We start from the raw sequence: 55,420 nt of genomic DNA, 5'->3' as shown, positions 1-55,420 counted from the left end.
ATTCTCGATGCGCGCCTCGCGCTCCCAGCTCACGCGATTCGCCACGGTGTCGCCGGCCACGCGTCGCAACGCCGCCACCATCTCCTTGGGCGTGACCGACAAGCCGGGCAGGTTCACCGTCCGGCGTTCGCCAAGCTCGGCACCATCGATCTCCATGCCCCGCGCCAGCGCGGCAATCGCCCCGCGCGGGGACAGTAGCCACAGCGGCGTTTCCGGCGAGACCGGGCAATTGGCGGCAACGCCTGCCAGTGGTTCGCGGATGATGCCGCTGGCGAACGACGATGCCGCGGCATTGGGCTTGCCTGGCCGCACGCTGATGGTCGGCAGGCGCAGCACGCGGCCGTCGATAAAGCCGCGGCGGCTGTAGTCCGACAGCAGCAGCTCGCCGATGGCCTTCTGCGCGCCGTAGGAGGATTGCGGATTGAGCGCGGTATCGTCCTGCACCACAGCGGGCAGGGTGCCGCCGTACACCGCCACCGAACTGGTGAACACCACGCGTGGCCGGCTGCCATGTTTCACGTGAAGCGCCCGGCAGGTTTCCAGCAACGCGCGCGCGGCATCCAGGTTCACGCGCATGCCCAGGTCAAAATCCGCCTCGGCCTGGCCGCTGACCACTGCCGCCAGGTGAAACACCGCGCCGGTGTGTTCGTCGATCGCCTGCGCAAGCACGGCGGGATCCGACAAGTCGCCGGTGACCACGCGCACGCGCGTGTCGTTCAGCGCAGGCGGTGCTACCACGTCGAGCAGCGTCAGGCCCGCGATGGCGACGGGCTTGCCGTCGATGTCCAGGGTGCCGCGTTTTAACAGCTGGCGGGCCAGTTGCAGGCCAAGAAAGCCTGCCCCGCCGGTGATCAGTACTTGCATGTTCGTTTTCCTGTTGTGCCGCCGTGGGCGGCATGGAGACAGCGGCCGCTCAGGCCTTCAAGTAAGGCTTGAGCCAGCCCAAACCCGCCGAGGTACCGGCGCGCGGACGATACTCGCAGCCGATCCAGCCGTCATAGCCAAGGCCATCGATCACGTCGAACAGGTACGGGTAGTTCAGCTCGCCCAGGTCCGGCTCGTGGCGCTCGGGCACGCCGGCAATCTGGATGTGGCCGATGCCGGCAAAGTCGCGCTTGAGCTTGACGGCAAGGTCGCCTTCCACGATCTGGCAGTGGTAGCAGTCGAACTGCACCTTCAGGTTGGCCGCGCCCACTTCCTTGCAGATGGCTTGGCCGTCGTCCTGGCGGTTGAGGAAGTAGCCGGGCATGTCGCGTCCGTTGATCGGCTCGATCAGGACCGTGATGCCTTGTGCAGCCGCAGCCTGCGCGGCATGCGCCAGGTTTTCCAGGTAGCAGGCGCGATGGCGCCCGTGGTCCGCGCCGGCCGGCACCAGGCCGGCCATCACGTGGATCTTGTCATTGCCGATCACGGCAGCGTATTCCAGTGCGCGGCCGAAGGCGTCGCGGAATTCGGCTTGGCGCCCGGGCAGGGCGGCCATGCCGCGCTCGCCGGCAGTCCAGTCGCCCGGCGGCGCGTTGAACAGCGCTTGCGCCAGGCCGTTGGCGTCGAGCCGCGCGCGGATTTCCGCGGCAGCGTGCTCGTACGGGAAGAGATACTCCACGGCCTTGAAACCGTCTGCCGCTGCGGCGGCGAAGCGATCCAGGAAGGCGTGCTCGGTGTACATCATCGACAGGTTGGCGGCAAAACGCGGCATGCGGTGCTCCAGGAGAAGTGCGTTGTTCTTGGGTTCTTGTGTTCTTGAGTTCTTGGCCTAGCGGTTGACCAGCTTGGCCGGCGTGAACCAGACCAGCCCGGCGCCGAGCACCAGCATGCCCGACAGCACATACATGCTCGACTGCGTGCTGTGGGTGAGGTCGGTCAGGTAGCCCACCATGTACGGTGCCACAAAGCCCGCCAGGTTGCCCACCGAATTCACCACCGCAATGCCCGAGGCAGCGGCCAGCCCGGACAGGAAGGCGGTGGGCAGCGACCAGAACAGCGGGGCGCAGGTCAGCACGCCGGCGGCGGCGAGCGACAGCGCGGCAATGGCCACCACGGTATTGTGGGTATACGAAGCGGCAATGGCAAAGCCCACCGCGCCCATCAGCGCCGGCACGATCAGGTGCCAGCGGCGTTCGCGCCGGGCGTCGGCGCTGTGGCCGAGGAAGTTCATCACCACGATGGCGCAGATAAACGGAATCGCGCTGAGCAGGCCGATATTGAGGTTGCCGGTAACGCCGCTGGTCTTGACCAGTGTGGGCATCCAGAACGTCAGCGCATATTGCCCGGTGACAAAGCAGAAGTAGATCATGCACATCCACCAGACGCGGCTGTCCTTGAACACGGCGCCGAGCGAGTGGCCGGTGCCCGAGGCGCCAGCCTGGCGCGCGTCTTCCTCGATATTGCGCTTGAGCACGCGCTTCTCGTTGGCGTCCAGCCACGGCGCCTGGTCGATGCCGTTCTTGAGCACGAACACGGTGACGATGCCGATCAGCAGCGCGGGCAGGGCCTCGATCAGGAACATCCACTGCCAGCCGCGCATGCCGCCGTAGTCATGGAAGGCATCCATGATCCAGCCCGACAGCGGGTTGCCGAGCATGCCAGCCACCGGGATGCCCGACATGAACAGCGCGATCATCTTGGCGCGCCGGTTGGCCGGATACCAGTAGGTCAGGTAGAGGATCACACCGGGATAGAAACCCGCCTCGGCCAGGCCGAGCAGGAAGCGCATGATGTAGAAGGTGGTGGGCGTCTTCACGAAGACGAACAGCGCCGAGATGATGCCCCACGTGATCATGATCCGTGCGATCCAGACGCGCGCGCCGAGCTTGTGCATCAGCAGGTTGCTGGGGACTTCGAACAGGAAGTAGCCGATGAAGAACAGCCCGGCGCCAAGGCCGAACACGGTTTCGGAAAACGCCAGGTCCTGCGCCATCTGCAGCTTGGCGAAGCCCACGTTGACGCGGTCCAGGTAAGCGATGACGTAGCACAGCATCAGGAACGGCATGATGCGCCAGAACACCTTGCTGTAAGCGCGTTTCTCGATGTCGCGGTCGATGTCTTGGCCGGCGCCGGTTAGCGCGGCCTGGGTGGATGCATGCATGGTTGTCTCCGTATATCGGTTTGGTCCCGGCTTGGTTCCAGCTTGGTTCCGGATTGATTTCCGTTGTTAGCGGCAAACCGGGGGCGAACGCTGCCCTTGCCGCGGCCCAGGCGTTAGCGAGGGCGGGCGGCGGGCGGTTCTGCTTTGCTTGTGTTTTTGTTGTTAGGGCTTTGTCGTACCTGCGCGCGTGGTCCCTACCAGCGCGCCTTGAACGTATCGCGCAGTTCGGCCAGCGCTTGCTCGTCGAGCGGGTCAGGCTTGTCCTTGAGCATCAGCCAGAGCTTGGCGGTTTCTTCAAGTTCCTCGAGCGCGAAGGCGGCGCGCGAGACGGTGGCCTCCCACACCACCGGGCCGAGGCGCGCGAGCAGCACGCCGCGCACTTCGGCGGCAAGCTGGGCAACGCGCGCCGCCACCGCCGGGTCGCCCGGGCGATGGTAGGGAATCAGCGGGATATGCCCGACCTTCATCACGTAGTAAGGCGTGATCGGCGGCAGCACATCGTCCGGTTGCCAGGCGCCCGCCAGGCTCAGCGCCACCAGGTGGGTGGAGTGCGTATGCACCACGCCATGGGCCTGGGGGTTGTTGTCGTAGATGGCGCGGTGCAGGGTCAGCGTCTTGGACGGCTTGTCGCCGGCCACCCAGTTGCCGCCGCTGTCCACCTTCGCGATGGCGGCCGGGTCCAGCATGCCCAGGCAGGCATCGGTCGGCGTGATCAGCCAGCCGTCTTCCATGCGCGCGCTGATATTGCCGGCGCTGCCGACGGTGTAGCCACGCTGGTAGAGGCTGGCGCCGATGCGGCAGATTTCTTCACGCAGGCTGGCTTCGGTGCTCATGCTTGCCCTCCAAGCTGGCGCAGCGCTTCGTCAAAGAAGTCCACACCGCCGAAATTGCCGGATTTGAGCGCCAGCGCCAGCGGCTGCGCTTCCAGCGTGACGGTGGCGGGCACGCCCGGCGCGATCTGCGTGCCGATGCGCAGGGCTTGCACGCCCAGTGCCTGCACCACCGCGCCCGAGGTTTCGCCGCCGGCTACCACGAAGCGGCGCGTGCCGCGTGCTTTCAGCGCGGCGGCGATGTCCGCCAGTGCCTGCTCGACCAGATGGCCGGCGCGCTCCACGCCGAGGGCGGCCTGCACCGATTTGACCTCCTGCGGCGTGGTGGTGGCGTAGAACAGTACCGGCTCCGCATGGGCGCCCGCCAGGGCCAGCGCCTCCTCAACCACGGGTGCGCCTTGCGCCAGCGCGAGCGGGTCGATGCGCAGGGCGGGGCGCTTGGCCACAAGCCATTGCGCCACCTGCGCATTGGTCGCCTTGGACGCGCTGCCGGCCAGCACCACGGCCGGCCCGGCCACCGGCGCCACTTTGTCGGCATCCGCGCGTTGCGGCAGCGAGCCGGCGCGGCGGAAGTTGGCGGGCAGGCCGAGCGCCAGGCCCGAGCCGCCGGTGAGCAACGGCAGGTCAGCGCACGCCTCGCCTAGCGTATGCAGGTCGGCATCGCCTACGGCGTCGGCAATCGCCAGTTTCACGCCATCGCCGCGCAAGGTGGCCATGGCCTGGCGGGCCGCGTCGCTGCCGCGCGCCACGGCGTCGTAGCGCAGCAGGCCCACCTTGGCCTGGCTCTGGCGCTGCAGCACGCGGACCAGGTTGGCGTCATGCATCGGCGTGAGCGGGTGGTTCTCCATGCCCGACTCATTGAGCAGGACATCGCCCACGAACAGGTGGCCGCGGAAGATGGTGCGGCCGTTCTCCGGGAATGCCGGGCAGGCGATGGTGAAGTCGCTGCCAAGCGCCGCCAGCAGGGCCTCGGTCACCGGGCCGATATTGCCGGCGTCGGTGGAGTCAAAGGTGGAGCAGTACTTGAAAAAGAACTGGCGGCAGCCCTGGGCTTGCAACCAGCGCAGCGCGGCCAGCGATTGCTCGATGGCATCGGCCGCCGGGATGGTGCGCGACTTGAGCGCGACCACCAGCGCATCGGCCTGCTCCACGCCGGGCAGCGCCGCGCCGCCCGCCGGCACGCCGATGGTCTGCACGGTGCGCATGCCGTTGCGCACCAGCGTGTTGGCCAGGTCGGTGGCACCGGTGAAGTCGTCGGCGATGCAGCCAAGCACGGCGCGCGAGGAAGGGTTCTGTGCAGTCATGCTGGCTTGCCTCACTCAGCCTTCTTCGCCGGCAACTCGATGCCGGGAAATATCTTGATCACGGCGGAATCGTCCTCGCCGCCGTGTCCCGCGCTGGACGCCATCATGAACATCTGGTGCGCCGCGGCCGACAGCGGCAGCGGGAACTTGCTGGTGCGCGCGGTATCGAGCACCAGGCCGAGGTCCTTGACGAAGATATCGACCGCGGACAGCGGCGTGTAGTCGCCCGACAGGATATGCGGCACGCGGTTCTCGAACATCCACGAATTGCCCGCGCTGTGGGTGATGACCTCATACAGGGCATCGGCATCCACGCCTTCACGCAGGCCCAGCGCCATGGCTTCTGCCGCCGCGGCGATATGCACGCCCGCCAGCAACTGGTTGATGATCTTCACCTTGGAGCCGGCGCCATGCGCGTCGCCCAGCCGGTAGACCTTGCCGGCCATGGCAGCCAGCACGTCCTCGGCCAGTGCATAGGCCTCGGCCGGGCCTGAAGTCATCATGGTCATTTCGCCGCTGGCGGCGCGGGCGGCGCCACCGGAGACCGGTGCGTCCAGCAGCAGGATGCCGCGCTCGCCCAGCCGCTTGCCCAGTGCCTCGGCGAAGCCCGGCGGCACGGTCGCGCTGGCGATCACCAGCGTGCCGGGGCGCAGGCTGCTTGCCGCGCCTTGTTCGCCAAACAGCACAGCCTCGGTCTGCGCGGCGTTGACCACCAGCGTGACCACCACATCGCATTTGCCGCCGAGCTCGGCCGGGCTGGCGCAGGGGATGCCCCCCGCATCGGCAAAGCGCTGCAGCACGTCGGGCCGCAGGTCGCAGGCATGTACCTTGAAGCCGGCGCGCAGCAGGCTGTGCGCAACGCCGTTGCCCATCGCGCCGAGGCCGATGACGCCAATTGATTTGCTCATGAAGACTCCTGCCAGGGGGCGGTGATCAGCGGATCAGCGGATCAGTCGATCAGTGGGAAAGGCCGCGCGCGGGCGCGTCGGCAAGGTCGGTAGCGGTCTCGGGCTGTCCGCCATGGGACAGGCGCCGCGCCGCGTTGTACATATGGGTCTCGGCCGCGTTGCGCGCGGCCAGCGCGTCGCCGGCGCGGATGGCGGCCACGATGGCCTGGTGTTCCTCGCGCACCTGGCGCGAGAAATCCGCCCGGCGTGCCTCGTTGGTACGGGTCACGCGGGTGGCGGTTTCCAGGTACTGGCTCAGGAACGCCAGCGTCTTGAGAAAGAACGGGTTGCCGGTGGCTTCGGCGATGGTCCGGTGAAAGGCCACGTCGGCCGCCACGCCGTCGCCGCCGGCGGCCTCCTCGGCATCGATGCGCGCCAGTGCGGCGTCGATGGCCGTCATGCTGGCATCGGTGCGGTCGCGCGCCGCCTGTGCGGCCACCTCAGCCTCGATGGCCCGGCGCAGTTCCACGATCTGCAATACCGATTCGAGCGTGGCCACATCGGTGTAGTCGATCCGTAGCGGCCGGATGCCGGCCTGCTCGGTGACGAACACGCCGCTGCCCTGGCGCGATTCCACCACGCCTTCGTGGCGCAGCCGGGCGATGGCTTCGCGGATCACGGTGCGGCTGACGCCGAATTCCTCGGACAGTACCGCCTCCGTGGGCAGCTTGTCGCCACGGCCGAAGGCACCGCTTTCGATCTTCTCCAGCAGTTGTTCAGCAACGGTGTCTGTCAGGGCTCGGGCCGGGACTTTCTGGAACACGGGAGGCCTCAGGTGATTGGGTAATATGGTCATCATACAAATTTTCGGTGAAGAGTGCGGATCGGGAATTACCCCTATCCCTTTCTCCATGCGGCATTGCAGCAATGGTCGGCGTCGCTTGCCCCCGCCGTGGCCGGAGTATCATGGCGTCCGCCCCTCTGGCAGTTTTTTCACCGCTTTGCGCTTTGTGCACCGAACAACTATGACGATCACCATCCGCCTCGCCCCCTGGTCCGAAGCCCGCGATACCGCGCGCGCCATCCGCTATGCCGTCTTCGTCGAAGAGCAGGGCGTGCCGGTGGAGCTGGAATGGGACGAATGGGATGAGCCGAGCTGGCACGCCCTGGCGCTGGCCGAGGACGGCAGTGCGCTGGCCACAGGCCGCCTGCTGCCGGATGGCCACATCGGCCGCATGGCGGTGCTCAAGCCCGCGCGCGGCAGCGGCGTCGGCGCCAGGGTGCTGGATGCGCTGATGGCCAAGGCCGCGGAGCTTGGCTACCCTGAGCTGGTGCTCAATGCGCAGCGCTATGCGGCACCGTTTTACGCGCGTGTGGGCTTCGAGCAGGTCGGCGAGGAATTTGAAGAGGCCGGCATTGCTCACGTGGAAATGCGCAAATTGCTGCGCTGAACGCGACGGGCGGCTTGTCGTCAGGCGCGGGCCTGCCGAGCAAACAAGGGCCGCGCCAATAGGGCGCTCGCGCTGGCCGCCAGCCACACGGCCGCCCAGCCATAGCCGGCGGCTATCGCCGGGATCGCCAGCGGCACCAGGAAAAAGCCCGAAAATGCAAAGGTATTGCCCAGCCCGAGCGCGGTGCCTGCGCGGCTGGCGCCCGCGATCGTCGCCAGCTCGGTGAAGGCCACACCATGCCAGGCCGAAGTGCAGATGCCGCCCAGCACCAGGCATGCCATCAGCACCGGCGTCAGCAAGGCGTGCCAGCCCGGTGTGGCGGCACACAGCCAGGTCAGTCCCGCCAGCGTGGCGAACACAAGCAAGGTCAGCAAGCTGCAGGCGCGCATATAGGCGCGGCGGTTGCCATGGCGGTCGGTCCAGCGGCCGCTCCACACCCGCATGACGGCAGCGCCTGCCTGAACCGCCGCCACGGCCATGCCCGCCGCGGCAATGCCGATGTGGCTGAAATCGTGCAGGAAGATCGTTGCGAACGTCAGCACAGCCACTTGTGGCACGCACATCAGGCCCATGCCGCTCACCAGCCGCCAGACCTGCGCGCTTCTCAGCGGGCCGGGCCCTGCCTTGCCGGCCACGCTGCCTGCGGGCAACGTAGCGCGCGCCGGCTCGGCCGGCGGCTCGTGCATCCAGTGCCAGGCAAAGGCCGCGGTGACGCCGCAGAACACCGCCAGCGCGCCGTAGACGGCGGCAAAGCCAAAGGACTGCGCCAGCAGCGGCAGCATCAGCGCGCCAATCCCGCCGCCGGCGGGCACCGCGGTCTGGCGGATGCTCATGGCAAGGCCCCGTTCGCCTTCGCGGAACCATGCCATCACGGCGCGGCCGCTGGAGCCGTTGACGCTGCCACCCAGCAGGCCCAGACCCAACAGGCCTAGCGCCAGCATGGCATTGCCCGGGATATGGCCGGGCAGCGGCGCCACGAACACCGCCATCAGTGCCAGCCACAGCGCGGTGGCCATCAAGCCGGTCAGCAGCACGCGGCGGTCGCCCCAGCGGTCGGTCAGCAAGCCCCACGGCACTTCGCTCGCCGCAATGCCAAGTCCCATCATGCCCAGGCAAAAACCCAGCTCGCCATCGCTGATCCGGTAGCCGGCGCGCATCAGCACCGCGGTGGTGGGAATGCCCGAGAACGCTGCGGCAAAACTGGCATTGGCCGCGAAGCCGAGGGCCAGCACTTTCCAGCGATGGCCCGGGCCATGGCGTGGGGCGAGGGCTGCGCCGGCAGGGGCAGGCACAGCGGCAAACGGGAGCGGGGCGGGAGCGCGGGACACGGGATCATCCTTGGGAAAACGGCATAGGCAAGCCTTGACGCCCTGATTCTGCCGCCGCAGAATGATCCTGAATATCAGATAATTATTGATTAAACATCCCAAATAACAGGATGGTTTGACATGGCAGCGGTGAACTTCGACCTTGATGTACTGCGCAGCTTCGTCGTGGGCATGGAGCTCGGCAGCTATGCCCGGGCCGCCGACCGGCTGGGCCGCTCTACCTCGGCGGTTAGCGCCCAGCTCAAGAAGCTGGAGGAGCAGTCGGGCACGGCGATCTTTCGCAAGGCCGGGCGGGGACTGGCGCTGACGGAGGCGGGCGAGACCATGCTGGCCTATGCCCGCAGGCTGCTGGAACTCAACGACGAGGCCGCGGCCGCCGTGCACGGCGTGGCACTGGAGGGCTGGGTGCGGTTCGGCCTGCAGCAGGACTTTGGCGAGGTGCTGCTGCCCGAGGTGCTCGGCCGGTTCGCCCGCGCGCACCCCAAGGTGAAGATCGAGGCACGCGTGGCGCGCAACACCGAGCTGCTGGACAGCGTGGCCGCCGGCCGCCTGGACCTGGCGCTGGCGTGGGACGATGGCGTGCGCATGCCGCATGTGGAGCAGGTGGCGATGTTGCCGATGCGCTGGATCGGGCCCGCCGCCGCGCGTGCGCCGTGGCAGGGCGACGGACCGCTGCCCTTGGTGGCATTCGAGCCGCCATGCCGTTTCCGCTCGGCGGGCACGGCCGCCCTGGACCGCGCCGGCATTGCCTGGCGGGTGGCTTTCAGCAGCGCGAGCCTGGGCGGGTTGTGGGCAGGGGCGGGGGCTGGGCTGGGGCTGACCATCCGCACCGGCATGGGCTTGCCGCCGTCCGTGCGGGCCTGGGAGCCGGGCGAGGGCGGGCTGCCTGCATTGCCCTCGCTGGCACTGGCGCTTTACCGCAAGGATGCCGAACTGGAGGCACCCGCCACCCGGCTGGCAGGCATCGTGAGCGAGGCGGTTCGGGCTGCATTGCCGGCCAGGCTGGCGGCTGTGGCCTGAATGGAGCGATCACTTGCGGGGCTTGCAGCCAGCCGCCTACGCTGTACCATCGCGGTCTTTGTTTTTGCCGTCGCTTTCGCGTTGATCTTGTCTATGTCTGAAATCCGTTCCCGCCTGCTCCAGGCCCTGGCCGATGCCACGCCCGCCCTAGACCTCGACCGTGCGCCGCCGGGCGAGCCGCCCGCCGGCGAAGGCCTGCTCTCGGTATGGTTGCAGCCCTGGCTGGCGGAGCATTGCCTGGTCAAGGTGGACTGGCAGGATTTCAGCACGCTGGGCGTGCAGGCCGTGGCGCGCCTCGCCACGCTGCGCGCGGCGGGGGTCTCGGCCATCGATGTCGACGACCTCTACGACGAAGACGGCATTCCGCTAGGTGGCGACGACTTTGATTTCGATATGGAGCCCGCCGCGCTCTACCTGGCGCACGTCAACCGCGAACTGGCGCCGCACGGCATGCAATTGCTGGAGATCGGGCATTTCGAGGATGCATGGCTGCTGGCAGTGCGCAATGACCCCGCCGCGATCCGGGCGCTGAACGTGGCATTGCGCCCAACCGGCTTGGCGGCCCAGCAGTACTGAGCGCGCCCGCCTTAGCCTTAGCGCGGCGCTTGCACCGAGCCGGCGTCGCGGGCAACGCGCAGGTGCCCGCGGTAGGACACCTCGCCGGTGCGGCCGTTGGCGTCGAAGCTGCGTTCGCTAAGCTCGAAGCGGCCGTCATGGCGCACGCGCAGCACGGTGCTGGCGCGGGTGCCATAGCTGGGCGAGCGGATGAAGGCGGAGGACAGCAGTTTTTCCCACTCCGGGGTCACCCCCGTGCGCGGAAGCTCGAAATCCAAGGCCTGGCGATCGTTGGCCAGCAGGTCGAGATAGGGTTCGATGCTGGCGCCGGCCAGGCCGGTGTCGGCGGCGAGTGTTTCGGCGAGCGCGCCGACGCGGCTGCGCACCTTGGGCCACGGCGTATCCAGCAAGGCGTTGGACAGGCCATAGATGCCGGGCTTGAGGCGCTGCGGATAGGGCGAGGCGCCGCGGTTGCTGTACCACCATAGCTCGCGCAGGTTGCACGCCAGCAAATTGAAGCCGTTGTAGGCGCCGGTGCGGGGCACCAGCCCGGACAGATAGGATTGCGGATCGCTGTCGCCACGTAGGAATCCGGCAACCAGCTCACCGCGCGAGCGCGCATCGGTGCGTTTTTCGGACGGGGCGCGGTAGTTGGTCAGGGCGGCAAAGCGGCCGTCGCCGGCCAGGCCCATCCAGGTGCCTGGCTCGCCGATCACTTCCGCCATGTCGCGTCCGGCCAGCACCTGGGGGGCGTCTTCCCACCAATGCACGGGCGCCGCCGGGCGGGCATAGAACTCGTCGCGGTTGCCGGCCACCACCAGGGCATAGTCCGGGTGCGATTGCCAGGCCACCAGAATCAAGCACATAGCGCTTCCTTTGCTGCATTCACTGCGGTTGCCACATTCACTGCATTGACTGCGATTCAATCATCGGCTTCGTCATTCAGGGACCAGCGCGGCGGGGCCGTTCCACGGCAACGCTCAGAGCTGGTCGATATCGACAAAGCGCTCCACCTGCCGCTCGCCGCTGATCCACTGCTGCAGCCCGCTTTGCCGCCACAGCCCGTCGAGCAGCTGGTCGAAGGCTGGCGGCACATCGGCGTAGGCTTCCATCCAGGTCTGCATGCCGTCGCGCGCCTCGGGCCTGCGTAAGAGCGTACCACCAATTCCGCTCGCTTCGGCAACGGTCTCCATCCAGCGGTGCCAGTGCGCGATGGCCTCATCGGCACGGGCTTCCGGTACCCTGAAATAGACGTACAGGTGGTCGCTCATGGCTATTCCCAGTGTTGCCAGGGGTTCAGGCGGCGTCGCCGAAGGGGACCGCATAGGGCAGCTCGCCCACGCGCACCGGGCTGCCGGCAGCGCTGCCCAGGTGCAGGGCGCCACCCACCGCATCGATCTTCAGTTCGGCCAGGCCATCCCAGCCGCCTTGTGGCGCGGCGGCCGCATTGACCACCATGCCGCAGGGCTGCTCAGGATCCTCGGGGCGGAAGATCTCCGTGGCCGCGCCCGGCACCTCGCCTTCGCCGTGGATCAGCCACATGCGTCGTTTGAGCGTGCCGCGGTACTGACTGCGCGCAACGATTTCCTGGCCCGGATAGCAGCCTTTGCGAAAGCTCACGCCGCCGACCAGTTCCAGGTTGATCATCTGAGGCACGAATTGCTCCTGCGTGGCTGCGGCGATGCGCGGCACGCCGGCCTGCACCTCCAGCCAGTCCCACACCACGGCATCCACCGGCACCAGCTGCGCCGACAGCGCAGCCTGGACTTCGTCGGCCTGCTCGGCCGGCAGCACGACCTGCCAGCGTGGCAGGCCGGCGCCGTCGGGCAACCGGATCACGGTGGCGCTGGCGGCCGCGGCGCTGGCCCAGGGCTCGGCCGGGGCGGGCAGACCGGCCGCCTGCAGGGCGGTGGCGCCATTGGCACCTGCGACGCCCAGCACGGCGCGGGCCGGCGTGAGATCGGACAGCTTGGCCTTGGCGCGCAGCACGAACATCGACAGGCGCTTTTGGATAGCGGGCTGCAGGTCGGCGGACAACTGGAGGACGATGCCTTCCTCGTCACGCCACATCAGGAAGCTGGCCAGCAGCCGTCCCTTGGGCGAGCAGTAGCCGGCCAGGCGGGCGGTGCCGGCGTCCAGGTCATCCACGGCATTGGTCAGCTGGGTATGCAGGAAACTGCCGGCGTCTTCGCCGGCAACCCGGATCAGGCCCAGGTGCGCAGGTCGGCAGACGACTCCGCTTTGGCGCACGGCTTCGAACTGGGTGGCACGGTCTGGGGCAGGGGCATTCATGGCAGGTATCGCAAGCAAGGGGCGCACGGGAGCGCCGGATGGAAGGTGCAAGGAGCTACAAGCGGCTAAAGGTGCAAGGCTCCCGGTATTATATGAGGCTGTCGCCATTTCAGCCGGGATGCCCATGGTCGACACTGGGTGAGCCCGGCTTTGCCGCGGTGCATTGTGCGCCGCTACTTTCTCTTTTACATGAAACGTCTTTTCCTGCGGCTGCTGCTGGTCGCCGTGATTTTCACGATTGCCGCCGCCGGCGCCTTTGCCTGGTGGGCCAATCGCCCGCTCGCGCTGACAGCCTCGCCCATTGAGGTGGTGATCAAGCCCAATTCCAGCGTGGCCAGTGTTGGCCGCCAGATCCAGCGTGGCGGGGTGCAGATGGACCCCCGCCTGTTCGCGCTGCTGGTGCGGCTGACCGGCCATGGCGCCGACCTCAAGGCCGGGGGCTACGAGTTCGACAGCAGCGCCACGCCGCTGTCGGTGATCGGCAAGATCGCCCGGGGCGAGGTCAACCACTATGTGCTGACCGTCATCGAAGGCTGGGAATTCCGCAAGATGCGCGCCGCCGTGGATGCGCATCCGGCGCTCAAGCACGATAGCCGCGGCTTGTCGGACGCGGAGCTGATGAAGGCCATCGGCGCGCCGGAGCCGGCGCCAGAGGGCCTGTTTTTCCCCGACACCTACCTGTTTGCCCGCGGCAGCAGCGATCTCGAACTGTACAAGCATGCCTATCGCGCCATGCAGCGGCGCCTGACCGACGCCTGGAACGCCAGGGCGCCTGACCTGCCGTACAAGTCGCCCTATGATGCGCTGATCATGGCCTCGATCGTGGAGAAGGAAACCGGCCAGCAGGCCGAGCGAGCGCTGATTGCGGCCGTGTTCGTCAACCGCCTCAAGAAGGGCATGATGCTGCAGACCGATCCCACGGTGATCTACGGCATGGGCGAGGCGTTCGAGGGCAATATCCGCAAGCGCGACCTGCAGTCCGACACCCCTTACAATACCTACACGCGCAACGGCCTGCCGCCCACCCCGATCGCGTTGCCCGGGCTGGCCTCGCTGGCCGCCGCCACCGCGCCGGCCCCGTCCGACGCACTGTATTTCGTGGCGCGCGGCGACGGCAGCAGCCATTTCTCCAACTCGCTTCCCGAACACAACCGCGCGGTAGATAAATACCAGCGCGGCAAATAAGTCTCCCCATGCGCGGAAAATTCATCACATTCGAAGGCATCGACGGTGCCGGCAAGAGCACCCACGTGGAGTGGGTGGCGGACCGCCTGCGCGCCCGCCTGGCAGGTAATGCATCGGTCGTTACCACCCGTGAGCCCGGCGGCACTCCGCTTGGCGAGGATCTGCGGCAGTTGCTGCTGCACCGCAAGATGCATCTCGAAACCGAGGCCTTGCTGATGTTCGCCGCCCGCCGCGAACATATTGCCGAAGTCATCGAACCCGCGCTGACGCGCGGTGACTGGGTGGTTTCCGACCGCTTCACCGATGCCACCTTTGCCTACCAGGGCGGTGGCCGGGGCCTGCCGCGCGCACGGCTCGAAGTGCTGGAGACCTGGGTGCAGGATGGCCTGCAGCCCGATCTGACGCTGTTGTTCGATGTGCCGCTGGAAACCGCCAGCGCGCGCCTGGCCGGCGCACGCGAGCCCGACAAGTTCGAGGCCGAGTCGCGTGCCTTCTTCGAGCGCACGCGGCAGGAATACCTGCGCCGCGCGGCGGAATCCGCGCAGCGTTTCCGGGTCATCGACGCGACCCGGAGCATTCCCGAGATTCAGGTAGAGCTTGAGAAAATCCTCGCAACGCTTTGAATTGGCAGCGTGATTCGGGAATATTGATAGTGATGGGGTTGGCCGAGCCTGCCATCGCCTATTGCTCGCCCCACGTGCATAGTTACACGAAGTTTCAACCCTAACTCACTGATCCGCATGCTTTATCCCTGGCAGAAAGAAGACTGGCAACGGCTGAACGCGCTGCGCGAGCGGCTCCCGCATGCCTTGCTCATTCACGGCCAGCAAGGCATCGGCAAGCGCGACCTGGCGCTGCATTTTGCCCAGGGACTGCTGTGCGAGACGCCGCGCCCCGACGGGCAGCCTTGCGGCACATGCTCGGCCTGCCACTGGTTCAGCCAGGGCAACCACCCGGACTTCAGCGTGGTGCGCCCGGAGGCCATGGAGGCGACGGACGACGCGCAGACGGATGAAAGCGGCAAGAAGAAGGCGCCCAGCAAGGTCATCCGCATGGAGCAGGTGCGAGCCCTGATCGAAACGGTCGGCATCGGCACGCACCGCGCCGGCTTGCGCCTGGTGGTGGTGTATCCGCTCGACGCCTTGCAGCATGAGGGCGCCAACGCCTTGCTCAAGACGCTGGAGGAGCCGCCGCCGTCCACCGTGTTCCTGCTGGTGACCGACCGGCTGGATCGTGTGCTGCCCACCATCCTGTCGCGCTGCCGCCAGTTTTCCGTGCAACGGCCCACGGCCGATGCGGCCATGAGCTGGCTGAGCAGCCAGGGCGTGGGAGACGCCGAGGCGCAGCTGGCGCTGGCCGGTGGCTCCCCGCTGACCGCGCTGCATGCCGCCGAGGCTGAGGAGCAGCCGATGCAGCGCTGGCTGGTGAGCCAGCTTGGCGCAGGCGCTGGCTTCGATGCGCTGGCGGCGGCCGAGCAGGTGCAGAAGCTGCCGGTGCCGTCGGTGCTTGGCATCCTGCAGCGCTGGACGTACGATCTGCTGTCGGCCCGCTTGGCCGCAACGCCAGGGCCGCGTTATTTTCCGCGCGAGCAGGCAGCCCTGGCGCGTTGCGCACAGGCAACCGATGCGCACCGGTTGCAGGCGTTCTCCACGCGGCTGGTGGGCCATCGCCGCAGCGAGAACCATCCGCTGGCGGCTCGGCTGGTGATGGAGGCCGTGTTTCTGGAATACCGGCAGTTGTTTCAGTAAGCCCAAGACGTTGAACAAATCCAATATGGCCTGAAGGCCAACAGTCAGTAACAAGGGGTCAGTCATGAATACAGAGGTGACAGGGGCACGGGGCGCCAGCGTTCCCGGAGCCGCAGGCTTGGCCGCCGCCGGCGGTATCGGGGCGCCGACCGTCCCGGGTGCCGCTTCCCGGCCCAACGTGCTTTCGCTGTCGATCAAGGACCAGGCGGGCCTCTATGCGGCCTACATGCCGTTCCTGCACCGCGGCGGCATCTTTGTCCCGAGCAACCGGCCCTTCCGGCTGGGCGAGCAGGTCTTCCTGGTGCTTTCGCTGGTGGACCGGCCGCAGAAGTACCAGATTGCCGGCCACGTGGCATGGATTACCCCGGTCGGCACGCCCAACAAGACGCCTGGCATCGGGATTCACCTGCCGGATGACGACAACGGCCGCAACCTGCGCCGCGCGGTGGAAGAGATCCTGGGCAAGACCATTGAGTCCGGTCGGCCCAGTCAGACGTTATAACTGACTTCAGATTTGTGGTTTAAGTATTTGATATGGTTGATTTTTGCCAAATTTTCTGGCCCGTCCGAGAAGAAATTCAACAATGAGTGATTCCGCCTTTACCGTGCGGCCCGCGCTGCAGCGCGACCTGGCCAGCATCGTCGCCATCTACAACAGCACCGTCGCTTCACGCATGGTCACGGCGGACACCGAGCCCGTGGCGGTGGAATCGCGCCAGGCCTGGTTCGATGAGCATCAGCCGGAGCGGCGTCCGCTGTGGGTGGCCGAGGACGGTGAAGGGCGCATGGCCGGGTGGCTCAGTTTTTCCGACTTTTATGGACGCCCGGCCTACGGCGCCACCGCCGAAGTCTCGATCTACCTGGATGCCACCCGCCGCGGGCAGGGCCTGGGGCGCTACCTGCTGCAGCAGGCTATCGCGCATGCGCCGCTGATCGGGGTCAATACGCTGCTGGGCTTCATCTTTGGCCATAACGCGCCCAGCCTGGCCCTGTTCGCCTCGCTGGGCTTCGAGCGCTGGGGCAACCTGCCGCGCGTGGCTGTGCTCGATGGGGTCGAGCGCGACCTGATCATCCTCGGCCGGCATCTGACCAAGCCGGCCGAGTAGGAGCTCGCCAGCCAAGCGCCGCCAGGCACCGGGCACGCTGGCTCGCTGGCACGACCGGATACAATGGCGGGTGGCGCCGCCCGCGGCGGCGTCTCTATCCGGAAACCGCCCCAATGTTTGTCGATTCCCACTGTCATCTAGATTTCCCCGACCTGGCCGCGCGCCTGCCCGAATTGCTGGAGAACATGCGCGCCAACCAGGTATCGCATGCCCTGTGCATTTCGGTCACGCTGGAAGATTTTCCGCGCGTGCTGGCGCTCGCCGAGCAGCATCCGCACCTGTACGCCACCGTCGGGGTGCATCCCGACTATGAGGAGGGCGAGGAGCCCACGCTGGAGCGCCTGCTGACGCTGTCGGCGCATCCGCGGGTGGTCGGTACCGGCGAGACCGGGCTCGATTACTACCGGCTGGAAGGCCGCAGCATCGCGGACATGGAATGGCAGCGGGAGCGTTTCCGCACCCATATCCGCGCCGCGCGGCAAACCGGCAAGCCCCTGATCATCCATACCCGTTCGTCCGCCGAAGACACCTTGCGCGTGATGCGCGAGGAAAGCGCGGGCGAAGCCGGCGGGGTGATGCATTGCTTCACCGAGAACTGGGAGGTCGCCCGGCAATCGCTGGACGAGGGCTTCCACATCTCGTTCTCCGGCATCGTCACCTTCAAGAATGCGGTGGAGTTGCAGGAAACGGCGCGCAAGATCCCGCTGGACCGCATGCTGATCGAGACCGATTCGCCGTACCTGGCACCCGTGCCGTACCGCGGCAAGACCAACCAGCCCGCATGGGTGCGCCATGTGGGTGAGTTCATCGCCAACCTGCGTGGCATGCCGGTTGAGGCGCTCGCGGAACATACGTCGGATAATTTCTTCCGTCTTTTCAAGCATATAGATAGGAAATCTCATGCTTAACATGATTACTGTCCGACGCCTCGCCGCCGTTGCGGCCATGCTGGTGGGCGCCGTGGCCTGGGCCGCGCCTGTGGACGATATGCGCCATGCGGTGGAGTTCGATGACGTCAAGGCCGCCCAGAAGATGCTGGCGCGCGGAGTCGACCCCAACCTGGTGGATGCCAAGGGCAATCCCATGCTGGTGGTGGCATTGCGCGAGAAGTCGCTGAAGGTGGCGGAGGCGCTGATCCGCGCCAAGGACATCGATTTCGACAAGACCAATGCGGCCGGTGAGACACCGCTGATGATGGCCAGCCTGCAGAACGAACTGGACCTGGTCAAGCTGATGGTCGACCAGATGGAGGTCGAGATCAACAAGACCGGGTGGACGCCGCTGCATTACGCCGCGACCAACGGCAACAACGAGATCGTCAAGTTCCTGGTCGACCACGCCGCCTATATCGACGCGGAGAGCCCCAATGGCAGCACGCCGCTGATGATGGCGGCGCGCGGCGGGCATATCGAGACGGTCAAGTTGCTGCTGGACGAAGGTGCCGACATGCGCCTGAAGAACCAGCAGGGCATGACCGTGATCGATTTTGCCGAGCGCTATCACCAGAAGGAGATCGCGCAGGGGCTGAAGTCGCGCTGGCAGAAGCTGTATCCGCAGACGCCATTAAGCGCGCAGCCTCCGCAAAAGGGCTGGAACTGACTTAGTGAAAACGCGCCGGGCCAAAACCCGGCGCGTTTTTGCCTGGTTACTGCTCAGGCGATCGAGCGTTCAGGTGTTCAGGCGTCGTCGGCCAGGCGCACGCCGGTGAACTGCCAGCGCTGGTGCGGGTAGAAAAAGTTGCGGTAGCTGGCGCGGATATGCGACTCCGGCGTGACGCAGGAACCGCCGCGCAGCACCATCTGGCTGCACATGAATTTGCCGTTGTATTCCCCCACCGCGCCGGCGCTAGGCCGGAAGCCCGGGTAGGGCTGGAAGGGGCTGGCAGTCCATTCCCACACGTCGCCGAACATCTGCCGCAGCACGCCGGAGGTATTCTGGCGATCGGGCAGCGGCCGCAGCACGCGTCCCTCGACAAAATTCCCGGTAGCCGGCAGGTTGCGCACGGCGTGCTCCCATTCCGCCTCGGTCGGCAGGCGGCGCTCGGCCCAGCGGGCAAAGGCATCGGCCTCGTAGAAGCTGATATGCGTGACCGGGCTATCCGGATCCACCGGCTGCATGCCGCGCAGGCTCATTTGCCACCAGGTGCCTTCGCGCTCCTCCCAGTACAGCGGTGCCTCGATGCCGTGTTCGCACACCCAGCGCCATCCATCCGACAGCCACAGTCCGGCAGTCCGGTAGGCGCCATCCTCGATAAATTCAAACCACTGGTGGTTGCTGACCGGGTGCGAGCACAACTGGTAAGGCTGCAGGAGCACGTTGTGCCGCGGGCCTTCGCAATCGAAGGCAAAGCCGTCGCGGTCATGGCCGATGGCGACCACGCCACCGGCAAAGCGGATCCATTCCGCCGCCGGGCGCGGATCGGCGATCACGGGCGCCAGCAGCTCCGGCGCGAAGGCCGGCTTCAGTGGGTTTTGCGCGAACAGATGCAGGATGTCGGTCAGCAGCAGTTCCTGGTGCTGTTGCTCGTGGTTCAGGCCAAGCTCGATCAGCGCCGCCTCGGCATCGGTTTGCGCGCTGGTCAGCAGCCCGAGCATGGTTTCGTCGACCGCCTCGCGGTAAGCCAGGATCTCGTCGAGCGACGGCCGCGACAGCAGGCCGCGGCGTGGCCTCGGGTGGCGGGCGCCGACGGATTCGTAATAGGAGTTGAACAGGTAGCGATACTGCGGATCGACCGGCTCGTAGTCCGGGATACGCGCCGTCAGCACGAATTCCTCGAAGAACCAGGTGGTATGCGCCAGGTGCCATTTGGCGGGGCTGGCGTCGTCCATGGACTGTACCGTGGCGTCGGCGTCGGTCAGGTCGGCGACCATGGCTTCGGTAGCCGCGCGCACGTGGCGGTACTGGGACAGCAGGGCTGGCTCGTGCGGAGGATGCACGGCGCTGGCAGGCAGCAGGGCAGAGGACATGCGGGCTCCCGGATCGGACTATGCATCTGCCGCGGATGCCGCTTTGGGCGGCGGCTGGCCGTGGCGTGTGGATTGCGGACAGGTTCCGACCCAGGCCTGCACAACAAGGCCGCGCGGGCTTCCCCCTGGATGGACATGCACCGAAACCGCTCAGGCGTTCGGAACCATCATAGACCCGATCGCGCAATGGGCATAGCCGGCTCGCGCCTGCGAAAATCCGTGGCTGGGCGCGGCGCTGCAAGGTGCGCGGGCTGAAACGCAGGAATGCAAAACGCCCGCCGGCATGACTGCGGGCGGGCGTTTTGCGCTCGACGCTGGACTGGGCGGCGCGAGGCCGCCGTGCCGGGATCAGGCTGCCAGGGCTGCCACGGCGCCGTTGGCGGCGACCAGGCTGGCTTCGCGGGCTTCGGGGCCCATTGCCAGGCCGTGGGCGCGCACGTACGTGATGTCGGTGAGGCCCAGGAAGCGGAACACCACGTCCACGGTCTGCTCATGCAGGTCCAGGGCGTTGGCGTCCTGGCGCACGCCGCCGCGCGACGACACCACGATCACGCGCTTGCCGCCGGCCAGGCCGACCGGGCCGGTCTCGGTGTACTTGAAGGTGCGGCCAGCCTGGGCGATGCGGTCGATCCAGGACTTGAGCTGGCTGGGGATGCCGAAGTTATATTGCGGCACACCGACGACCAGCACGTCGGCTTCGAGGAATTCCTTGAGGAAGGCTTCGGTGCGTTGCAGCTCGCTTTCCTGCACGGCGTTGAGGCCGTCCTTCGGGCCGCCCAGCACGGGCAGCAGCGCGCCGGACAGGTGCGCCGGCGCGTCCTGGTCCAGGTCGCGCACGGTCAGGGTGGCTTCGGGGTGCTTGGCGCGCAGGTCGGCGACCACCTTGGCGGTCAGGCTGCGGGAAGCGGAATGGCCGCCAAGTACGCTCGAGTCGATTTGCAAGATCTTCATGTTCATCTCCACTGGGGTTCGGGTTGGATGAATGAAAGATAGCGGTCTGCTATTGATGCCGGTAGTGGGGCAAAATAGAACTTATTGTTCCAGGCGCAGAACGCAGGCGGGCTGCTACCCTGGCTCGCTCCTACCGCCAAGGATGATCCATGCAAGACCTGAATGATCTTTCCCTGTTTGCCCAGGTGGTCCAGCACGGCAGTTTTTCGGCCGCGAGCCGTGCCAGCGGCGTGCCGAAGTCCCGGCTCAGCCGGCGCATTGCCCAGCTGGAGCGCGACCTGGGGGTGCAATTGTTGCGCCGGACCACCCGGCAGGTGCGCGTGACGCCCATCGGCGAGGCCTACTACGAGCGCTGCCGCGCCATGCTGGCCGAGGCCGAAGCGGCGCGCGAAGTGATCGAGCAGGCTCGCGACCAGCCCGGCGGCACCTTGCGCGTGAGCTGCCCCGTGGCAATTGCCCAGAGCCTGCTGGCGCCCGCCATCGGGCATTTCATGCAGGCCAATCCCGGCGTGCGCATCGAACTGGAAGCCACCAATCGCCGCGTGGACGTGATTGCCGAAGGCTTCGACCTGGCGCTGCGGGTGCGCGAGGTGATGGACGACTCGTCGCTGGTGGTGCGCACCTATGGCGAGAGCCCGCTCATGCTGGTAGCCAGCCCGGCGCTGCTGGACAGCATCGGCCGCCCGCGCACGCCCGAGGCGCTGGACGGCATGCCGGGCGTCAACCAGAAGCCGCACGACGGCAAGCATGTCTGGACGCTGACCTGCAATACCGGGCAGTCGATCCACGTGCCGTACGATCCGCGCCTTGTCACCGACGAATTCGCCCTGCTGCGCGCGGCCGCCATCGCGGGCATCGGCGTGGCGATGCTGCCGCGCATGTTCTGCCGCGATGCCATCGAGAGCGGGGAACTGGAGGTGCTGCTGCCGCAGTGGATCATGCCGGTCGGGACGTTGCACGCGGTCTTCCCCTCGCGCAAGGGCATGCCGCCGGCGCTGCGGCGCTTCCTGGATTTCCTTGCCGACATCCTGCCCGAGACGGCCTGCAAGGCGGGCATGCAGCCGCCGCGCCAGCCTGGCATGCACCGGCCCGTCGGCCAGATCTGAGACGCGTCCGCGCAACTTGTGCCTTTACCTTCACCGCGCGGCGCACTAAGGTGAATATGCGTGCCGCGCGTGGAGCCAAAGGCGCTTCGGCTGCGGGCGGCTCATTCGTGCTTTCATTTTCTGATCCGGACAAGGAGTGACGACCATGAGTGGTTCTCAGCCATCGCAGGACCTGGGCAAGGCGGTACTGCGCATTGTGCTCGGCGTGCTGGTCCTGCTGCACGGGATCTCCAAGCTTATTGCCGGGCCGGGGTTCGTGACGCAGGTGGTGACGCAGGCCGGCCTGCCCGTGGTGCTGGCCTACGGTGTCTATATCGGGGAAGTGGTGGCGCCGGTGCTGCTGATCCTTGGATTGTGGGCCCGGGTCGCCGCGCTGATCGTCGTCGTGAACATGCTGGTGGCAGTGAGCCTCGTCCATATGAAGCAGCTAGGCATGCTGGCCGACACCGGTGGCTGGGCGCTGGAATTGCAGGCGATGTTCCTGGGTAGCGCCATCGCGGTCGCGCTGCTGGGCGCGGGGCGCCTGAGCGTGGGCGGCGTCAACGGCAAGTGGAACTAGCGTAGCTGCCGCTCGGGGGCGTCCTGAGGGCGTCCTGAGGGCGTCCTCAGGGTGTCCAGCGGCCCAGCGTTTCGGCCACGAACATGTCGGGCGGCAGCGCGGGGGACCACAGGTAGCCCTGGCCAAGGTCGCAGCCCAGGGCTTGCAGCGCGTCGCGCTGCGCGGGGGTCTCGATGCCCTCGGCCACGCATTCCAGCTTGAGGTCGCGCGCGAGGTTGATGACGTTGCGGCAGATCGCCGCGCGCTGGCTGTTGCCGGGCACCGCCACCACGAACGAGCGGTCGAGCTTGATCTGGGTGAAGGGCAGGTCCGCCAGCAGCTTGAGGGTGGCAATGCCGATCCCGAAATCGTCGATGGCCACGCCGTAGCCTAGCAAGCGCAGGCGGTTCAGCGCGATCGACAGGGCACGGGTGTCGCAGACCGGGTAGCCCTCGGTCAATTCGATGTTCAGCAACTGGCGCGGCATGCCGCTGGCTTCCACCATGGCGTCGAAGGCGTCGAGCACGCCGGGCCGGCACAGCGTCTGCGCGGATGCATTGATGCTCAGCGGGATGCGCACGCCGCGCGCCAGCAACTGGCGCTGCACCGACAGGCATTGCTGTCCCGCCAGCTGGAAGATGGCATCGGCCTCGCCCAGCGCCTCGAGCCTTGGGATGAAGAGGTCGGGCCGGATCAGGCCCATGGCCGGATGGCGCCAGCGGCAAAGCGCTTCCGCGCCGGCCAGCGCGCCGGTGCTGATCCTGAACTGCGGTTGCAGCATGATGAAGATGGCGCCGGGCGTGCGCACCGCGGCCAGCAGCTCGCGGTCATCCGGCTGGCTTGGGGTCGCCGCCGGGGCTTCGGCGGTGAGGTCGCGCTCCAGCGCATCCTGCAGGATTTCTTCCAGCACCACCGCCGAGATCGGTTTGCGCACCGCGCGCACGTGGGCGAGCCCAACCGAATCGGCCAGGCTCACATGGGAATCGATGATGTCGTCCTGCAGCGCGGACACCCATACCCACAGGGGCTGGGCGCCGGCGAAGGCGTGGTCCTTGCGCCGGGTCAGCTCGTCCATCATGCCGGGCCCGTTGAGTCCTGGCATCTCGATATCGCAGAGCACGAGGTCGACCTTGCGCGCGGCAAGCAGGTCCAGTGCAATGCGGCCGTCCGCGGCGCAATGCACGTCGCTGACACCCAGCTGGGTCAGCAGCTGTTCCGCCGCCAGCAACTGGAACGGGTGGTCATCGACCACCAGGGCGGACAGTCCGGCGTAGCGCGTCTGCATGGTTGGCTCGGGATTAGGTCGATGGAAATCGGCCGGTGAGAACGGGCAGTGGATTCGAGGCAGGCTTCGTCCATAGTAGCGCACATGCCGCACGGTGGGCGCGCCTTTGCGCCGGTGGATGCCGACGTCGGCGTACAGGGTTCGCGCGGCGGGGGAGGGGGCCAGACGCCGGAAAGCAGGCGATATTCCGTTGCGAGTGCCATCTTGGGCGGAAACGCCGCGCCCAGACCCGCTACAATCGTCGCCCGAGGTATTTGATGATGGCGTTTCGATAATGGGTTTTGGCTGGTTCGGATTTTCGACCTTGTGGCTTGTGCCGCTGGTGTGGCGCCAGGTGGCGCGCCTGCTCGCCGGCGAGCGCCGGTTTTTCAGTGGGCGCGGCACGCTGCGCGTATGGCTTGGCACGTTGATCGTGCTGTGCGCAAGCGCTTCGCTCGAAGCGCTGACAGGCGCGGCGGGCGAGGGCGGCATGGCAGGCAGCACGTCGGGTGGCAGCGCCGGGCGCGCGCTGGGCACCCTGGTTTCCGGCATGCTCGGCTGGAGCGTCAGCCTGCTGCTGATGCTGGGCGTGCTGGCCCTGGCCGCGCCGATGGTGTTCGGCGAAACCTGGCGCAGCCTGTTCCTGCGCAAGCCCAGCTTGCCGGAGCCGGACGAGGCCGAACTGGCGCCCCAGCGCCCGCCCGCCCGCGCCGCGCGCGAGCCGGACAGTTGGGAGACCACTCACCTCGGCGCCACGCACACCGCGGTGCCGGGCTCGACCGACTATGTGCCGCGCCACAAGGGCATCGAAGCCGTATCGGCGCGGCGCCAGCCAGTCTGGCAGCCGCCGGCGCGCACCCGCAACTCGCCGCCGCAGCCGGGCGAGATCTGGCTGCAGCAGGCCGGGCCGCCGGGCGCCGCCAAGCCGGAGGCCCCTGCACCCGCATCGCCACCGCCTGTAGCCAAGGCGCCCGCCAGGCCGGCGCCGCTGCGCACCCCCAGCCAGCCGCAAGCCACTAGCCCGGCAACCGCGCGCGCGGCATCTGTCGCGGCGGCGGCGGCTGCTGCTGCTAGTGCCGCGGCGGCAGTGCAGGCCCGCGCAGCCAGCCCTGCCCCGGCTGCGGCTGCACGCGCGACCGTGGCCAGCAGCCCGGTGCGCCAGCCGCAGATGAGCGCACGCTCGGCCATCACGACACTGCCGCAAGCCAATGTGCGACCCGATGCGCAACCCGCCCAGCCCGCTGCTGCAAAGAGTGGGACGACAGCTGCCGCGGTGCGGCCGGTTGTCGTGCCGGTCGGGCAGGACGACGATGCGCGCAAGCACCGAAGCGAACAGGTTGCCACCGTGCCAGCGGGGCCGGCAGAGCCTGAAGCGCTGTCCGGCCAGGCGCAGGAAACGGAAGTGCTGGAGGCCGAGGCCGTCCCCGCTGTGGCGCCCGCCGAGCCGCAGCCTATGGCGGTGCTGTCCACCGAGGACATGGCCATTCCCGCCGCTGCATCCGTTGACGCCCAGCAGATTGCGCAGCCGCGTGCGGAATCCGCCGGCGAAGGCGCGACACCCTCCGTGACGCTGGATGCGCTCCGCCTGGAAGCCGAGGCGCTGATGGCGGAGCTGAGCGCACTGGCCAGCGCCTGGAAGTCGACGCGGCCTGCGGCTCCGGTGGCCGACGCGCAGCCGGAGCCGGAAGCCGCTCCTGCGGTCGCCGCTGTTGTCGCCGAGGCAGGCTCCGATGTTGTCACCGGTGCCGTAAGCGAGGTAGCAGCGCCGGTCGTGGCTGAAGCCTCGATCGAAAGCCCGGCCGAAGCAACAGCCGAAGCAGTGGCCGAAGCAGCAGCCGAAGCCAGCGACGAAGTCGTTGCCGAGCCGTCCGCCATGGATACCGAAGTGGCTGTCCTGGCCGAGCCCGAGGCGGTTGCCTTGCCAGAGGTTGTCCTGGCGCCTGAGGTGGACGAACGGGCGATGCTTCAGGAGCCGGAAGGCGCCGCCGAGCCGGCTGCGCGGGCCCAAGCAGAGCCGGAAGCGGAGCCAGAAGTAGAAGCACAAGCCGCAAATATCCTGTTCGTTCAGGATGCCGAAGCTGACCTGAGGCCCGCAGGCGGCCCCGAACCTGAAGCCGAACCTGAAGACGCCAAGGAAGAGATCGCCGAAGGCGTTCTCGATGCCAACCTGCTGGTCGAGCACCGCAGCGAGGTTAGCGCTGCCAGCCGCGCGCCTGAGATAGAAGAAGCGCCGGTTCCGCTGCCCGAAGCACTGCCAGCCACGCCGCCGGCGCCCAAGCCGCGCATCGTGCTTCCGGCCGTGGTCGGCAAGGTGGTGGCGCTCGATGCGCCGGTAGCCGCCGCCGCACCCGCCGCACCCGCCGCATTCGCCGTATCCGCGGCACCCGCAGCCGGTGCCGTGCCGGCGTCGCAAGTCATTGCCGTCACGCCGCCGCCGCCCCGTATTTCGGACTACCGTTTGCCGGACCTGGGCCTGCTGGAAACCGCCACGGCGGACATCCAGCAGGTGACCGAAGAGCAGTTGCAGGAAACCGGCAACCTGATCGCGCAGCGCCTGGCGGAGTTCAAGGTGCCGGTGTCGGTGGTTGGCGCCTCGGCCGGCCCGGTCATCACGCGCTTCGAGGTGGATCCCGCCATGGGCGTGCGCGGTGCGCAGGTGGTCGGCCTGATGAAGGACCTGGCGCGGGCGCTGGGCGTGACCTCGATCCGCGTGGTCGAGACCATTCCCGGCAAGACCTGCATGGGGCTGGAGCTGCCGAACGCGCGGCGCCAGATGATCCGCCTGTCCGAGATCGTGGCGGCCTCATCGTTCCTCGCGCATAACTCGCATCTGGTGCTGGCCATGGGCAAGGACATCACCGGCAACCCGGTGGTGACCGATCTCGCGCGCGCGCCGCACCTGCTGGTGGCCGGCACCACCGGCTCGGGCAAGTCCGTGGCGGTCAACGCCATGATCCTGTCCTTGCTGTACAAGGCCACGCCGGACGATGTGCGCCTGATCATGATCGACCCCAAGATGCTGGAGCTGTCGGTCTACGAAGGCATCCCGCACCTGCTGTCGCCGGTGGTGACCGACATGAAGCAGGCCGCGCACGCGCTCAACTGGTGCGTGGGCGAAATGGAAAAGCGCTACCGCCTGATGTCGGCGCTGGGCGTGCGCAACCTGGCCGGCTTCAACCAGAAGATCCGCGCCGCCGAGGCCGCGGGCGAGCACGTGCCCAATCCGTTCTCGCTGACGCCCGATGCGCCCGAGCCGCTGCGCACGCTGCCGTTCATCGTGGTGGTGATCGATGAGCTGGCCGACCTGATGATGGTGGCCGGCAAGAAGATCGAAGAACTGATCGCGCGGCTGGCGCAGAAGGCCCGCGCCGCCGGCATCCACCTGATCCTGGCCACGCAGCGCCCGTCGGTGGATGTGATCACCGGCCTGATCAAGGCCAATATCCCGACCCGGGTGGCTTTCCAGGTCTCGTCCAAGATCGACTCGCGCACCATCCTTGACCAGATGGGCGCCGAGAGCCTGCTGGGACAGGGCGACATGCTGTTCCTGCCACCGGGCACCGGCTATCCGCAACGCGTGCACGGCGCCTTTGTGGCCGATGACGAAGTGCACCGCGTGGTGGAGCACTGGAAGCAGTTCGGCGAGCCCGACTACGACGAGGCCATCCTCGCGGGCGATCCTGCCGAGGCCGCGGCGTCGGACCTGTTCGGTGAAGGTGGTGGCGATGTGGAGGCCGACCCGCTATACGACGAAGCGGCCTCCTTCGTGCTCACCAGCCGGCGGGCCTCGATTTCCGCCGTGCAGCGCCAGTTGCGCATTGGCTACAACCGTGCGGCGCGCCTGATCGAGCAGATGGAAGTGGCGGGACTGGTCTCGCCGATGGGCCGCAACGGCGCGCGCGACGTGCTTGCCCCGGGCCCGGGCGATTGACGTTGGCGGCAGGCGTGCCGCCCAACCGGAGACGATGATGGATGCCAAGGGCAACCCGCCGCCCGTGCCACAGGGCAACCTGCTGGCGCAGGTGCCGGTCGACCGGACTGCCGAGCGCTTCGAAGCCCTGCTGGAGCGGCCCGGCCTGAAGATCGAGCGCATCGTCTCGAACGGCCAGGCCAGCCCAAAGGGCTTCTGGTACGACAGCGCGCAGGACGAGTGGGTGCTGCTTGTGAGCGGCAGCGCAGGCCTGCACCTGGATGGCGAGGCCGAGCCGCGCACGCTCGCGCCCGGCGACTACCTGCATCTGCCGGCGCATTGCCGGCATCGCGTGGCGTGGACGGATGCGCAACAGCCTACGGTCTGGCTGGCGGTGCATTGCAGTGCGCCAAGCCAGATTGAAGGCTAACGTCAAGCGAGCCGAAGCCGGCAGCGCTTAACACTACCTCAGCCCCCTTCAACCGGAAACACCGGCTCCCCAAGGTTCAGCATCAACCGGTTCGCCCACGCAAAGATGGCGATCGAGTGGATCAGGTCGAGGATCTCGGCATCGCTCACGCCCACCTCGCGCAGCGCGCGCAAGGTGTCGGCATTCACCGCATCCGGCTGCTCGGTCAGCGCGATCGAGAATTTCGAGATCGCCTGCTCGCGCGCGGTGGTGCCCGCCGTATGCGGGTCCTCGAACACTTGCGTGATCACATCGTTGCGCTTGGCCAGTTGCTCGAAGCGCTGGGCATGCACCGACGCGCAGTACACGCAGCCGTTGATGCGCGACACCACCGTGCTGGCCAGCTCGCGCTCGGCGCGCGCCATGCCGCCGGGGGCGTACATGATGGCGTTGAAGGCGGTGGAGCGCTGGCGCAGGATTTCGGGCTGATGCACCAGGAACAGGTAGTAGTCGGATACCTTGGCCTTGGGATGGCTTTCTTCCAGCACCGCGATCTGCTCTGGCGTGGCCTGGTCCACCTGGACCACGTCCAGCCAGGCTTTCCAGTCGAGCACCTCGTTGGTGAAGCCGTTTGCCTTGATGGGTGCGCTCATGCTGCAGCCTCCTGGGATTGCAGGGTGTTCAGGGCCTTCAGGCCGGCTACCAGGCGCACCTGGTAGGACAGGAAGGCGATCAGCTGCGCCAGCGTCACCACCTCGGGCGTGGCCAGGCCGGCGGCGGGCAGGGCCTTGAGGGCAGCTTCGTCGCCCGCTACCGGGTTCTCGATCAGCGTGCGGGTGAAGGCGAGGATGGCACGCAGGCGCGGATCGGCCAGCGAATCCGGATTGCCTTGCCCGGCCACGGTGACCAGGTCGGCATCGGCGCCGGCTTGCGCCAGGCGCGCGCTGTAATGCGCAACCAGTTCCGGCGCGGGCGTAAGGCGCGCGGCGTACAGCGCCACCAGCAGACGCTCGGATAGCGGCAGGCCGGGAAGGGCGGGATCGAACAGTGCGTCATAGCTGCCTTGCGTGGCGGCGGCGACCTTCTCACGCTGATGGCGCAATGCGTGGGTGGCCGAGCCGGCGGCGAGGCCGGCAACGTTGTCCACCACGTCGGCGGTGGCAGGATTGGCTTGGGTCATGATGGGGTTCTCGGTCTTGACTCAGTGATTTTGTTGTTCGGCAAATCAGGCTTGGCCAGCGTGGCGCGCCACGGCGCGCGCCAGGAAATCGCGCACGCCGATCCACGATTGCTCGTCCGCCACGGCATTGGCCGCCGCTGTGCCGCCCGTGGTGCTGATGCGTCTGGATACCGGATGTGCATAGACCATCTGCGTGGTCGGCACATACGGGAAGAGGATGGCGTGGCCGGCTTGCTCGAAATCAAGGTGCTTGACGTCGTGCGCATGCCCCACCTCGGCCAGCTTGTCCGCCACCATGCGCGCATACAGGCTGGAAGGCCAGGAGCCATCGTCGGTGCCCGACAGCAGCATCACCGGCCCGCGGATCGCCTCCACGCGGATGCGGGCGCGCGCCACCGCTTCGGGGTCTTGCAGCGCGGTCAGGATGGCGCGTTCATGCCGATGAGGCGCCGGGCCTTCGTCAAAGGGCGCCCAGCTTGCCGTGCGGTTGTTCTCCCACACATGCGGCAGCGGCTTGCCGTGGTGCAGCCAGGCGGGGCCTTCGCGGCCGATGGCGGGATCGGCGGCGTTCTGCGCGCTGTGCACCACCGCGCCGGGCACGTAGCCGATCACAGCCGAGACCAGCTCGGGGAAGGTTGCGCCCAGCAGCAGCACAAGCTCACCGCCGCGCGACTGGCCCGACAGCGCGATGAAGTCGCGCGCAGGCCGGACGTGCTCGCGGATCCAGTGCAGGCCGCGCTCGAAGTATTCCAGCGGCGTGTTGGAGATGTAGTCCGATAGCCCCGGCGCCTTGAAGTATGCCAATGCCAGCGCGGCATACCCGCGCGAGGCGTAGAGCGCGGCGCGCGGTTCGTTGATGCCGCCGCCAGAGCCGTTGAGCACCATCACCGCCGGATGCGGGCCGGGGCCCGCGGGCAGGTAAAGCGTGCCGACCAGCCCGTCCTCGCGCACTTCCCGGCGGGTCACGCCGGCAGCAGCCAGGCGCTGCACCAGTTCGCCGTGTGCTTGCGCGCCATCGGCCCGCACCGTGATCTCGGTCACGAGCGGCCGGGTGGCGTCAGCATGGAACTGCTCGCGGCTGTCGCTATCGACCGGGCGCTGGGACCACAGCAAGCCCATGGGGCTCACGCCCGAGTAGCTGCCCGACAGCGGCGCGTCGCGCTCCAGGTCCACGGTGCCGGCGGCGTCCGCCGCGAACGTGGCTTCGCTGGCCCAGGCAAGCTCCCGGCCGCGCAGCGTGCGCGTGGCGATGGCAATGGTTTCACCGGGACGCAGTCCCGACACGGAAATCCGCCGCGCGACGTCGATCAGGTCGTCGGCTGGGGTGATATGAAGCTGTGCCATGTTCGCCCGCCTTACTTGCCGTCGCGCGTGACCATCATCGCCGCGGTGCGGTCGCTGGTCATCGGCGCCACCTTCAGGCCCTTCCTGGCGGCCCAGATGTTCTGGTAGTGGTAGAGCGGCAGTACGCCCACATCGTCCGACACCAGCTTGACCGAGCGGCGCAGGATGGCCTCGCGCTTGGGCACATCGAACTCGGCGGTGGATTCATCCAGGGCCTTGTCCACGGCCGGGTTGCTGTAGTGGCCCCAGTTGGAGGCGCCCAGGCCCTTCTTGGCATCCACGGTGGCCAGCACGTTGACCAGCGCATAGCTGGCCTCGCCGGTGCCGTTGCCCCAGGCCAGCATGCTGAGCGCGTACTCGTTCTTGTTGGCGCGGCCGGAGTAGACCGACCAGGGCACCACTTCCACCTGGGTCTTGACGCCGATGCGAGTCCAGAACTGGGCAACCGCCTGCGCGGTCTCCGGGCCTTGCGGGTAGCGGTCGTTGGGCGCGTGGATGGTCAGCTTGAAACCATCCTTGAACCCGGCCTCGGCCAGCAGCTTCTTGGCCTGCTCCGGATCAAAGGGGATGTCCTTGACCTCCGGGTTGTAGCCGAAGGTGTTTTTCGGCATCCACTGGTTGGCCACGCTGGCGGTGTTCTGCAGGATGCGGCCCACCACCGCCTGCCGGTTGATGGCGAGCGATAGGGCGCGGCGCACACGTACATCCAGCAGCGGGTTCTTGTCCAGCGGCTTGCCGGCGTTGTCAGTGATGTACGGATTGGGGCCGGGCTTGAAGCTCGGCTGCAGCAGCATCACGCGCAGGCCGGCATAGGGAAACACGCTGATGTTGGGCGATTGCTTGAGCTTGGCCAGGTCCGACACCGAGACTTTGTCGATCACATCGACGTCGCCGGACAACAGCGCGGCGGTGCGCGCCGGCCCGTTGTTGATGTAGCGGTAGCTGACCTGCTGCCAGGCCGGCTTGCCGCCCCAGTAGCCATCATTGCGCGCCATCATCACGCGATCGCCCGGCGTATAGGAGATGAACTTGTACGGGCCGGTGCCGACCACGGCGCGGCCGCTGTTGTAGTCCTCGGTGCTGGACTTTTCGCCGACGTGCTTGCTGACGATGTGGATCGAGGCCAGGTTCAGGGGCAGATCCGGGTTCGGGATATTGGTCTTGATGACCAGGGTGTACGGATCCTTGGCATTCATCGACTCGATGGTGCGCAGGTAGCCCGCGTACGACGCCACGCTGCCCGGCACATTGCGCGCGCGCTGGTAGGAGAAGATCACGTCCTCCGCGCCGAAGGGCTTGCCGTCCTGCCACTTCACATCGCGGCGCAGCTTGAACTCCCAGGTCTTGTCGTCCAGCGCTTTCCACGACAGGGCCAGCCCCGGCTGCAGCTTGTTGTCCTTGTTCTCGATCAGCAGGTCCCAGAAATGCAGGTCGACGGAGCGGTCGCCGGCATGGTTGTTGAGCTGCGGGTCCAGCGACGAAAGCGGATCGGCAAAAGCGATCGACAGGGACTGCGCGGAGGCCGCGCCGGCGCAGAGCATGGCGGCAACGGTGGCGCTGATCGAGAGGGACAGCAGGCGTTTCATGAGCAGGTTTCCTCGGGGCGTGAGAAGGGTTGATAGGTGTGGCGCACATTGGCCAACAGTTAGCCAACGGATGGCCAACCGTTAGCCAGCCTCGTTCAGGTGGCAGGCGCTGAGATGGTTCACGGCGATGCCGCGCAGGCGCGGCACCTCGGTCCGGCAGCGCGCCATGGCATGCGGGCAGCGCGGATGGAAGTGGCAGCCCGGTGGCGGCGCCAGCGGGCTGGGGATCTCGCCTTTGATGGCGGTGAAGGTCTTGTGGCGCGAGTCCAGGCGCGGGATTTCCGCCAGCAGCGCCTGTGTGTACGGGTGGTTGGGCTGCCGGAAGATTTCTTCCGTCGGCGCGCTCTCCACCACGCGGCCCAGGTACATGATGACCACGCGGTCCGATACATGCTCGACCACGCCAAGGTCATGGCTGATAAAGAGATAGGTCAGGCCAAGCTGTTCGCGCAGGTCCATGAACAGGTTGAGCACCTGCGCCTGGATCGACACGTCCAGCGCGGCCACCGCTTCGTCGCACACCAGCAGTTCCGGCTGCACCGCCAGCGCGCGTGCAATGCCGATGCGCTGGCGCTGCCCGCCGCTGAACTGATGCGGGTAGCGCTGGCGCAGGGCCGGGTCCAGCCCGGCGCGCTCCAGTTGGGCACTGACATAGTCGTCGAAGCCGGCCGCATCCACCAGGCCGTGCAGGCGCGCGCCTTCTCCGACGATGCGGTCCACGCGCAGGCGCGGGTTGAGGCTGGCGTACGGATCCTGGAACACCATCTGGATCTTAAGCCGCAGTGCGCGGCGGGCGCTGGCGTCCAGGCCCTCGATGCTCTGGCCGTCCACCCGGATTTCCCCCGCCGAGGGTTGCAGCAGGCCGGCCACCATGCGGCCAAGCGTGGACTTGCCGCAGCCGGATTCGCCGACCAGGCCGACCACTTCGCCACGGCGGATCTGCAGGTCTACGCCGTCCACGGCGTGCGTGACCGGCGCGGGTACCGACCAGCCCATGCGCTGCAGCGCGCGGCCAATGCGGCCGGGGTGCTGCTCACCAAAGCGCTTGGCGAGATCGCGGGCATCGATCAGGGCGGGCGATTGCGGCTGCTCGCCGGCAGCGTGTTCAGTCGGCTTCATGCGAACTCCGCGGCAATGGCCGGTTGGCCCGGATGGAAGCAGCGCACCTGGCGCAGGGCCTGCGGCGAGGTGATGGCGGGCGCCTGCGCGCACGCCTCGGAGACGCGCGGGCAGCGCGCCGCGAAGGCGCAGCCGGGCGGCATCGTCAGCAGGTTGGGCGTCATGCCGGGAATCTGGCGCAGCCGCTGGCCGCGCTTGTTCAGGCTGGGCAAGCTGCCGATCAGGCCGGCGGTGTAGGGGTGCAGTGGATGGTCCAGCACGGCATCGACCGGCCCTTGCTCGACGATGCGCCCGGCGTACATCACGGCGACCTCATCGGCCAGCCCGGCCACCACGGACAGGTCGTGCGTGATCCAGATCAGCGCGGTGCCATGCTGGCGCGCCAGCTTCTGCACCTCGGACAGGATCTGCGCCTGGATGGTGACGTCCAGCGCGGTGGTGGGCTCGTCGGCAATGATCAGGTCGGGCCGGTGCAGCATGGCGATGGCAATCGCCACGCGCTGGCGCATGCCGCCGGAGAGCTGGTGCGGATAGGCGCGCAGGCGCTCCTCCGGGCTGGGGATGCCCATCATGCCCAGCGTGTCGCGCGCCAGTTCGCGCGCCTGCTTGTGGCTCGCCGGGCTATGCGCGCGCACCGCCTCGATCATCTGGGCGTCCACCCGCATCACCGGGTTGAGTGTCATCATCGGATCCTGGAAGATCATCGCGATGCGGTTGCCCTGTAACTGGCGCAGTTCCGCAGGCCGCATGCCGGTCAGCTCGCGTCCCTGGAACAGGATCTCGCCGCCGATAACGCGTCCCGGCGGATCCACCAGGCCCATGATGGAAAACCCCGTGACCGATTTGCCGGAGCCGGACTCGCCCACCAGCCCGAGAATGCGCCCGCGCGGCACCGTGAAGGAGACGTCGTCGACTGCCGGCAGCACGCCGGCGCGGGTTTCAAAGTGCGTGCGCAGGTGGCGGACCTCCAGCGTCGGCACGGCGTTGTTGATGTCCGGCGCCGTCATTTCTGCAACCTCGGGTTGAGCACGTCGCGCAGGCGGTCGCCCACCAGGTTGGTGGCCACCACCGTGACCAGCAGCGCGATGCCGGGGAAGAAGCTGATCCAGTACTCGTCGGACAGCATGAACTGGTAGCCGTTGGCAATCAGCAGGCCCAGCGAGGGCTCGGTCACCGGCACGCCCAGGCCAAGGAACGACAGCGTGGCCTCCAGCGTGATGGCACGTGCCACCTGCAGCGAGGCAATCACGATCAGCGGCGGCAGGCAGTTCGGCAAGATATGGCCCACCACGATGCGCCAGTTGGAAATGCCCTGGCCGCGCGCCGCCTCCACGTACTCGCGCCGGCTTTCCACCAGCGCCTGGCCGCGCGCGGCGCGGGCGTAGTAGGCCCACTCCAGGATCACGAGCGTGAGCACCACATTGGTCACGCCCTTGCCGAGGAAGGCCAGGATCATCATCGCGACCAGGATCGACGGGAACGACAGCAGCAGGTCCACGGTGCGCATGATCATGCTGTCCACGCGGCCGCCGGCATAGGCGGCCAGCAGGCCGAGCAGGGTGCCAATGACGCCGGCGATCAGCGCGGACCCCACGCCCACGCTCAGGCTGATGCGCAGGCCGTAGAGGATGCCCGAGAAGATGTCGCGCCCCTGGCCGTCGGTGCCGAGCCAGTAGCTGTAGGTGCCGGTGCCGCTCGGCGTGCCGGGCGCGAGGCGCGCGTCCATGACGTCGAGCTGGAGCAGGTCATACGGATTCTGCGGGGTGACCAGCGGGGCGAAGACCGCGGCCAGCACCAGGGTCCCCAACAGCACCAGGCCAAACACGGCGGTGCGCGAGACGAAGAAATCCGCCGCCATGCGGCGCCACGGCGATTCGCGGCGCAGCGCCTGGGGCGCCGCCGGAGCGGCTGAGGCGGCTGTGGCGGGGTTGTCGATGGCGCTCATGTGGCGGCCTCCAGCCGCACGCGCGGGTCGAGCAGCTTGTAGAGAATGTCCACGATCAGGTTCAGCGTGACAAACAGGCACACCACCACGATCAGGTAGGAAACGATCACCGGGCGGTCGAGCGCGTTGATGCTGTCGAGGATCAGTTTGCCGGCGCCGGGCCAGGCGAAGATGCTCTCGGTCACCACCGCAAACGCAATCGTCGAGCCGAATTCCAGCCCCAGCACGGTGACCAGCGGAATCATCGTGTTGCGCAGCACATGGCCCAGCACCACGCGGATCGGCGACAAGCCCTTGGCGCGCGCGAACTTGACCCAGTCCTGCGGCAGCACCTCGCGCACGCCGGCGCGGGTCAGCCGCAGCACCAGCGACACCTTGAACAGCGACAGGTTGATGGCCGGCAGGATCAGGTGGCGCAGGCCGTCGGTGGTCAGCCACGACCATGGCACGCCCAGCCACTCGGCGGTGGCGCCGCGCCCGCCCGAGGGCAGCCAGCCCAGCCGCACGCTGAAGGCCATGATCAGCATCAGCCCGACCCAGAAGGTCGGCAGCGAGAAGCCGACGATGCTGCCGGTCGTCAGCAAGCGCGAGACCGGATGCTCCGGATACAGCCCGGCAAAGAGGCCGCAGGGCACGCCCACCAGCACCGCCAGCAACAGCGCCGCCACGGCGAGCTCCAGCGTGGCGGGCAGCCGCTGCAGGATCAGCTCGATGGCGGGCACGTTATAGACAAAGCTGTTGCCCAGGTTGCCGTGCAGGGCGCCTTGCAGGAAGGCGAGATACTGGCGCCAGAGTGGCTGGTCCAGCCCTAGCCTGGCAATGATGCGCGCGCGCTCGACCTGGTCCACGTCCTGGCCGATCAGGATATCGACCGGGTTGCCGATCGCGTGCAGGCCGGCGAACACGATCACCGTCATCGCTAGCACTACCAGCAGCGATTGCGCCAGCCGCCTGGCCAGCCATCGGATCGGCCAGCGGCTCATGATGCGTTCGCCGCGTCGCTGGGCAGCGCCGGGGGTGGCCCGGCGGGGACCCACTCATCGCCGAACACCTCGGGCTCGTCGAAGGCTTCCATATTGGCGTAGTGCAGCGCCACGTCTTCCTGGTAAAGCAGCGCGGCGATGCCTTGGCCGAGGCGCCTGGCGCCGTCGCTGATGGCGGGGATGTCGCCCGATACCGTGCCGTGCGTCAGCGCCGCCGGATAGCAGAAGCAGTGGATGCGCGACAGGCCGGGGCATGCGTGCGTCGTCTTCTCCAGGAATTCGAAGGCCGGGCCAAGGTCCGGCGAGTCCGACAGCTCCTGGTCTTCCTGGCCCGCGGCCGGCGTGTAGCGGTCACGCCAATAGCGGATATGGCGGGCGAAGGCACCGAACTCCTCGCGCGTTTCCAGCGCGATGCGAAAGCCCGTGGAGAAGATCAGGAAATCCAGCTCGAACGCGCCCTTGGGCGTGTGCACCAGCAGCGCGTCGCCGGCCTGTTCGATGCGCTCGATGGGGCAGGCCAGGTTGAAGCGCGCGTTCTCGTGCCGTGAGACGCGCAGCGTGCTGCCGCGCGGCGGTGGCACCTGCTGCGCGTTGATGTAGTGGCGGATGCGCCATTTCCAGTCATCCGGCAGGCTCGGGTGGCCATGCGTGAGGCCGGGGTTGCCCGCGCCCTTGCCCTTGTTGACGCGCGGGATGTCGGCGCGCCGGATCAGCAGGTCGACGCTGGCCGCGCCCGCTTCCAACGCGGTGGCGGCGCTGTCCATGGCCGACGCGCCGGCGCCAATCACGCCCACGCGCTTGCCACGCAAGGTGTTGTAGTCGAACACATCGCTCGAGTGCGCCCAGCGCGAGCGCGGCAGGTCTTGCGCGAAGGGCGGCACATGCGCGCCGCCCAGGCCGTCGCGGCCGGTGGCCAGCACCACGCGGCGTGCCAGCACGCTGAGCGCGCCGGCGGGCGAGCGGATTTCCAGTGCCACCAGGCCATCGGGGCGGGGCACCACACGCTCGACCACATGTTCGTTGCGCACATCCAGGTCCAGCACCCGGCGGTACCAGCGCAGGTAATCCATCCATTGCAGGCGCGGGATCTTGTCCAGCGCTTCCCAGGCGTTGGTGCCGAACTGCGCCTCGAACCAGGCGCGGAAGGTCAGGGCGGGCAGGCCGAGCGCGGGGCCGGTGAGTTGCTTGGGCGAGCGCAGCGTTTCCATGCGCGCGGTGGTGGCCCAAGGGCCTTCGAAGCCTTCCGGCGAACGATCGAAGATGCGCGCGTTGATGCCCAGGTGCTTGAGCGTAGCCGCCGCGGCCATGCCTGCCATGCCGCCGCCGATCACGGCAACGTCCAGCACCGGCTCGCCGTCATGCGTGCGCGCCACGGTCCAGCTTTTGGCCGGGAGTTCCAGCCAGGACAGGTCCTGGCGCAGGCGCGCTTCCAGGGCGGCAAGGCCGGCGGCGTTGGCGGCGGCCGGGAAGGTGTCAGCGGGCGAGTTCATAGGTCGGTGTGTTCCGTGTCGTAGGGCGTGCCGGCGGCCGGCTCGGTGGCGGTGGCGTCGCCATACAGCGCTTGCAGCAGCGCGCCGTGCTGTTCCGGGCCGCGTTGGGCGAAATCCGGCAGCAGTGCGCGGGCCGCGTCGGCCAGCGTGTCGATCAGCGCCAGCACCGCCGCGCTGGCCGGCCTGGCCTGCGGGGTGATCACGCCAAAGTAAAAGGGAATGTCGGCATCGATCGGGCGCACCACGATATCGGCCAGCGGCACGCCGCGCGCGGTCACTGGCTCCAGCACGGCAATGCCCAGCCCGGCGCGCACGGCGGTGAGCGCATTGAGCGAGGAGTTGGTGTCGATCAGCGCGGCCGGCTCCACCCCGGCGCGGGCAAACGCCTCGTCCAGGCGGCGGCGCAGCCGGTAGGGATTCTGCATGGTGACGATGCGCCGGCCGCTGCAGGCGGACAGCGGAATCGTAGCCAGCGCCGCCAGGGGATCGTCGGCACGCACCGCAGCCACGCAGGCAGCTTGTCCGATCCAGTGCACGGTGACGCCGCGATGCTCCAGCGGCAGGCTGGTCAGGCCGATCTCGGCCGCGCCGGTCAGCACCGAATGCACGACTTTTTCGGGGGAGGCGCTATTGATATGGATGTGGCTGGCGTGGGCTGCCCCGCTTGCCGACCCGGCCGTCGCATGGTCCGGCTGGTGGCCGGCCAGGGCCAGGGGCAATAACCCAGCCGCCAGGGCCGGCGTGGCCGCGATCTGCAGCGAGCGGTTTTCCTCGCGGGCGATTTCGGCGGCGCGGGCGCGGATCTGCTGCAGGCCAACCAGCGCGTGCTCCACGTCCTCGTACAGCAGGAAGCCGCGCTCGGTCGGGCTGACGCGCGGCCCGCTGCGGGCGAACAGGGCAAAGCCGATCTCGCTTTCCAGCTCCTGGATCAGGCGCGTGATGGCCGGCTGGGAGCGCCCCAGCAGGCGCCCGGCGGCGGTCACGCTGCCGCTGGTCATGACTGCCGCGAAGGCTTCCAGTTGCCGGATTTCCATGGGGGCCCGAGTTGCTGATGCTATGTATGTGTTTTGTGGATTCTCGCCCCGCTAGCATTCGGATTGCAAATACTATTTTCGTATGTGCTCATGCGGCACAAAATGGGTGCGCGCCGGCGTCGCCGTCGCGGCCATGCACGTATCATGTGATGAACCGGCCCAGCAGTCCGCGTGCCACGCACCATGCTCAGGAGAGCGCTTCATTTGACCTTGCAACCCGGAATCCCCCGCCGTACCGAGCCTTGGCTGGCCTTGCTCCTGTGCTGGGCGTTGGCCGGTTTGTCGCTGCTGGCCACAGCCGGCACGGCCAGCGCCGATACCCTGCGGGTCGGCTCCAAGCGCTTTACCGAGTCCTACATCCTCGGGGAGGTGCTCACCCAGACCGCCGCGGCCCAAGCCAGTGCGCAGCACACGCCCGGCCTTGGTAATACGGCGATCGTGTTCGAGGCGCTCAAGGCCGGCAGCATCGACCTCTATCCCGATTACACCGGCACCGTTTCCAGTGAAATCCTCAAGCTGCCCGCCGGCGCCAGCCTGGCGCAGATCAACCAGGCGCTGGCGCCGCTGGGCCTGGCGGCAGGGATTCCGCTTGGCTTCGAGAACACCTATGCGCTTGCCATGGAGGAGCAGAAGGCCCGGCAGCTCGGGCTGGCGGCGCTCGGCGACCTGGCCGCGCAACCGCAACTGCGCCTCGGGCTGTCGCATGAATTCCTGGGCCGGGCGGACGGCTGGCCCGGGCTGGCGCAGCGCTACGGCTTGCCCCAGCGGCCCCTGGGGCTGGACCACGGCGTGGCCTACGAAGCCCTGGCCAACGGGCAGGTCGACGCCATCGATATCTATTCCACCGATGCGAAGATCCGCAAATACGGCCTGCGCGTGCTGACGGACGACCGTCACTACTTTCCCCGCTATGACGCTGTGGTGCTGTACCGCCTGGACCTGCCGCAGCGCTTCCCGGCCGCGTGGCGGGCATTGTTGGGGCTGGTCGGCAAGGTGAGCGCGGCGGACATGATCGCCATGAATGCCGCAGCGGAACTGGATGGGCAATCCTTTGCCGCCGTGGCGCGGGCCTTCCTGGCGCATGGCAACGCCAGCGCGGCGGACGCAACGGCAGGCGCGCGGGCGGGCCTTGCCGGCACCTTGTTCGGGCGCGATACCTTGCGGCTGACCTGCCGCCACCTGGCCCTGGTGCTGGGCGCGGTTGGCGCGGCCAGCTTGCTGGGCGTGCCGCTTGGCATCGTCGCTGCACGCCGGCAGCGGCTGGGGCAAGTGCTGATGGCCACGGTGAGCGTGCTGCAGACCGTGCCGTCGCTGGCCCTGCTGGCGATGCTGATCCCGCTGCTGGGGCGCATCGGCGTCTGGCCGGCGATGGTGGCGCTGTTCCTCTATGCGCTGCTGCCCATCGTGCGCAACACGCTGACCGGCTTGCAGCAGGTGCCAGCCGGCATGCGCGAGGCAGCGCGCGCCCTGGGCTTCACGCCCGGCCAGGTGCTGCGCTATGTGGAGCTGCCGCTGTCGATGCCGGTGCTGCTGGCCGGCATCAAGACCGCAGCCATCATCAGCGTGGGCACCGCCACCATTGCCGCCTTTGTCGGTGCCGGCGGCTATGGCGAGCGCATCGCCACCGGGCTGGCGCTGAACGACCATGTGCTGCTGATGGCGGGCGCCATCCCGGCCGCGGTGCTTGCGCTGCTGGTGCAGGCCGGCTTCGAGCTGGGCGAATGGTATCTGGGCAGGCATGCCCGGGGCGGGACGGTAGCCTGACGCGCCCTATTGCAATTGCGCCTTCGCCAGCTCGCCCAGCTTGGCCACGGCGGCTTCCACGGCATCGCTCCACAGGTGTCCATAGTTCAGCCGGATGCAGTTGCGATAGCCTTGGCGCGCTGAAAAGATCGGGCCGGGCGCAATGCCGATGCCATGTTCCAGCGCCGCGCGATGCAGCGCCAGCGCATCGAATCCGGCCGCAAACTCCACCCACAGGAAGTACCCGCCGGCGGGCTGCGAGACCCGCACGTTCTCCGGGAAGTGCCGGCCGATGGCCGCGATCAGCTGGCCCTGCTGCATCTCCAGCAGATGGCGCAGGCGCCGCAGGTGCTTGTCGTAGCCGCCGTTCTGCAGGTACTCGGCCAGCGCCACCTGCGTGGGCACGCCCGCCGACAGCGTGGTCATCAGCCGCAGCCGCTTGATTGCCTCGCCATACCGCCCGGGGGCCACCCAGCCCACCCGGAATCCGGGCGCCAGCGTCTTGGAAAACGAGCTGCAGTGCATGACCAGCCCTTCCTGGTCGAAGGCCTTGGCGGGCAGGGGGCAGCGATTGCCGAAATACAGCTCGCCATAGACGTCATCCTCGATCAGCGGTACGCGGTGGCGCGCCAGCAAGGCTACCAGCGCCTGCTTCCTGGCTTCGGACATGCTCGCGCCCATTGGATTCTGGAACTGCGTCATGAACCAGCAGGCCTTGATCGGATGGCGCTGGAGCGCGGCATCCAGTGCGTCCAGGTCGATGCCTTCGCGCGGATCCACCGGGATCTCCACTGCCCGCAGGCGCAGCCGCTCCAGCGCCTGCAGCGCGGCATAGAAGCCGGGGGACTCGATCGCCACCACGTCGCCGGGCTGGGTCACCGCCATCAGGCACAGGTTCAGCGCTTCCAGCGCACCGTTGGTGACGATGATCTCGTCGGTGGGCTGCGGCGCGCCCGCGCCGAGGTAGCGCAGGCCGATCTGCTGGCGCAGGGCGAGGTGCCCGGCGGGCATGTCGTTGACGGAATACCAGGGATCGAGCTCGCGCCCAGCCCGGGCCAGCGATTTGCCCAGCCGCTCCCAGGGGTACAGCTCGGGCGAAGGGAAGGCCGAACCAAGCTGGATGAGCTGGGGATCGCGCGCCGCGTCCAGCACAGAGAAAACCAGCTTGGAAATATCAACGTCGGTCGAGACCTGGTGCGAGGGCCGCACAGCCGGTTGCGGCAGCGGCCGGCCGACCTGGCCGGTCACGTAGTAGCCGGAGCGCTCGCGTGCCCGCACCAAGCCACGCTCCTCCAGCCGGTAGTAAGCCTGGAACGCGGTGGCGGGGCTCACGCCGAACTGGGTCACGGTCTTGCGGATCGACGGCATCTTGGTGCCGGGCGGCAGGTTACCGTTGCGGATGTCCTTGGCCAGCGTTTCCGCCAGTTCTTCATAGCGCTTCATGGGGGCAGGGGGCGTTGCCGTGGCGTAGCGATGAGCGCAGTCTCAGGCGCTCAAACTGATACGCAAAATTATCGCAGATCTGATTCTGTTATTCCTTGCCAGCCGACGCCATAATCCCCCGTAACTGCCAAAAGCCAAAGCGCCGCAAGGTCACTCGGCGGTTGGCAAGCATGTAAGGAAGAGCGAAATGAACCCCTTGAGATTGGTGCTGACGGTGTTGTGGGGATTCTTTGGCCTGCGCAAGGGCCAGGAACATATGCGCGACCTGCAGGCCGTGCGGCCAGTGCCGTTGATCCTGACGGGGGTGGCGCTGGCGGCGGGGCTGGTGCTGCTGCTCGTGTCGCTGGCGCACTGGGCGGTGACCCACGCCTGAGCCGCGAGCCCGCCAATTCCTCCCATGCCCAAGGGGCCATCCAGGCCCGCAACCACGAAGTACAGCCCGCCGCGTGCGGGCTGTGCACGCTCGCCGTACTGAATGCCATCGCGGCGCTTAAAACGATAATCAGCCCCATGAGCCTTGCCACAAGGCGGTTTTCCGCTACCGTTGCCTTTGCTGTCCTATTGCTGGCGCCATGCTTCGCGGCGGCAGCTGACGCCCCCGGTGCCGCGCAGATCGAGCGCGGCCGCTACCTGGCCAAGGTTGCCAATTGCGCGGCCTGCCACACCAGCGCCGGTGGCGCGCCGTTTGCCGGCGGCTTGCCGTTGAAGACCGGCGTTGGCACCGTCTACTCGACCAACATCACGCCGGACGTGGACAGTGGCATTGGCGCTTACTCGTTCGAGGAATTCGACCGCGCGCTGCGCGAGGGCGTGGCCAGGCATGGCAAGCGGCTGTATCCAGCCATGCCTTACCCGTCCTACGCCAAGCTCGCCGAGCCGGATGTGCAGGCGCTATACGCTTATCTGCGCACCGAAGTGAAAGCCGTGCGGCAACAAACCGCCGAGCCCGAGATGCGCTGGCCGTTTGGCATGCGCTGGCTGCTGCGCGTCTGGAACTGGCTGTTCCTGGAGTCTGGCCCGGTTCCTGCCAATGCGGGTCAGAGCGTCGCGTGGAATCGCGGGGCTTATCTGGTCCAGGCGGTGGCCCACTGCGGCGCATGCCACACGCCGCGCGGCATGCTGATGGCCGAGAAGGGACTGGACGAGCGCAGCCGGCACTTCCTGGCCGGCGCCAGTGTGGAAGGCTGGGCCTCCACCAACCTGCGCGGCGATCCGCGCACCGGGCTGGGCAGCTGGTCGCGCGAGGACATTGCCGAATACCTGCATACCGGCCGCAATGCGCATGCGACTTCCTTCGGGCCGATGTCCGAGGTGATTGCGTCGTCCACGCAGTTCATGACGCGCCCGGACCTGGACGCCGTTGCGGTGTACCTCAAGTCCGTGCCCGGCGCGCGCAGCGATGAAACGCCGTATGCCTATGACGCCAATACCACCGACACGCTTGCGCAGGGCCGTTTCGATGCTACCGGCGCGCGCCAGTACGCCGAGTTCTGCATGCCTTGCCACGGTGCCAACGGCAAGGGCTTTGCCCGCGTTTTCCCACCGCTGGCGGGCAATCCCACCGTGGTGGATCCCGATCCGTCCTCGCTGGCCAACCTGCTGCTCGATGGCGCCGTGACAGCGCACGTGGGCACCGCGGCCACCGATTACCACATGCCCGGCTATGGCTGGACGCTGGACAACCAGGAACTGGCGAATGTGCTGACCTTTATCCGCACAGGCTGGGGCAACCAGGCCAGCCCGGTCAAGGAAGCGGCTGTCGCCGCCCGCCGCGCCGCGCTCGGGCGCCAGCGCGACACCGCCGAATCCCGTTGAGCCCGCGCGCCACCTACTTCAAGCGAATCCTATTGCCATGACCATCACGCGCAGAGATTTCCTTAACGGCGCCGCGCTCACCATTGCCGCGGGGCTGGCGCCGTCCCAGCTTTTGCAGGCCGCCGAACGCGGTGCCGGCTACCCGCCCGCGCTGACCGGGCTGCGCGGCAACCATGCGGGCACCTATACGCTCGCGCACAGCCTGGCGCGTGAGGGCGCCAAGTATCCCGCCGTCATGGCGCGCGAAGTCTACGACCTGGTGGTGGTGGGTGGCGGACTCAGCGGGCTGGCAGCAGCGTGGTTCTACCAGCGCCGCTTTGGCGCCGGCAAGCGCATCCTGATCCTGGACAACCACGACGATTTCGGCGGGCACGCCAAGCGCAACGAGTTCACCGTGCGCGGGCAGAAACTGGTGACGTACGGCGGCAGCGCCGAGATGCCATCGACCGCGCTGGACAGCCGCGCGGTGGCCACGCTGCTGGCCGGCCTCGGTGTAGACGCAAAGCGCCATCAAGCCGCCGAACGCGACCCATACCGCGAGCTGGGCATGGGCCGCTCGGTGTTCTTCGACCAGGAGCATTTCGGCCGGGACCAGTTGCTTGCCGGCGATCCGTTTGCGGGGCTGATCGATGGCCGTAATGGGATAGCCGCACAGGGGATAGGCACGCAGCCTGTGGATGCCGCCGCCTTCAAAGCCTTCCTCGACAAGGCGCCGTTGCCCCAGCAAGACCGCGCTGCGCTGGCGCGGCTGGCCGACGGCGGCACGGATTACCTGGCCGGCATGAGCGAAAGCGAGCGGCTGGCCTACCTGAAGCGCACCAGCTACGCGGCGTTCCTGCGCGAGAAGGCCGGCCTGGGGCTGGATGGACAGCGCTTTTTCCGCAGCCGCAGCAACGATGCCTATGCGCTCGACGCCGACGGCGTATCCGTGTTCGACGCGCTGGCCATTGGCCTGCCGGCGGGCAAGAACATGCCACCGCCCAGCCTGAATCCGCGCCTTGGCAAGTCGCCCGCGTCAAAGCTCTGGTTTGCCGACGGCAACGCCACGCTGGCGCGGCTGCTGGTGCAGAACCTGGTCCCGGGCGTGGCAAGCATCGCCAGCCCCGATGCCATCGGCGCGGCCAGCTTCGACTACAGCCGGCTCGATGCCGAAGATGCAAGGGTGAGGGTGCGGCTGAACAGCACAGCCATCGCCATCGAGCCCGACCAGCGCATCACGCGCGTGACCTACGGCTGGAATGGGAACCTGCACCGGGTCGAAGCCGCGCATGTAGTGCTGGCAGGCTACAACATGATGATCCCGTTCATCATGCCCGGCCTGCCGGACGCGCAAAAGCAAGCTTTGCGCGCCGACGTGAAGGCGCCCGTGGTCTACACCAAGGTGGCGCTGGACAACTGGCGTGCCTTCGAGGCGCTCAAGACCAGCCGCATCCACGCGCCGGCCATGGCCTACACCGACCTGTGGCTGGAGAAGCCAGCCGGCGCGCGTCCGGCAGATCCGGTGGTGCTGCATATGCTCTATGTGCCCACCGTGCCGGACAGCGGCATGCAGGCGCGCGAGCGCTTTCGCGCGGGGCGCGCCTTCTTGCTGGGTACGCCGTTCAGCGAACTGGAGAAGGGCGTGCGCAGCCAGCTCGATCGCATGCTGGCGCCAGGCGGCTTTGCCGGCAAGGACGTCATCCGGGGCATCACCGTCAACCGTTGGGCACACGGTTACAGCTATATGCCCAACAGCTTGTTCGAGGAAGAAGCGGCGGCGCAGGCCGTGCTGGATCGCTCGCGCGCCCGCGCTGGCAATGTGGTGATCGCCAATAGCGATAGCGCGGGCAGCCCGTCGTTGACGTCCGCCATTGATCAGGCGTGGAGGGCGGTGGGCGAGTTGGCTGGCTGATGTGGAGGCGGCAGCGGTTGTTCAGCGCTGCCGTGGTCGCGACGCGAGGTAGTCGCGCTGGAAGGCGCACATGCGCAGTGCGTTGTGATACGCGCCATAGCTGAAGAATTCTTCCCGCAGCTCGCCCTCACGCTGGAAGCCGCATTTCTCGTAGATGTGGATCGCCTTTTCGTTCTGCACGTCCACGATCAGGAACAGCTTGTGGAGGTTCAGCACCATGAAGGCGTAGTCCATGGCAAGCCGCGTGGCCGTGCTGGCATAGCCGCGGCCCTGGCTGGCGGGTGCCACGATGATCTGGAACTCGCCGCGCCGGTGGATATGGTTCAACTCCATCAGCTCGACCAGGCCGACGGCCTCGCCTTCCAGGTTCTCGCAGATAAAGCGGCGCTCGCGCTGGTCGTGCACGTGGCGGTCATATAGCTGCGACAGCTCGGTGAAGGTCTCGTACGGCTCCTCGAACCAGTAACGCATGATCTTGGCGTCGTTGTTGAGACTGTGGACGAAATGCAGATGGCTGCGCTCCAGCGGGCGCAGGAGCAGGTTCTGGCCGGTTTCGGTCACCATCGGTGGGCCTTTCTTGATTGTTCTTCGATTGATGGGTCGGCCCAAGCCATCATGGATCGGTTGGAGACACAAGACTGGCCGGGCGAAGGTCTTTTGGGCTCGCCCGGCTATGGGCGGGTTCCAGTGTAATGCGGGCACGTTCAGGCGCAAAGCTTGAAGTGACTGGTGTGGGGCGGAGCGCATCAGGCCGGAATGCCAAACAAGCGGCGGCTGTTGCGGGTGCACTGATCCGCCACTTCGCGCATGCTCAGCCCCTTCAGCTCGGCGACCGCTTGCGCGATCCAGGGAAGATTGGCGGGCTCGTTGTAAGGCCGCCGGTTCTTGTGGTTTTTCGGGCCGAGATAGGGCGCGTCCGTCTCCAGGTGCAGGTGCTCGAGCGGGATGGCTTGCACGGCCTCCCGCAGGGCCTGGCCGCGCTTGATATCCGTGACCCAGCCGGTGATGCCGATGTCCAGGCCTAGCGCTACGAAAGCGGCTGCCTCATCGGTTGCGCCGGTGAAGCAGTGCACCACGCCGTGGGCGCCCGCGCGCACGGCGCGTGCGACCATGGCGTAGAAATCGTCGAAGGCGTCCCGGCAATGAAGGAACAGCGGCTTCTTCCAGCGCACCGCCGCTTCGAGTTGTGCCTCGAAGGCGTGGCGCTGGTCGGCTGGCGTAGAGAAGTTGCGGTTGTAGTCCAGCCCGCATTCCCCGATTGCCACCACATCAGGGCTCTCCCAAAGCGCCTGGAGGGACTGCAGGACCGCTGGCGACCAGTCCTTGGCGGTGTGCGGGTGGATGCCGGCCGTGGCAAAGAGGAAATGGGGATGCCGGCTGGCCAGGTCGCGTGCCTTTCGGCTTGATTCCAGCGAGGTGCCGGTGGCAAGGATGCCGACCACGCCCGCTGCTGTAGCGCGCTCCAGGATCACGGCGGTGTGCGGGGCAATCTGAGACGAGTGAAAGTTCACGCCAATGTCGATCAGGTGCATGTCTCTGGCTAAGGGATGGGGTGGCTGGTGGTTCGACAGGTATGCAGTCTAACCGCTTAAATACCGTGCCTGTGCAGCCCTATTAATGTTCCATATATAGAACATTAATAGGGAAGTGGCATTTATTGTTCTATATGCGGAACATTATCTTGATCCATTCTTCTGTTTCATATACAGTACATTAAATGCATTTCAAGGCTTAATGTTTTATAGGTGGCATATGAATCTCGCCGAACTGGGGGAGGCCTTTAAGCACGCCAGGCTTCTTGCCAACAAAACCCAACAGGAAGTCGCGGACGCCAGCGGGGTGCCGCGTGCGCGGATCAGCCGGTTCGAGACCGGCGGCTTGCCGGAGCTGGGCGCCGTGAAGCTGCTGAGCCTGTTTGAAGCCGTCGGGCTTGAGCTGCTCGCACGGCCCGCCGGCCACCGAAGGACCCTTGACGACGTGCTGGCAGAGTCCGAAACAGGCAATGCCGCTGCGGGAGACCTCCGCCGGCGGGTCAGGCATGCCCATAGCAAGCCCCAGGCAGCCACGGGGAGGGCGGATGAGCGCTAAGGTACTGGACGTCTACGTGAATGCAACGCCAGTGGGCACCCTGGTCGAAGAGGCGCGCGCGAGCGTTTTCACCTACCTGCCAGACGTACAGGCGCACAACCTCGTCTCACTCCTGCTCCCAGCGCGGGCAGAGTCATATAAATGGGCTGCCGGATTGCTGCCTTTTTTTCAGATGAACCTGCCTGAAGGGTACAAAAAAGACCTGGTGCGCCGAAAACTTGGCGCCCATGCCGACGTGAGCGACCAGGGCCTGTTGGCACTGACCGGCGCGAACGGAATCGGCAGGGTCAGGGTGGTGCCCCGTGGCGTATCGGTGGACGCCCCCGCCTCCAACCTGGACATGGCGAGCCTGCTTGCCGCAACAGGCTCACGGGACAACCTGTTGCGGCAGCTGGAAGCCGGTATTACCGATGGGGTCTCTGGCGTCATGCCGAAGCTGCTTGCCAGGCCAGAGGACAAGGCCACGGTCTGGACCGATGAGTTCATCCTGAAAACCGGTCCGGCCGACTTGCCCGGCCTGTCTGTCAATGAATTCCTGTGCCTGGAGGTCGCGCGGCATGCGGGCCTGGAGGTCCCCGAGACACAACTCTCGGAGGACGGGGAGGTGCTGGCCATCCGGCGTTTCGACCGGCTGGCCAACGGGGGCCGCCTGGCGGTCGAGGATTTCTGCGCACTCAAGGGGCTGGATCCCGTCAATAAGTACAAAGGCAGCCTTGAGGACCTGGCCAAACTGTCGTCGATTTACATCAGTGCCCCGCATCGCAAGGACAGCGCGAGGCGGCTGTTTACGCTGCTGCTCGTGAACTATGCGCTGCGCAATGCAGACGCGCACTTGAAAAACTTCGCAGTGGTCTATACCTCCGTAGAGGACGTGCGGCTGGCGCCGGTTTACGACATCGTCACGGTGACGGCCTACCCCGAGTACCAGGCAGATATTCCGGGGCTGCCGTTGGCCGGCAAGCGGACCTGGGCATCCGGGCAGTGGTTGACCCAATACGGGGGGGCCCGGTTGTCGCTGTCCCGGACCGACATGGCGGCGTGCGCGGCGCAGGTGACCGAGGCGGTTCGAAAAGTGCTGCCGATGGTAGCTGAGTGCGCTGGCCGGTACCCGGAGTTCCGGGAAATCGCCAAGCGGATGCTGGCGGCATGGGCGCAAGGGCTGGAGGACATCAAGCCGGATGCACGGCCGGGGAAATCGGCACCCGCCCCATTAAGGGAAGAAGCCGGCCTTTCCGGGCCCGGTAGCCTGGCTGGCAAGAAAAAAACAAATCTGTATGTAAATCCTGACGGTGCTTTCGGTCACAAGGCCCGATGAGGTCATATGGAATCTTTGCGTCACATATTGCGGGTAATTCTCCCGGTTTGTGCGTGAAAATAGGGCTATTGCCTAGCATGGAGTGACATGGCAACGCAAATTTAAGAGGGGTTGAAGGGCCTCGGCGATGCGGTAAAAAACTTTTAGCACGTGCTGCGTCGCACCAACGAATGTAGAATATCGCCCTTTGGCCTAAACGAGCGCGGACCACCATACTGGAAGAACCCGGTAGTGGTGGCGTCAGCCATGCATCTCTCGACAGGTACCCATCCTGTGACGGCTTTGACAGCCAGAGGTGCGTTGGGTGTACCCTCGTACGGGCAACAGCAACAGTTAAGAAGTAATTCAGCAAGGGAGCAGCAGTTAATGGCGAGTGGCGCACAACGGACGGTGGCAGAAACAAAGACAGCATTGACCGGCAAAAAGCCTGTCGGCAGGGGTGCGGCGTCCACGACTCAAGCTGATCCCGCAACCGAAGCAACGGAACGCAGCCAGCAGCTGCGCGCGCTGATCCAGCTGGGCAGGGAGCGAGGCTACCTGACGCACGCGGACATCAGCGACCATTTGCAGGGCAATTTCACGGACACCGCGGCGATGGAGAGCATCGTCAGCACGTTCGCCGAAATGGGCGTGACGATCTATGAGCAGACGCCGGACGCTGAAGCGCTGCTGCTGCGCGACAGCGCGGTCGCCGCATCTGACGACCAGGCCGATGAAGAGGCGGAAGTTGCGCTCTCGACGGTTGACTCGGAATTTGGCCGCACCACCGATCCGGTGCGGATGTACATGCGGGAAATGAGCTCGGCAACGCTGCTGACCCGCAAGCAGGAAGTCGAGATCGCCAAGCGCATCGAGGACGGCCTGAACCGCATGGTGCATGCCATCGCTGCCTGCCCGTCCACCATTGCGACGATTCTTGAGCTGTCGGAGCGGGTCGCCCGCGACGAAACGCGTATCGATGAGCTCGTCGACGGCCTGATCGAAGGGGAAGGCGAAGTCGCCGAAGCCGAGGAAGACACCAGCCGCGACGAAGTCGTCGCCGAGGATGAGAGCGCCTCGGACGAGCCCGTCGACGAAGGTGCGGCCGCGCAAGCCAACGAAACCGCCAGCCTGGCCAAGCTGCGTGACGATTGCCTGACCCGCTTCGCTCGCGTGGCCAATCATTTCGAAGCCATGCGCAAGGCCTACACCGCCCACGGCGTGGAGTCCGAAGGCTTCCTCGTGGCACAGCTCGCGGTTCGGGAGGAGCTCAAGTCGATCCGCTTTACCGCAAAGACCATCGAGCGCCTGTGCGCCGATGTGCAGACGGTGGTGGAAGAAGTACGCGTGGTCGAGCGCCAGATCCTGCAACTGATGGTCGAGCGTTGCGGCATGCCCCGTGAGGAGTTCATCGAACGCTTTCCGGGCAACGAGACCAATCTCGCCTGGGGCCGTGCGATCGCCGGCGAGTCGCGTTCGTACAGTGACTCCGTTTCCCGCAGCTTGCCGGACCTCGAAGCGCATCAGCAAAAGCTGATCGACATCCACGCCCGCGTGGTGCTGCCGCTGTCGGAACTGAAGCTGGTGAATCGCCAGATGCTGGCAGCCGAGCGGCAGATGCGCCAGGCCAAGCACGAGATGACGCAGGCCAACCTGCGCCTGGTCATCTCGATCGCCAAGAAGTACGTGAACCGCGGCATGCAGTTCCTGGACCTGATCCAGGAAGGCAACATTGGCTTGATGAAGGCGGTCGACAAGTTCGAGTACCGCCGCGGCTGGAAATTCTCCACCTATGCAACCTGGTGGGTTCGCCAGGCCGTGACGCGCGCGATCGCCGACCAGGCCCGGACCATCCGGGTGCCGGTGCACATGATCGAGACGATCAACAAGCTCAACCGGATCTCGCGCGAAATCATGCAGCGCACCGGCAAGGCTGCGGATCCCGCTGCTCTGGCCGAGCGCATGGAGATGCCCGAAGAGAAGGTCCGCTCGATCATGAAGATCGCGAAGGAACCGGTTTCGATGGAAACGCCGGTTGGCGAAGACGGTGACACGAGCCTGGGCGACATGATTGCCGACTCCGACACCGCGTCCCCCGCCGAAGCCGCGTTGCACGCTAGCCTGCGCGCCACTGTGCGCGAGATGCTCGACGACCTGACGCCGCGCGAGGCCAAGGTGCTGCGCATGCGTTTTGGCATCGACATGTCGACCGACTACACGCTGGAAGAAGTCGGCAAGCAGTTCGATGTGACGCGCGAACGGATTCGCCAGATCGAAAGCAAGGCGATGAAGAAGATGCGCCATCCCAGCCGCGCGGACCATCTGAAGGCGTTCCTGAAGGAAGGCTAATCAGGGTTCTGCCCCGGCGCGTGCCGGGCGAAGGCTGGTCGAAGGGGGTTACGGCAAAGTTAAAAGCCGTAGCCCCCTTTGCTATTTCAGCCAGGCAAGTACGTCTTCCACATGACGAGGGCGCCAAGGTTCAAGGCAACGGTGCCCCAGAAAACCAGCTGGAACTCTTGCTTCCGATTCTTGTGGCGCAGCAGGTGCTGCGCGGCAAGCGCGCCCGGCCAGCCTCCGCACAGCGCCAGGAAGTGCAGCCTGGCCTCGGGCGTGCGCCAAGCATCGTGTTTGGCGCTGTTCTTGTCGAGCACGTAGGCAAGGAACGCAACGGCACTCATCACAAGGCTGACGAGGCCTGCATATCGTGGCAGGTATCCGCTAAGGGCGCCGCCCGCAATGGCCATCAGCGCCGCTGCCGCCAGGAAGGCAGGCAACAGGTTTGGCCGGCTCACCTGGCTTCGCCCCTTCGGCGCGCCCAGTATCGAGACGCTGGTGGCTCGCATGCGGCCGTCCTTGTCCTTGCCTAGTTCAAACGTCACGCGGTCGCCAGCCTTGGGCTGGACGGCACGGTGCTGCAACGCGGTGATGTGAAAGAAGATGTCTTTCAAGTCCGCATGGATATCGATGAAGCCGTAGCCCTTGTCGGCATGCCAGGATTTGACGCGGCCCGCTTTTTTCATTTTTGCTTGTCCATCGGCGATGCGCATTCTAGCTACCCCTTGATGTGCATGGTCATTGATCCTGCTTTGTGCCCCAGCCCAGCCGGTGGCGCTCCTGCGTGGCCTGGTGCCGCGCATCGTCTTCCGCATGCAGGTATGCGCTGGTTGTGGCGATGGACGCGTGCCCGAAATTGTCCCGCACGAAGCGCAGGTCGACCTGCCGATCCGTCATATGCGACCCGGCTGTGTGGCGCAGCCAGTGTGCCGAGGCGCCGGCCAGCACCTCGGCACGGCTTGCCCATTCGGGGCCGCGCGCGCGCAACTGCTCTGCCGCCAGCCCGAAGATCTCCTTGAGCACCAAATGCAGCGCGCCACGCGACAGGGCGCGCTCGCGCCCGATCACGGGCAGCACAATGGGGCGATCCTCGCCGGGGCTTGGCGCAGACGGCAGACCGTGGGCGTTGCGGTAACGCGCCAGCTCCGCCATTAGCTCATCGGTGGCCGGCACTAGCCGCGTCTTGTTGCCCTTGCCTGTCACCTCCATCCACCACCGCTCCAGGCCCTGGCTGTCGCGCCGACAGAAAAACGCCCCCATGCGCGTGCTGGCCACTTCCGCTGCACGCAAGCCACCGAGATACAGCACGGTCAGCAGCCAACGGCAACGCGCCGCGTGCAGGCGGTCGCGCTCGGTCTCGACCGGCATGGCAGCGGTGGCGTCCTTGACCGCTTGCCACATGTCGTGGCTCAGGTAGCGGGTAATACGCGGCTTGGGCAGGCTGCGCCGGCTGCGCGCCAGCGACAGTGGGTTGCCGGCCAGGTAGCCCGCGTCGACCAGCCAGGCGAACAAGCCATTGAGGATCACCATGGTGTGCCGCGCACTGACTGGGGAGAGCGGCCCGGCAAACGGCCGCCACTCGGGCGCACCACGCGCTAGTTTCTTGCGCGACGCCATCACCCAGCGCCAGGCTGGCTGCGGGTCGGCCAGGAAGCGTTCGTACACCAGTAAATCCTCATGGGTCAGCGACGACAGCGGCTTGCCATGCTGCATCACGGCCCATAGCAGTAGCCGCTCTACCTCGCGCCGATAGGTTTGCAGGGTAGTGGGCGTGTCGGCATAGCGCGCCAGCCAGGCAGTCACCGCGGCCAAATCCTCCGCGGCCGAGATCTGCGGGGTGCCGCCGCGCGCCCTGTTGGTGCCGGCGGCGCCGGATAGCTCGGCGGGCACGCGCAAGCGCTCGATCGGGGTGGCCGGCAGGGTGGCGAGGGGCAGTTGGCTGGATTCCATGGGTGAGGCGTGAGTCTCGTTCTCAAATTAGGCGTAATTATAGACAGAACAACAGTTATGTCTAAAGATTGCCTGTTTATTCATGAAATATTACGTATTACGTAGTAATATTTATAAATTGCCGGAACCTCTCCAAAACTCATGACCACTAGCCCAGAAACCACGGCAAACGAGCAAGTCCTGCAGGCTGACATCGTCAAACTGCGCGAACGCTTCCCGGAAACACGTGCTCTCTATCGAGAGGTGTGTGGATTGCTGTTCTTCCGCTACGGCATCACGCCCACCGCCAACAAGCTCTACGGGCTGGTGCGCAAGGGCAGCATGGGCACACCGACCGAGGTGCTGGCGCAGTTCTGGCAAGACATGCGCGACAAGATGCGCGTGACCATCGCCCACCCCGAGTTGCCGGACGCACTCAAGCAGATCGCCGCCGATGCCGTGCAGTCGATCTGGCAAGCCGCCAACGAGGCTGCCGCCGGCGAACTGGCATCGCTGCGCGTGGAGGCCCGACACCAGGCGAGCGAGGCCGAAGCGCAACGCGACCAGGCGCGGGCCGCTCTGGTGGTGGCCGAGCAGGAGAAAGCCGTCGTGCAAGCTGAACTCGGCGCCGCCCGGCAAGCGCGTGTGGCGCTACAAGGGGAACTGGAAGCCGAGCGCCAGGCCCACGCAGCCGCGCGGGCGCGCCAAGAGGAGGGCAAGCGCCAGATCGAGGCGCTCGAGCGCCACTTGGGCGAAATGCATGCACAGTTCTCGACGGACCTGGAGCGCACCCACGAGCAGGTCGCGGTGGCGCAGGAACGGGCCAGCGCCACCGAGCGCCGCGCGCTGCGCGAGATTGATCAGGAGCGCACGCTGCGGCAGAAGGCAGAGCAGGTGGTGGGGGAGTTGCGCTCCGGGATGGCCGCGGCGCAGGTGAGGGCGCAAGATGCGGCCGTCGCGGGCGCGGAGGAGCGGGTGCGCTTGCAGGCCGAGCGCGACACGCTCAGCCGGCGGTGGGTGGAGGCGCAGCAGGCGCTAGCGGAGGGGGAAGTGGCGCGGGAGCGCTTACGGGCCGAAATCGAGGTGGCGCTGCGGCGGGCCGAGCGTGCGCAAGCCGAGGCCACCGCGACGCGCCGCCTGATGACGGCCAGGCGCCTGGCGCCGGTGACGCGCACCAAGTTCAAGCCCGGGCCGGCTTGAGAGCCCGCTGCGATCGACGCGTTTGGTTTCGAGCTACTTGGCCAGCTAGCGCGAGTTGCCGGCGGGTAAAGCCTGCGGAGCGCCGCGTGAAGGCGGATGGCTGATTATTTTTTCGGCGGCGCTGCGCTGAACGTCTTGTTGGCGATCTTCCAGACGCCGTCGATTTCCAGGAGCGTCATGTAGTCCGTGAAGGTCACTTCCGGATACTCCAGCACGACCTTGGCAGTGCCGGCGTTGCCGGTGACGTCGAAATGCGTGATGTAGCGCTTGCGTTGTGCTTCATCTGCCGCGGGCTGGCCCTGGAAGCGCGCGGAAAACTCATCGAGGGTCAAGGCGTGCAACTTTCCCTCGCGAAACGAGATGATCCTGGCATCCGGGTGGAACGCCTTGCGCATGTATTCCGCATTGCCGGTGATGTGGGCTTGCAGGTAGTTCTCGATCGGCTCAAGAGCGGCTACGTGTTGTGATGTCATGCCGGGGGTGCTGAATGTCATGTTGTCTCCAGATCTATGAATCCGCCTGGCGGTGGCCTGAATGGCGGGCGTCAAACCATGCAATTGCATTCTATTATTGCATACAATATGTTCGGCTCGGGGATCCGCGCCGTTCGGCTCTGGCCGGAGCCCGTCGCGCAGGCGGTCGGTGCCCCCATCGTCATTGCCCCCCATCGTCATTGCACAAGTGCTGTGCGGTGACCTTCATCCCGCGGCGACAAAGCTTGGGGCAAAAAATCTTGAAAAAACTTGCCAGCGTTGCGCGAACGACCTAGTATTCGCTCCCTTCGCGGCAGGGGGCTCAGCTTCAGGGCAGGGCGGTAGAGTTCGCGGGGCTGCTAGTGGGGAAGGTGAGTAATAGGCAGAGCGAAACTTGCCCGAGCAAGAAAAGATTAAAAAAGTATTGATGAAACGCAGATAATTCTTTATAGTCTCGTTCCTTCGCTGCAGCAAACGCAGCGACGCGGTAAGCAAAGCGAACCGCGGCCAGTTCTTTAACAAACAAACAACCGATAAGTGTGGGCGCTTGATAGCGGATGCGGAAGACTTCGGTCTTTTAGCTTACAAGTTATA

Annotated in this window: 50 protein-coding genes and 1 pseudogene (1 of these 51 cut by a window edge); 22 read left to right on the top strand and 29 right to left on the bottom strand. The window is 66.8% G+C overall.

Going from position 1 to position 55,420, the window contains the following annotated elements; all coding sequences use genetic code 11:
* From denD to AC1RQC_RS00225, 7 genes are all read right to left on the bottom strand, one after another.
* On the bottom strand, positions 1-864 hold the 5' portion of the coding sequence (gene denD / locus AC1RQC_RS00255) for a D-erythronate dehydrogenase (RefSeq protein ID WP_492812607.1). Its footprint begins 126 nt before the window's first position; the window shows 864 of its 990 coding nt (coding positions 1-864); the start codon lies at positions 862-864; its stop codon lies beyond the left edge, outside the window.
* A 49-nt stretch (positions 865-913) separates the two neighbouring features.
* The gene (gene otnI / locus AC1RQC_RS00250; protein WP_492376304.1) at positions 914-1,696 is read right to left on the bottom strand and encodes a 2-oxo-tetronate isomerase; all 783 of its coding nucleotides are present in this window, start codon (positions 1,694-1,696) and stop codon (positions 914-916) included.
* A 57-nt stretch (positions 1,697-1,753) separates the two neighbouring features.
* A complete protein-coding gene (locus AC1RQC_RS00245; protein WP_492376303.1) occupies positions 1,754-3,085 on the bottom strand; it encodes an MFS transporter in 1,332 nt (443 codons plus the stop codon).
* A 194-nt stretch (positions 3,086-3,279) separates the two neighbouring features.
* Complete coding sequence (gene otnC / locus AC1RQC_RS00240) at positions 3,280-3,918, bottom strand: 3-oxo-tetronate 4-phosphate decarboxylase (RefSeq protein WP_267603086.1); 639 nt, start codon at positions 3,916-3,918, stop codon at positions 3,280-3,282.
* Positions 3,915-5,219, bottom strand: a complete 1,305-nt coding sequence (gene otnK / locus AC1RQC_RS00235) for a 3-oxo-tetronate kinase (protein WP_492829935.1) — start codon at positions 5,217-5,219, stop codon at positions 3,915-3,917. The genes otnC and otnK overlap by 4 nt, the downstream gene beginning before the upstream one ends.
* An 11-nt stretch (positions 5,220-5,230) precedes the next feature.
* Positions 5,231-6,127, bottom strand: a complete 897-nt coding sequence (gene ltnD / locus AC1RQC_RS00230) for an L-threonate dehydrogenase (protein ID WP_416048650.1) — start codon at positions 6,125-6,127, stop codon at positions 5,231-5,233.
* Between the two features lie 49 nt (positions 6,128-6,176).
* Complete coding sequence (locus AC1RQC_RS00225; RefSeq protein ID WP_492376301.1) at positions 6,177-6,929, bottom strand: FadR/GntR family transcriptional regulator; 753 nt, start codon at positions 6,927-6,929, stop codon at positions 6,177-6,179.
* 202 nt (positions 6,930-7,131) lie between these two features.
* On the opposite strand from AC1RQC_RS00225, the gene AC1RQC_RS00220 reads away from it, so the two are divergent.
* On the top strand, positions 7,132-7,557 hold the full coding sequence (locus tag AC1RQC_RS00220; protein ID WP_492376300.1) for a GNAT family N-acetyltransferase: 426 nt from the start codon (positions 7,132-7,134) through the stop codon (positions 7,555-7,557).
* Between the two features lie 20 nt (positions 7,558-7,577).
* On the opposite strand, the gene AC1RQC_RS00215 is transcribed toward AC1RQC_RS00220, so the two are convergent.
* Entirely contained in the window at positions 7,578-8,849 is a 1,272-nt protein-coding gene (locus AC1RQC_RS00215) for an MFS transporter (protein ID WP_492829961.1), read from the bottom strand.
* Positions 8,850-9,005: 156 nt separating this feature from the next.
* On the opposite strand from AC1RQC_RS00215, the gene AC1RQC_RS00210 reads away from it, so the two are divergent.
* Together AC1RQC_RS00210 and AC1RQC_RS00205 are read left to right on the top strand one after the other, a co-directional pair.
* Positions 9,006-9,905 (top strand): LysR substrate-binding domain-containing protein, encoded by a 900-nt coding sequence (locus AC1RQC_RS00210; protein ID WP_492812599.1) that lies wholly within the window; start codon positions 9,006-9,008, stop codon positions 9,903-9,905.
* Positions 9,906-9,998: 93 nt separating this feature from the next.
* Positions 9,999-10,481: a hypothetical protein gene (locus tag AC1RQC_RS00205; RefSeq protein ID WP_492374855.1), complete on the top strand. Its 483-nt coding sequence runs from the start codon at positions 9,999-10,001 to the stop codon at positions 10,479-10,481.
* A gap of 17 nt (positions 10,482-10,498) precedes the next feature.
* Here AC1RQC_RS00205 and AC1RQC_RS00200 read toward each other — a convergent pair whose 3' ends face one another.
* The 3 genes from AC1RQC_RS00200 to ygfZ form a co-directional block, all read right to left on the bottom strand.
* On the bottom strand, positions 10,499-11,326 hold the full coding sequence (locus AC1RQC_RS00200) for an NRDE family protein (RefSeq protein WP_477133963.1): 828 nt from the start codon (positions 11,324-11,326) through the stop codon (positions 10,499-10,501).
* A gap of 114 nt (positions 11,327-11,440) precedes the next feature.
* Positions 11,441-11,731: a DUF4936 family protein gene (locus AC1RQC_RS00195; protein WP_150990383.1), complete on the bottom strand. Its 291-nt coding sequence runs from the start codon at positions 11,729-11,731 to the stop codon at positions 11,441-11,443.
* Positions 11,732-11,756: 25 nt separating this feature from the next.
* Positions 11,757-12,752: a CAF17-like 4Fe-4S cluster assembly/insertion protein YgfZ gene (gene ygfZ / locus AC1RQC_RS00190; RefSeq protein WP_492829937.1), complete on the bottom strand. Its 996-nt coding sequence runs from the start codon at positions 12,750-12,752 to the stop codon at positions 11,757-11,759.
* Between the two features lie 189 nt (positions 12,753-12,941).
* Here ygfZ and mltG point away from each other — a divergent pair, with 189 nt between their 5' ends.
* From mltG to AC1RQC_RS00155, 7 genes are all read left to right on the top strand, one after another.
* Positions 12,942-13,937 (top strand): endolytic transglycosylase MltG, encoded by a 996-nt coding sequence (gene mltG, locus AC1RQC_RS00185; RefSeq protein WP_492812594.1) that lies wholly within the window; start codon positions 12,942-12,944, stop codon positions 13,935-13,937.
* Between the two features lie 8 nt (positions 13,938-13,945).
* Complete coding sequence (gene tmk, locus AC1RQC_RS00180) at positions 13,946-14,560, top strand: dTMP kinase (protein ID WP_174426361.1); 615 nt, start codon at positions 13,946-13,948, stop codon at positions 14,558-14,560.
* A gap of 117 nt (positions 14,561-14,677) precedes the next feature.
* Positions 14,678-15,685, top strand: coding sequence for a DNA polymerase III subunit delta' (locus tag AC1RQC_RS00175; protein ID WP_492374851.1), 1,008 nt, complete (start codon positions 14,678-14,680; stop codon positions 15,683-15,685).
* Positions 15,686-15,749: 64 nt separating this feature from the next.
* Complete coding sequence (locus AC1RQC_RS00170; RefSeq protein WP_236701899.1) at positions 15,750-16,187, top strand: PilZ domain-containing protein; 438 nt, start codon at positions 15,750-15,752, stop codon at positions 16,185-16,187.
* A gap of 82 nt (positions 16,188-16,269) precedes the next feature.
* Complete coding sequence (locus tag AC1RQC_RS00165; RefSeq protein ID WP_492812588.1) at positions 16,270-16,791, top strand: GNAT family N-acetyltransferase; 522 nt, start codon at positions 16,270-16,272, stop codon at positions 16,789-16,791.
* Positions 16,792-16,904: 113 nt separating this feature from the next.
* Positions 16,905-17,699, top strand: a complete 795-nt coding sequence (locus AC1RQC_RS00160; RefSeq protein WP_183036399.1) for a TatD family hydrolase — start codon at positions 16,905-16,907, stop codon at positions 17,697-17,699.
* Position 17,700: 1 nt separating this feature from the next.
* A complete protein-coding gene (locus AC1RQC_RS00155) occupies positions 17,701-18,390 on the top strand; it encodes an ankyrin repeat domain-containing protein (protein ID WP_492812668.1) in 690 nt (229 codons plus the stop codon).
* Between the two features lie 77 nt (positions 18,391-18,467).
* Here the strand turns inward: AC1RQC_RS00155 and egtB are convergent, their stop codons facing one another.
* Both egtB and AC1RQC_RS00145 read right to left on the bottom strand, forming a co-directional pair.
* On the bottom strand, positions 18,468-19,757 hold the full coding sequence (gene egtB, locus AC1RQC_RS00150; RefSeq protein ID WP_492374847.1) for an ergothioneine biosynthesis protein EgtB: 1,290 nt from the start codon (positions 19,755-19,757) through the stop codon (positions 18,468-18,470).
* Between the two features lie 348 nt (positions 19,758-20,105).
* A complete protein-coding gene (locus AC1RQC_RS00145) occupies positions 20,106-20,708 on the bottom strand; it encodes an FMN-dependent NADH-azoreductase (RefSeq protein WP_416048637.1) in 603 nt (200 codons plus the stop codon).
* 149 nt (positions 20,709-20,857) lie between these two features.
* On the opposite strand from AC1RQC_RS00145, the gene AC1RQC_RS00140 reads away from it, so the two are divergent.
* Positions 20,858-21,814 carry a LysR family transcriptional regulator gene (locus AC1RQC_RS00140; protein ID WP_174426354.1) on the top strand — a complete coding sequence of 319 codons (957 nt, stop codon included), beginning with the start codon at positions 20,858-20,860 and terminating at the stop codon, positions 21,812-21,814.
* A gap of 145 nt (positions 21,815-21,959) precedes the next feature.
* Positions 21,960-22,373 (top strand): DoxX family protein, encoded by a 414-nt coding sequence (locus AC1RQC_RS00135; protein ID WP_492374846.1) that lies wholly within the window; start codon positions 21,960-21,962, stop codon positions 22,371-22,373.
* A 46-nt stretch (positions 22,374-22,419) separates the two neighbouring features.
* Here AC1RQC_RS00135 and AC1RQC_RS00130 read toward each other — a convergent pair whose 3' ends face one another.
* Positions 22,420-23,637 (bottom strand): EAL domain-containing response regulator, encoded by a 1,218-nt coding sequence (locus AC1RQC_RS00130; protein ID WP_492374845.1) that lies wholly within the window; start codon positions 23,635-23,637, stop codon positions 22,420-22,422.
* 274 nt (positions 23,638-23,911) lie between these two features.
* Between AC1RQC_RS00130 and AC1RQC_RS00125 the strand changes: the two genes are divergently transcribed.
* Both AC1RQC_RS00125 and AC1RQC_RS00120 read left to right on the top strand, forming a co-directional pair.
* The gene (locus tag AC1RQC_RS00125; RefSeq protein ID WP_492882249.1) at positions 23,912-27,547 is read left to right on the top strand and encodes an FtsK/SpoIIIE family DNA translocase; all 3,636 of its coding nucleotides are present in this window, start codon (positions 23,912-23,914) and stop codon (positions 27,545-27,547) included.
* Between the two features lie 34 nt (positions 27,548-27,581).
* Positions 27,582-27,956: a cupin domain-containing protein gene (locus tag AC1RQC_RS00120; RefSeq protein ID WP_492374843.1), complete on the top strand. Its 375-nt coding sequence runs from the start codon at positions 27,582-27,584 to the stop codon at positions 27,954-27,956.
* Positions 27,957-27,994: 38 nt separating this feature from the next.
* Here AC1RQC_RS00120 and AC1RQC_RS00115 read toward each other — a convergent pair.
* From AC1RQC_RS00115 to AC1RQC_RS00075, 9 genes and pseudogenes are all read right to left on the bottom strand, one after another.
* Positions 27,995-29,115 (bottom strand): annotated as a pseudogene (locus AC1RQC_RS00115) (CMD domain protein).
* A gap of 45 nt (positions 29,116-29,160) precedes the next feature.
* On the bottom strand, positions 29,161-30,459 hold the full coding sequence (locus AC1RQC_RS00110; protein WP_492882248.1) for an acyl-CoA thioester hydrolase/BAAT C-terminal domain-containing protein: 1,299 nt from the start codon (positions 30,457-30,459) through the stop codon (positions 29,161-29,163).
* 11 nt (positions 30,460-30,470) lie between these two features.
* Positions 30,471-32,045, bottom strand: a complete 1,575-nt coding sequence (locus tag AC1RQC_RS00105; protein WP_492374841.1) for an ABC transporter substrate-binding protein — start codon at positions 32,043-32,045, stop codon at positions 30,471-30,473.
* 81 nt (positions 32,046-32,126) lie between these two features.
* A complete protein-coding gene (locus AC1RQC_RS00100; protein ID WP_492829950.1) occupies positions 32,127-33,164 on the bottom strand; it encodes an ABC transporter ATP-binding protein in 1,038 nt (345 codons plus the stop codon).
* Entirely contained in the window at positions 33,161-34,171 is a 1,011-nt protein-coding gene (locus tag AC1RQC_RS00095; protein ID WP_492882247.1) for an ABC transporter ATP-binding protein, read from the bottom strand. Before AC1RQC_RS00095 ends, AC1RQC_RS00100 begins: the two co-directional genes overlap by 4 nt.
* Complete coding sequence (locus tag AC1RQC_RS00090; protein WP_492374838.1) at positions 34,168-35,109, bottom strand: ABC transporter permease; 942 nt, start codon at positions 35,107-35,109, stop codon at positions 34,168-34,170. Before AC1RQC_RS00090 ends, AC1RQC_RS00095 begins: the two co-directional genes overlap by 4 nt.
* Positions 35,106-36,092, bottom strand: a complete 987-nt coding sequence (locus AC1RQC_RS00085) for an ABC transporter permease (RefSeq protein WP_492882246.1) — start codon at positions 36,090-36,092, stop codon at positions 35,106-35,108. The genes AC1RQC_RS00090 and AC1RQC_RS00085 overlap by 4 nt, the downstream gene beginning before the upstream one ends.
* Entirely contained in the window at positions 36,089-37,582 is a 1,494-nt protein-coding gene (locus AC1RQC_RS00080; RefSeq protein ID WP_492882245.1) for an NAD(P)-binding domain-containing protein, read from the bottom strand. Before AC1RQC_RS00080 ends, AC1RQC_RS00085 begins: the two co-directional genes overlap by 4 nt.
* Positions 37,579-38,616 carry a LysR family transcriptional regulator gene (locus AC1RQC_RS00075; RefSeq protein WP_183036413.1) on the bottom strand — a complete coding sequence of 346 codons (1,038 nt, stop codon included), beginning with the start codon at positions 38,614-38,616 and terminating at the stop codon, positions 37,579-37,581. The genes AC1RQC_RS00080 and AC1RQC_RS00075 overlap by 4 nt, the downstream gene beginning before the upstream one ends.
* A 258-nt stretch (positions 38,617-38,874) precedes the next feature.
* Here AC1RQC_RS00075 and AC1RQC_RS00070 point away from each other — a divergent pair, with 258 nt between their 5' ends.
* Entirely contained in the window at positions 38,875-40,380 is a 1,506-nt protein-coding gene (locus AC1RQC_RS00070) for a glycine betaine ABC transporter substrate-binding protein (RefSeq protein ID WP_492882355.1), read from the top strand.
* A 6-nt stretch (positions 40,381-40,386) separates the two neighbouring features.
* Here AC1RQC_RS00070 and AC1RQC_RS00065 read toward each other — a convergent pair whose 3' ends face one another.
* Positions 40,387-41,802: an aminotransferase-like domain-containing protein gene (locus tag AC1RQC_RS00065; protein WP_492882244.1), complete on the bottom strand. Its 1,416-nt coding sequence runs from the start codon at positions 41,800-41,802 to the stop codon at positions 40,387-40,389.
* Between the two features lie 187 nt (positions 41,803-41,989).
* On the opposite strand from AC1RQC_RS00065, the gene AC1RQC_RS00060 reads away from it, so the two are divergent.
* The 3 genes from AC1RQC_RS00060 to AC1RQC_RS00050 all read left to right on the top strand — a co-directional run bounded on the left by AC1RQC_RS00060 (position 41,990) and on the right by AC1RQC_RS00050 (position 45,508).
* Entirely contained in the window at positions 41,990-42,175 is a 186-nt protein-coding gene (locus AC1RQC_RS00060) for a DUF2970 domain-containing protein (RefSeq protein ID WP_150990214.1), read from the top strand.
* 137 nt (positions 42,176-42,312) lie between these two features.
* Positions 42,313-43,617, top strand: a complete 1,305-nt coding sequence (locus AC1RQC_RS00055) for a cytochrome c (protein WP_492374834.1) — start codon at positions 42,313-42,315, stop codon at positions 43,615-43,617.
* 37 nt (positions 43,618-43,654) lie between these two features.
* A complete protein-coding gene (locus AC1RQC_RS00050) occupies positions 43,655-45,508 on the top strand; it encodes a flavin monoamine oxidase family protein (RefSeq protein ID WP_492882243.1) in 1,854 nt (617 codons plus the stop codon).
* A gap of 21 nt (positions 45,509-45,529) precedes the next feature.
* On the opposite strand, the gene speG is transcribed toward AC1RQC_RS00050, so the two are convergent.
* Positions 45,530-46,072, bottom strand: coding sequence for a spermidine N1-acetyltransferase (gene speG / locus AC1RQC_RS00045; protein WP_150990208.1), 543 nt, complete (start codon positions 46,070-46,072; stop codon positions 45,530-45,532).
* A 182-nt stretch (positions 46,073-46,254) separates the two neighbouring features.
* On the bottom strand, positions 46,255-47,040 hold the full coding sequence (locus tag AC1RQC_RS00040; RefSeq protein ID WP_492882242.1) for a TatD family hydrolase: 786 nt from the start codon (positions 47,038-47,040) through the stop codon (positions 46,255-46,257).
* A gap of 220 nt (positions 47,041-47,260) precedes the next feature.
* Here AC1RQC_RS00040 and AC1RQC_RS00035 point away from each other — a divergent pair, with 220 nt between their 5' ends.
* The 3 genes from AC1RQC_RS00035 (at position 47,261) to rpoD (ending at position 51,239) form a co-directional block, all read left to right on the top strand.
* Entirely contained in the window at positions 47,261-47,596 is a 336-nt protein-coding gene (locus tag AC1RQC_RS00035; RefSeq protein WP_492374831.1) for a helix-turn-helix domain-containing protein, read from the top strand.
* Positions 47,586-48,911, top strand: coding sequence for a type II toxin-antitoxin system HipA family toxin (locus AC1RQC_RS00030; protein ID WP_492374830.1), 1,326 nt, complete (start codon positions 47,586-47,588; stop codon positions 48,909-48,911). Before AC1RQC_RS00035 ends, AC1RQC_RS00030 begins: the two co-directional genes overlap by 11 nt.
* Before the next feature lie 366 nt (positions 48,912-49,277).
* A complete protein-coding gene (gene rpoD / locus AC1RQC_RS00025) occupies positions 49,278-51,239 on the top strand; it encodes an RNA polymerase sigma factor RpoD (RefSeq protein ID WP_253932086.1) in 1,962 nt (653 codons plus the stop codon).
* Between the two features lie 86 nt (positions 51,240-51,325).
* Here rpoD and AC1RQC_RS00020 read toward each other — a convergent pair whose 3' ends face one another.
* Complete coding sequence (locus tag AC1RQC_RS00020) at positions 51,326-51,910, bottom strand: DUF1294 domain-containing protein (RefSeq protein WP_492374829.1); 585 nt, start codon at positions 51,908-51,910, stop codon at positions 51,326-51,328.
* 52 nt (positions 51,911-51,962) lie between these two features.
* Positions 51,963-53,174 (bottom strand): tyrosine-type recombinase/integrase, encoded by a 1,212-nt coding sequence (locus AC1RQC_RS00015; RefSeq protein WP_492374828.1) that lies wholly within the window; start codon positions 53,172-53,174, stop codon positions 51,963-51,965.
* Between the two features lie 141 nt (positions 53,175-53,315).
* On the opposite strand from AC1RQC_RS00015, the gene AC1RQC_RS00010 reads away from it, so the two are divergent.
* Positions 53,316-54,353 carry a DNA-binding protein gene (locus tag AC1RQC_RS00010; RefSeq protein WP_492882241.1) on the top strand — a complete coding sequence of 346 codons (1,038 nt, stop codon included), beginning with the start codon at positions 53,316-53,318 and terminating at the stop codon, positions 54,351-54,353.
* 104 nt (positions 54,354-54,457) lie between these two features.
* Here AC1RQC_RS00010 and AC1RQC_RS00005 read toward each other — a convergent pair whose 3' ends face one another.
* On the bottom strand, positions 54,458-54,847 hold the full coding sequence (locus AC1RQC_RS00005; protein ID WP_416048614.1) for a nuclear transport factor 2 family protein: 390 nt from the start codon (positions 54,845-54,847) through the stop codon (positions 54,458-54,460).
* Between the last annotated feature and the right edge of the window lie 573 nt (positions 54,848-55,420).

It is taken from the genome of Cupriavidus sp. GW822-FHT03E04 (assembly GCF_058801495.1).
Note: the sequence above shows the minus strand (reverse complement) of the source record. Positions and strands in the feature narration are given on the sequence as shown.

What these genes read in the sequence shown, in the direction of transcription:
- otnI (WP_492376304.1), bottom strand. Translation starts at nt 1,696, where the DNA reads ATGCCGCGTTTTGCCGCCAACCTGTCGATGATGTACACCGAGCACGCC.
- AC1RQC_RS00245 (WP_492376303.1), bottom strand. Translation starts at nt 3,085, where the DNA reads ATGCATGCATCCACCCAGGCCGCGCTAACCGGCGCCGGCCAAGACATC.
- otnC (WP_267603086.1), bottom strand. Translation starts at nt 3,918, where the DNA reads ATGAGCACCGAAGCCAGCCTGCGTGAAGAAATCTGCCGCATCGGCGCC.
- otnK (WP_492829935.1), bottom strand. Translation starts at nt 5,219, where the DNA reads ATGACTGCACAGAACCCTTCCTCGCGCGCCGTGCTTGGCTGCATCGCC.
- ltnD (WP_416048650.1), bottom strand. Translation starts at nt 6,127, where the DNA reads ATGAGCAAATCAATTGGCGTCATCGGCCTCGGCGCGATGGGCAACGGC.
- AC1RQC_RS00220 (WP_492376300.1), top strand. Translation starts at nt 7,132, where the DNA reads ATGACGATCACCATCCGCCTCGCCCCCTGGTCCGAAGCCCGCGATACC.
- AC1RQC_RS00210 (WP_492812599.1), top strand. Translation starts at nt 9,006, where the DNA reads ATGGCAGCGGTGAACTTCGACCTTGATGTACTGCGCAGCTTCGTCGTG.
- AC1RQC_RS00205 (WP_492374855.1), top strand. Translation starts at nt 9,999, where the DNA reads ATGTCTGAAATCCGTTCCCGCCTGCTCCAGGCCCTGGCCGATGCCACG.
- AC1RQC_RS00200 (WP_477133963.1), bottom strand. Translation starts at nt 11,326, where the DNA reads ATGTGCTTGATTCTGGTGGCCTGGCAATCGCACCCGGACTATGCCCTG.
- AC1RQC_RS00195 (WP_150990383.1), bottom strand. Translation starts at nt 11,731, where the DNA reads ATGAGCGACCACCTGTACGTCTATTTCAGGGTACCGGAAGCCCGTGCC.
- ygfZ (WP_492829937.1), bottom strand. Translation starts at nt 12,752, where the DNA reads ATGAATGCCCCTGCCCCAGACCGTGCCACCCAGTTCGAAGCCGTGCGC.
- mltG (WP_492812594.1), top strand. Translation starts at nt 12,942, where the DNA reads ATGAAACGTCTTTTCCTGCGGCTGCTGCTGGTCGCCGTGATTTTCACG.
- tmk (WP_174426361.1), top strand. Translation starts at nt 13,946, where the DNA reads ATGCGCGGAAAATTCATCACATTCGAAGGCATCGACGGTGCCGGCAAG.
- AC1RQC_RS00175 (WP_492374851.1), top strand. Translation starts at nt 14,678, where the DNA reads ATGCTTTATCCCTGGCAGAAAGAAGACTGGCAACGGCTGAACGCGCTG.
- AC1RQC_RS00170 (WP_236701899.1), top strand. Translation starts at nt 15,750, where the DNA reads ATGAATACAGAGGTGACAGGGGCACGGGGCGCCAGCGTTCCCGGAGCC.
- AC1RQC_RS00165 (WP_492812588.1), top strand. Translation starts at nt 16,270, where the DNA reads ATGAGTGATTCCGCCTTTACCGTGCGGCCCGCGCTGCAGCGCGACCTG.
- AC1RQC_RS00160 (WP_183036399.1), top strand. Translation starts at nt 16,905, where the DNA reads ATGTTTGTCGATTCCCACTGTCATCTAGATTTCCCCGACCTGGCCGCG.
- AC1RQC_RS00155 (WP_492812668.1), top strand. Translation starts at nt 17,701, where the DNA reads ATGATTACTGTCCGACGCCTCGCCGCCGTTGCGGCCATGCTGGTGGGC.
- egtB (WP_492374847.1), bottom strand. Translation starts at nt 19,757, where the DNA reads ATGTCCTCTGCCCTGCTGCCTGCCAGCGCCGTGCATCCTCCGCACGAG.
- AC1RQC_RS00145 (WP_416048637.1), bottom strand. Translation starts at nt 20,708, where the DNA reads ATGAAGATCTTGCAAATCGACTCGAGCGTACTTGGCGGCCATTCCGCT.
- AC1RQC_RS00140 (WP_174426354.1), top strand. Translation starts at nt 20,858, where the DNA reads ATGCAAGACCTGAATGATCTTTCCCTGTTTGCCCAGGTGGTCCAGCAC.
- AC1RQC_RS00135 (WP_492374846.1), top strand. Translation starts at nt 21,960, where the DNA reads ATGAGTGGTTCTCAGCCATCGCAGGACCTGGGCAAGGCGGTACTGCGC.
- AC1RQC_RS00130 (WP_492374845.1), bottom strand. Translation starts at nt 23,637, where the DNA reads ATGCAGACGCGCTACGCCGGACTGTCCGCCCTGGTGGTCGATGACCAC.
- AC1RQC_RS00125 (WP_492882249.1), top strand. Translation starts at nt 23,912, where the DNA reads ATGGGTTTTGGCTGGTTCGGATTTTCGACCTTGTGGCTTGTGCCGCTG.
- AC1RQC_RS00120 (WP_492374843.1), top strand. Translation starts at nt 27,582, where the DNA reads ATGATGGATGCCAAGGGCAACCCGCCGCCCGTGCCACAGGGCAACCTG.
- AC1RQC_RS00110 (WP_492882248.1), bottom strand. Translation starts at nt 30,459, where the DNA reads ATGGCACAGCTTCATATCACCCCAGCCGACGACCTGATCGACGTCGCG.
- AC1RQC_RS00105 (WP_492374841.1), bottom strand. Translation starts at nt 32,045, where the DNA reads ATGAAACGCCTGCTGTCCCTCTCGATCAGCGCCACCGTTGCCGCCATG.
- AC1RQC_RS00100 (WP_492829950.1), bottom strand. Translation starts at nt 33,164, where the DNA reads ATGAAGCCGACTGAACACGCTGCCGGCGAGCAGCCGCAATCGCCCGCC.
- AC1RQC_RS00095 (WP_492882247.1), bottom strand. Translation starts at nt 34,171, where the DNA reads ATGACGGCGCCGGACATCAACAACGCCGTGCCGACGCTGGAGGTCCGC.
- AC1RQC_RS00090 (WP_492374838.1), bottom strand. Translation starts at nt 35,109, where the DNA reads ATGAGCGCCATCGACAACCCCGCCACAGCCGCCTCAGCCGCTCCGGCG.
- AC1RQC_RS00085 (WP_492882246.1), bottom strand. Translation starts at nt 36,092, where the DNA reads ATGAGCCGCTGGCCGATCCGATGGCTGGCCAGGCGGCTGGCGCAATCG.
- AC1RQC_RS00080 (WP_492882245.1), bottom strand. Translation starts at nt 37,582, where the DNA reads ATGAACTCGCCCGCTGACACCTTCCCGGCCGCCGCCAACGCCGCCGGC.
- AC1RQC_RS00075 (WP_183036413.1), bottom strand. Translation starts at nt 38,616, where the DNA reads ATGGAAATCCGGCAACTGGAAGCCTTCGCGGCAGTCATGACCAGCGGC.
- AC1RQC_RS00065 (WP_492882244.1), bottom strand. Translation starts at nt 41,802, where the DNA reads ATGAAGCGCTATGAAGAACTGGCGGAAACGCTGGCCAAGGACATCCGC.
- AC1RQC_RS00060 (WP_150990214.1), top strand. Translation starts at nt 41,990, where the DNA reads ATGAACCCCTTGAGATTGGTGCTGACGGTGTTGTGGGGATTCTTTGGC.
- AC1RQC_RS00055 (WP_492374834.1), top strand. Translation starts at nt 42,313, where the DNA reads ATGAGCCTTGCCACAAGGCGGTTTTCCGCTACCGTTGCCTTTGCTGTC.
- AC1RQC_RS00050 (WP_492882243.1), top strand. Translation starts at nt 43,655, where the DNA reads ATGACCATCACGCGCAGAGATTTCCTTAACGGCGCCGCGCTCACCATT.
- speG (WP_150990208.1), bottom strand. Translation starts at nt 46,072, where the DNA reads ATGGTGACCGAAACCGGCCAGAACCTGCTCCTGCGCCCGCTGGAGCGC.
- AC1RQC_RS00040 (WP_492882242.1), bottom strand. Translation starts at nt 47,040, where the DNA reads ATGCACCTGATCGACATTGGCGTGAACTTTCACTCGTCTCAGATTGCC.
- AC1RQC_RS00035 (WP_492374831.1), top strand. Translation starts at nt 47,261, where the DNA reads ATGAATCTCGCCGAACTGGGGGAGGCCTTTAAGCACGCCAGGCTTCTT.
- AC1RQC_RS00030 (WP_492374830.1), top strand. Translation starts at nt 47,586, where the DNA reads ATGAGCGCTAAGGTACTGGACGTCTACGTGAATGCAACGCCAGTGGGC.
- rpoD (WP_253932086.1), top strand. Translation starts at nt 49,278, where the DNA reads ATGGCGAGTGGCGCACAACGGACGGTGGCAGAAACAAAGACAGCATTG.
- AC1RQC_RS00020 (WP_492374829.1), bottom strand. Translation starts at nt 51,910, where the DNA reads ATGAAAAAAGCGGGCCGCGTCAAATCCTGGCATGCCGACAAGGGCTAC.
- AC1RQC_RS00015 (WP_492374828.1), bottom strand. Translation starts at nt 53,174, where the DNA reads ATGGAATCCAGCCAACTGCCCCTCGCCACCCTGCCGGCCACCCCGATC.
- AC1RQC_RS00010 (WP_492882241.1), top strand. Translation starts at nt 53,316, where the DNA reads ATGACCACTAGCCCAGAAACCACGGCAAACGAGCAAGTCCTGCAGGCT.
- AC1RQC_RS00005 (WP_416048614.1), bottom strand. Translation starts at nt 54,847, where the DNA reads ATGACATTCAGCACCCCCGGCATGACATCACAACACGTAGCCGCTCTT.